The organism is Rhodopseudomonas parapalustris, assembly GCF_053772255.1.
Window position 1 is genome coordinate 1 of the sequence record NZ_JAMKBZ010000009.1, and the last position, 55,993, is coordinate 55,993.

The following is a 55,993-nucleotide window of genomic DNA, read 5'->3' on the forward strand; positions in this document are numbered from 1 at the left end:
ACTTCACGGACGACTCAAAAACAAAAAGGACCAACTTGCGTCGGCCCAGGAGGGGGATTGAGGTTCTGCGTACAGGCCCGATCCCGACTGCTCCAGGGGGCTGGGGGCTGAGGAATCCGAAGCCGAAGGGACCGGGCCAACGCAGTGATTGTTTTATCGCAAGCCGGCTTGGCGCCCGGTTGGCGAAAATCGGGCGGCAATAAGAATTTGCCTAACGAAGCCGTGAGATCGAGCAGGCGGCGAGCCGGTTTGCCGCTCTGCTGCTTTCGATCCCCTTGCGGCCCGGCGTCGGCGGCGCAATCATGTCAGCGTAGTGACAGGAGGCGCCGATGGATCTGATTTCCGGGGAGGCTGAGCCCAGCGAGAGCCGTGCAGCGGAGCGCCCAGGCAGCGCACCGCTGCAGGGACGGGTGACCTTCAACCGCCTGGAGCTCAATCGCATCCTCAATCTCTACGGTCGGATGGTCGCTGCCGGTGAGTGGCGTGATTACGCGATCGACTTCCTGAAGGACCATGCGGTGTTCTCGATCTTCCGCCGCGCCTCGGAAGTCCCGATCTACCGCATCGTCAAGGATCCGCGGCTGGCCCGCAAACAGGGCGCCTATTGCGTGATCGGCGCCTCCGGTCAGATCCTGCGCCGCGGCCACGAACTCGACCGCGTGCTCCTGGTGATCGACCGCAAGCTGGCGCTGGTGTGACCTCCCTCGGTCATTCCGGGGCGCCGCGCAGCGGCGAACCCGGAATCTCGATCCTTGCTGACAATATCTGGATTCCGGGTTCGCTCGCTGGCGCGAGCGCCCCGGAATGACGTCTTTGGATCAAGCCACCGGCACGCTCTCCCCGCCGTCGCCGAGCGCTCTCTGCATCAGCACCGAATCCAGCCAGCGTCCGAACTTGAAGCCGACGTCGGTGTGGGTGCCGATCGGCACGAACCCGGCCTTGCGGTGCAGGGCGATCGAGGCCGCGTTGGCGGAATCGCCGATCACCGCGATCATCTGGCGGAACCCGCGCTCTGTCGATGCGGCGATCAGATCGTGCAGCAGCGCGCTGCCGATGCCGCGGCGGTGCGCCGCTGGATCGAGATAGATCGAGTTCTCGACCGTGAACCGGTAGGCCGGCCGCGGCCGATACGGTCCCGCATAGGCGTAGCCGGCAATCGTCCCGTCCGCTTCAGCCACCAGATAGGGAAAGCCGCCGCCGGTCAGGGCGTCGAAACGCCGCGTCATTTCGGCCAGATCAGGCGGCGTCAGTTCGAAGGTGGCGGTGCCGGTGCGGACGGCCTCGTCGTAGATCGCGGTGATGGCCGGAAGGTCGGCGGGCGTTGCGGGGCGGACGAGAAAGTCGGGCATGGGGCGGGCCTGAGACGAGCGGCGGGAGCGATCCAAACGCGCTCGTCATACGCGGGCTCGACCCGCGTATCCATCCTCTTCGCTGCGCTTCAAGGGCTCCGGCGAGCGGTGGATCGCCGAGTCGCGCCCGGCGATCATGACTCTTGCGGCGAGGGGCCGAGCTCAGCTTCCCGCGGTTGGTCGCAGCCGTGCGCAACAATGCGCCTTCGCAACAAAAAAGCCCCGGCGCGGGAGCCGGGGCTTTCAGCTTCACTCGAGGTGAAGGACTTATTCGCGCTGTCCGAGAAGCTGCAGCAGCAGCGTGAACAGGTTGATGAAGTTCAGGTACAGCGAGAGGGCGCCGGTGATGGCGGCCCGTTCGGCAACGTCGCCGCCCATCGAGCCGTAGCCGTAGATGTAGTCGTTCTTCAGACGCTGGGTGTCCCAGGCGGTCAGGCCGGCGAACACCAGCACGCCCACCACCGACACGATGAACTGCAGCATCGACGAGGCGACGAACAGGTTCACCAGGCTGGCGATCACGACGCCGAACAGGCCCATGATCAGGAACGAACCCATCCCGGTCATGTCACGCTTGGTGGTGTAGCCATAGAGGCTCAGCGCACCGAACGCGGCGGCGGTGATGAAGAACACCCGGACGATCGAGGTGTGCGTGTACACCAGGAAGATCGACGACAGCGAGATGCCCATCAGCGCCGAGAACGCCCAGAACAGAAGCTGAGCGGTCTGTGGCTTGAGGCGGTTGATGCCGAACGAAATCACAAACACCATCGCCAACGGGGCGAGCATGAACACCCACTTCAGCGGGCTGGTGAACATCGCCACGCCGAACGAGGTCAGCATGGTGTTGCCGACCCGTGCCGCCGCAGCGCCAGCGTCCGTCGTCACGGCGCCCATATAGACACCGAGAGCGGCCAGACCGGTGATGGCCAGGCCGATCGTCATGTAGTTGTAGATGCGCATCATGTAGGCGCGCAGGCCGGCATCGACGGTCGCGGTATCGACGCGTCCGGCGGCCCGGCCAAAGGGAGAAGCGTAGTTGCGGTCCAAGTCCGACATGGTCGAGATCCCGAGTTGCTCTGGCCGGTCGCGAAGGGTGGCGAGCGCCAGTACTAAGTTATCACCGGACGGTGGTGCACACTGGGCGTCAATCCGAGGTTCGAACCCAAAATTAACGCCTGTTCATCGAGCCGTCCGACCCATTCTGATATGTGGGAAACTAACACGGACCGGGCAAGATATAATGCGCGGCTGAATGTCGCTCCGCTCCGGAAGGGTAAAGAAACCGGCGTCCGACCTTGGTCGAAAGTGGCGGTTTCGAGCCTGTGCCAGGCCCCGTCGGAAGGGAGCGCCAGCACGCCGCGCAGCCCAATGCCGCGGGCTGCATAACTATAAATTGCGCAAAACGGAAGCGGGCTTCTGGTTTAGGGCCAGCAGCGTTCCGACCAGCCCGAGTCCGACGGTTACCACCAGGGCGGCCACCACCACGCCGGCCGCCGAGCCGACCTGCCAGACGAAGCTGAGCGTCATCAACCGTGTGACAATCAGCCACGCGGCGGTCGAGCCAGCGGCGACCGCGAAGGCTGCGGTTGCGAGGCCGATCATCACGTATTCCAGCGCGAAGGCGCCGATCAGCCGCGCCCGGGTGGCGCCGAGCGTCTTCAGGATCACCGCGTCATAGACCCGGTGACGATGACCTGCCGCCAGAGCGCCGCCGAGCACGAGGATCGCCGAGATCAGCGTCACCGCGCTCGCGCCGCGCACCGCCAGCACCAGATTGGACACAACGCCGCCGACCGTCTCCAGCGCCTCGCGGACACGGACGGAGGTGACCATCGGAAATCTGTCGGCTACCTGCTTGATCACCGCCGCGTCGCTCTGCGGCGTGCTGCCGCTCTCGGTCAGCGTCGCGATGTGGGTGTGCGGGGCGCCGCGGAACGTGTCCGGCGAGAACACCAGGACGAAGTTGATGCCCAGACTCTGCCAGTCGATGCTGCGCAGATTGGCGATCGTCGCGGTGATCTCGCGGCCGAGCACGTTGACCGTCACCTTGTCGCCGATCGTCAGGCCGAGCCCCTGCGCCAGCTTCTTGTCGAACGACACCAGCGGCGGGCCGCTGTAATTCTTCGGCCACCAATGCCCCTCGACCACCGTGGAACCGGCGGGAACCTCGGCCGAATAGGTCAGGCCGCGGTCGCTTTGCAGCACCCACTCGGCGTCCGAGGCGGGCTTGAGGTCCTCTGCCCGGACGCCGCGGGCCGCGACGATCCGGCCGCGCAGCATCGGGACGTCCTCGAGCGTCGCATTGGGGGCGATCTGGTGCAGGAACGTACTAAATTGCTCAGTCTCGCTGGAGGGGATGTCGATGAAGAAGAACGTCGGCGCCTTCGCGGGCAGTGCCGCGGTGAACTGTCGCCGCAGATTGCCGTCGACCTGCGCCACCGTGACCAGCACTGCGAGGCCGAGACCGAGTGACAGCACGACCGATGGGGTCAGCGCGCCGGGGCGATGGATGTTGGCGATGGCGAGCCGCAGCATCGTGCTGCGCGACCGCGGCAGCCGGCGCGCGATCGCCATCAGGCCCGCGGCGACGCCGCGCAGAAGCACGAACACCGCGAGCGTGGCGCCGACGACCGCGAACGCAATGCGCTTGTCGTAGGAGAGGCCGATGACCAGCGCCAGCAGCAGTGCGACGACGATGCCGATCCACACGATGTATTTCAATCGCGGCCGATGCCCGTCGGCCGTCGCTGCCTCGCGGAACAGCATCGCCACCGGGACATCGCGAACCTGCGCCAATGGCCACAGGCCGAAGGCGAGCGCGGTCAATAGGCCGTACAACATCGACAGCGCCAGTTCGCCGGGATGCACTGCCGCGACCACTGGCAGCGGCAGCAATTGGCCGAACAGGCCGACAATCGCAAACGGGATCGCAGCGCCGATCGCCAGCCCGATCGCCGCACCGATCACGGCCAGGACGATCACCTGCGTCAGGTAGATGGCGAACACGTTGCCGCCCGTGCCGCCTACGGCCTTGAATGTCGCGATGACGTCGCGGCGGCGGTCGATATGGCTCTTCACCGCATTGGCGACCCCGACCCCACCGACCACCAGCGCGGCGAGGCCGACCAGGGTCAGGAATTGGGTGAAGCGGGTGATGGTACGTTCGAGCTGCGGCGAGGCGTTGCTGCGCGTCCGGATTTCCCAGCCGGCATGCGGCAGCGCCGCGCGGGTCTCATCGACCAGGCGCTGCGCTGCGCGGTCGTCGGCGCCGTTGTCCGGCAGGCGGACGCGATAGATCCAGCGCACCAGGCTGCCGGGCTGCAGCAACTGCGTCGCGCGCAGGGCTTCGTCGCTGATCAGAAACCGCGGACCGAAGCCGATATTGCCGGACAGCTTGTCCGGCTCGGCCGCGACGACGCTGCGGATCTGGAAGGTGGCGCTGCCGATCGTGACCGTGTCGCCGACCTTCAGGTCGAGCCGCGCCAGCAGAGCGGGATCCGCGGCGGCGCCGTAACGATCGTCGTGCCGGCTCAGCAGCTCGGCCAGCGGCATCGGCGGATCGAGTTTCAGCTCGCCGAGTAGCGGATAGGCGCCATCGACGGCCTTCAGCTCGATCAGCGCCGAGCGGCCGTCGTCGGTGCGCGCCATCGCGCGCATCGTTGCGGCGACCGAAACCGTCCCGCGGCTGCGCAGAAATGCCACTTCGTTCGGCGTCGCCTCGCGCTGGATCAGCGAGAAGGCCGCATCGCCGCCGAGCAGGGTGCGGCCCTCGCGGGCGAGCCCGTCGCTGAGGCTGGCCGCCACCGAGCCGACGCCGGCGATCGCCATCACGCCGAGCGCGATGCAGGCGATGAAAACGTAGAATCCGCTCAGGCCACCGCGCATCTCGCGGAGCGCATAGCGCAGCGGTAGCGGCCAGAAGCCTGTGCGGGACCGGGTCTCGGCGAGCAGGCTCATTGGTCAGGCCGAACGCGCCCGGGCGTTGCCCGGCAGCGTGGTGTCGATCCGCCCGGAGCGGAGCCGCACCACCCGATCGCAACGCTGCGCCAGCGACGAGTCGTGGGTCACCAGCACCAGCGTCATGCCGCGCTCGGCGTGCTTGGCGAACAGCAGGTCGACGATCTGCCTGCCGGTGGTCTCGTCGAGATTGCCGGTCGGCTCGTCCGCCACCAGGATCGCCGGATCGGGGGCGAGTGCGCGCGCGAGCGCGACGCGCTGCTGCTCGCCGCCGGAGAGCTGCGACGGATAGTGATGCAGCCGCTCGCCGAGTCCGACCGAAGCCAGCTCGCGTGCGGCGCGGTCCGTGGCGTCGGCTTGCCCGGCCAGCTCCAGCGGCACCGCGACGTTCTCCAGCGCCGTCATGGTCGGGATCAGGTGGAAGGATTGAAAGACGATGCCGATTTGCCGGCCGCGGAAGCGGGCGAGCGCGTCCTCGTCCAAACCATTGAAAGCGGTGCCGTCGACCACCACCTGACCGCTGTCGGGCCGTTCCAGCCCGGCCATCACCATCAGCAGGGTGGACTTGCCGGAGCCGGACGGGCCGATCAGCCCGATCGCTTCGCCGGCAGCGACGCGCAGGCTGATGTCCTTGAGGATGTGCACCCGCGCGGCGCCGCTGCCCAGCGACAGATCGACGTTGGAGATCGCGATGGTGTCCGGCGCACCGCCGGCCGATGACGAGGGTTCGATGAGACTGTCCATGGCTGCCTCATATGGCTATTCAATCGTGGCGGTCGAGAGGTGGGCCCGCACGATCGCGTTGGTCCTGGGACTTGGCATGATCGCGGCACTGCCCGGACAGAGCGCGCGGGCCGAAGAGGCCGCCAAACCGTTGAAAGTCGTGGTGCTCGGCGACTCGCTGACCGCCGGCTATGGCCTGCCGGCCGCCGATGCGTTTCCGGCCAAGCTGCAAAAAGCGCTCAAAGCCAAGGGCATCGACACCGAGATGATCAACGCCGGGGTATCCGGCGATACCGCCAGCGGCGGCCTGGAGCGGCTCGACTGGTCGGTGCCGCCGGATGCGGACGCGGTGATCGTCGAGCTCGGCGCCAACGATGCGCTGCGTGGCACCGATCCGAAGGTCCCGCGCAAGGCGCTGGACGAAATCCTGAAGCGGCTGAAGGCGCGCAACCTGCCTGTGCTTCTCGCCGGGATGTTGGCGCCGCCGAACTACGGCAAGGACTATGCGGCTCGGTTCGACGCGATCTATCCCGAGCTCGCCAAGCAATACGACGTGCCGCTGTATCCGTTCTTTCTCGACGGCGTTGCGGCGGTGTCGAAGCTGAACCAGGCCGACGGCATCCATCCAACGGCGGCGGGTGTCGATGTGGTGGTCGAGCGCATTCTGCCCATGGTCGAGGCGATGCTCCGCCCGCTCCTCGGGCAAACCCGCTGAGAAACCGGCAATCTGGCCTTAAGGGTTGGATTACCCTCAGCTTTTTTGACCGCCCGTGGGCTCCGCTGTAGCGCTGTTACACAAACGCGCTACAGAATCGTATCGTTGATTCGCCGGACGTTTTGCGGACTGCCGTGTCCCCTGCGCGGGACGGTCCTCCAATCGGGATAGGCAGCCGCAATCGGGCCTCAGGTTCGAGGGTGTGCCGATGCCGCGTTTGTTTACGGGACTGGAGATTCCGGCCGAGATCAGCCAGACCCTGTCGAGTTTACGCGGTGGATTGCCGGGGGCGCGCTGGGTCGATCCGGACGACTATCACCTCACCCTGCGGTTCATCGGCGACATCGACGGCATCACCGCCAACGAGATCGCCTCCACCCTGTTTCGGGTCAACCGCAAGCCGTTCGAAGTCACGCTGCAGGGGCTGTCGAGCTTCGGCGGCAAGAAGCCCCGCGCGGTGGTGGCCTCGGTCGTGCCGTCGAAACCGTTGATCGAGCTGCAGGCCGAGCTCGAACGGCTGATGCAGCGGGTCGGGCTCGATCCCGAGGGCCGGAAATTCACCCCGCATGTCACCCTGGCGCGGCTGCGCGGCGACGTCTCCAGCCGCGATGTCGCCGACTATTTGTCGATCCGTGGTTACTTCCCGTCCAAGGTGTTCAAGGCCGAACGCTTCGTGCTGTATTCGGCGCGGGCCTCGACCGGCGGCGGCCCGTATATCGTCGAGGCGCCCTACGAGCTGAACGCCTGACGCGGCTCCCTGGTCGGCGCGCATAGCTCACCGCCCGATTCCCGGCTTGCATTTTGTCGCCCGATCAGGCGGTAAAGGGCCGCATGTCCTCGCCGCATTCGCTCCGCCAGCAATATCAATCTCTGATCGCCTCCGGCAGCATCGAAGCCGACCCGGCGCAGGCTCGGGCGGTGCAGGCTTTCACGCTCCTCAACGAGACGCTCGACGGCTATAAGCCACCGAAAAAACAGGGTTTTTTTGGCCGACTGTTCGGCGGCGGCGATGCCGGCCAGCAGCCCCCGCAGGGTCTGTACATCCATGGCGAGGTCGGCCGCGGCAAGACCATGCTGATGGACCTGTTCTTCGATGCGAGTCCGATCGCGTTCAAGCGGCGGTCGCACTTTCACGAATTCATGGCCGAGACCCATGATCGCATCAACGGCTTCCGCCAGGCGATCAAGCGCGGCGATATTCCCGATGCCGACGTGATGGAGCTGACGGCGGCGTCGATCCTCGACGAGGCCTGGCTGCTCTGTTTCGACGAATTCCACGTCACTGATATCGCCGACGCGATGATCCTCGGCCGACTGTTCACCAAACTGTTCGAGCTGGGCACCGTGGTGGTGGCGACTTCCAACGTCGCGCCCGACGATCTCTACAAGGATGGCCTGAATCGCTCGCTGTTCATGCCGTTCATCGGTCAGGTGAAGCGGCACATGCGGGTGATACGCCTCGATGCGCGAACCGATTACCGCCTGGAGAAATTCGCCGGCATGAAGGTCTGGCTGACGCCCGACGATGCCGAGGCGACCGCCACGATCGATCGAGCCTGGCATCGGATCACCGGCACCACCAAGGGCGAGCCGCGCGATATTTCGATCAAGGGCCGTATCCTGCACGTCCCGCAGGCCGATCATCACGTTGCACGGTTCTCGTTCGCGGATCTGTGCCAGAAACCGCTGGGCGCCAGTGACTACCTGCGGCTCGCCCATGAATATCACACGCTGATGATCGATCATGTGCCGGTGATGGACTACGCCGATCGCAATGCCGCCAAGCGGTTTATCGCGCTGATCGATACGCTGTACGACAACTCGGTGAAGCTGATGGCCTCGGCCGCGGCGGAGCCGGCGCGGCTCTACCGCGCCACCGAAGGCTTCGAAGCGCTGGAATTCAATCGCACCGTTTCCCGTCTCACAGAAATGGGCTCTGAATCCTACCTGGCGCTGCCGCACGGCCGGCGCGACTCCACCGCGACCGGCGATACCACCGGATTGGTCGAAACCTAGGTCTATTCCGGGCCACCCGCGGCCTGCAAAGCCGCCGGCCTAACAAATGGGCGCTCGCCGACTTGAACGCATGGGGCGAAAGCGATAACCACCCAAGCGGATTTCCCACCCCTCCCCACCCACGGGCTCAAAGGACTGCTTTCCCATGGCGCGCGATAAGATTGCTTTGATTGGCTCCGGCCAGATCGGCGGTACGCTGGCACACCTGATCGGGCTGAAAGAGCTCGGCGACGTGGTGCTGTTCGACATCGCCGAGGGCGTGCCGCAGGGCAAGGCGCTCGACATCGCGGAGTCTTCGCCGGTCGACGGTTTCGACTCCAAGCTGACCGGTGCCAATTCCTACGAGGCGATCGAAGGCGCCCGCGTGGTGATCGTCACCGCCGGCGTGCCGCGCAAGCCGGGCATGAGCCGTGACGATCTGCTCAGCATCAACCTCAAGGTGATGGAGCAGGTCGGTGCCGGCATCAAGAAGTACGCGCCCGACGCATTCGTGATCTGCATCACCAACCCGCTCGACGCGATGGTCTGGGCGCTGCAGAAGGCCTCGGGCCTGCCGGCCAAGAAGGTCGTCGGCATGGCCGGCGTGCTCGACTCGGCGCGGTTCCGCTACTTCCTCGCCGACGAGTTCAACGTCTCGGTCGAAGACGTCACCGCCTTCGTGCTTGGCGGTCACGGCGACACCATGGTGCCGCTGGTGAAGTACTCGACCGTCGCCGGCATTCCGCTGCCCGATCTGGTCAAGATGGGCTGGACCTCGCAGGCGCGTCTCGACGAGATCGTCGACCGCACCCGCAACGGCGGTGCCGAGATCGTGAACCTGCTGAAGACCGGCTCGGCGTTCTATGCCCCGGCGTCGTCGGCGATCGCGATGGCCGAGAGCTATCTGAAGGACAAGAAGCGGGTGGTCCCGGTTGCGGCTCACCTCAACGGCGAATACGGCGTCAAGGACATGTATGTCGGCGTGCCGGTGGTGATCGGCGACAAGGGCGTCGAGCGCATCGTCGAGATCGAACTGGCCGGCAAGGACAAGGAAGCGTTCGACAAGTCGGTCGCTGCCGTGCAGGGGCTGGTCGACGCCTGCAAGAAGATTGCGCCCGATCTGCTCGGACGCTGAGGAACGTCTCACCAAACTGGCTGCGCCGGCCCTTCTGAGGTCGGCGCAGCGTCGCGGTTCAACCGGCTGGATGCGATCTGGCGAAGGGCAATTCCATGAATATTCACGAATACCAGGCCAAAGCGGTGCTGCGCGAGTTCGGCGTGCCGGTGGGTCACGGCTTCCCGATCTTCAAGGCGTCCGAGGCGGAAGCCGCCGCCAAGCAGCTCGGCGGTCCGGTCTGGGTGGTGAAGAGCCAGATCCACGCCGGCGGCCGCGGCAAAGGCAAGTTCAAGGAAGCCTCTGCCGGTGACAAAGGCGGCGTCCGCCTCGCCAAGTCGATCGACGAGGTCAAGGACTACGCCAAGCAGATGCTCGGCGCCACGCTGGTGACGGTGCAGACCGGTCCTGACGGCAAGCAGGTCAACCGCCTCTACATCGAGGAAGGCTCCGATATCGACAAGGAGTTCTACCTGTCGCTGCTGGTCGATCGCGCCACCTCGCGGATTTCCTTCGTGGTCTCGACCGAAGGCGGCATGTCGATCGAAGACGTTGCCCACGAGACGCCCGAAAAGATCGTGTCATTCACCGTCGATCCGGCGACCGGCATCATGGGCCATCATGGCCGCACCGTCGCCAAGGCGCTGAACCTGAAGGGCGAGCAGGCCAAGCAGGCCGAAGCAATGGTGGCCAAGCTGTACGCCGCCTTCGTCGCCAAAGACATGGACATGCTCGAGATCAACCCGCTGGTGCTGACCAAGCAGGGCGATCTGAAGTGCCTCGACGCCAAGATCTCGTTCGACGGCAACGCGCTGTACCGCCACACCGATATCCAGGCGCTGCGTGACGAGACCGAGGAAGACGCCAAGGAAATCGAGGCGTCAAAATACGACCTCAATTATGTCACCCTCGACGGCACCATCGGCTGCATGGTCAACGGCGCCGGCCTCGCGATGGCGACGATGGACATCATCAAGCTGTACGGCATGAGCCCGGCCAACTTCCTCGACGTCGGCGGCGGCGCCAGCAAGGAGAAGGTGACGGCGGCGTTCAAGATCATCACCGCCGATCCGAACGTGAAGGGCATCCTGATCAACATCTTCGGCGGCATCATGAAGTGCGACGTGATCGCCGAAGGCGTGGTCGCAGCGGTCAAGGAAGTCGGTCTCGACGTGCCGCTGGTGGTCCGCCTCGAAGGCACCAATGTCGAAGCCGGCAAGAAGATCATCAAGCATTCCGGCCTCAACGTGCTGCCCGCCGACAATCTCGACGACGCCGCGCAGAAGATCGTCGCCGCCGTGAAGGGAGCCTGAGGCCGGTTTTCGGCCTCTCCGCTGCCTCCGACCATCCCGTTCGACCGCGAAAGCATCACCGACCATGTCCATTCTGATCGACAGCAACACCCGCGTTATCTGCCAGGGCTTCACCGGCAAGAACGGCACCTTCCATTCCGAGGCGGCGATCGCCTACGGCACCAAGATGGTCGGCGGCACCTCACCGGGCAAAGGCGGCTCGACCCATCTCGGCCTGCCGGTGTTCGACACCGTCCGTGAGGCGCGCGAGAAGACCGGGGCGGACGCGTCGGTGATCTACGTGCCGCCGCCGGGCGCCGCCGACGCGATCTGCGAGGCGATCGATGCCGAGATCCCGTTGATCGTCTGCATCACCGAGGGCATCCCGGTGCTCGACATGGTGCGGGTGAAGCGCTCGCTGAACGGCTCGAAGTCGCGTCTGATCGGGCCGAACTGCCCGGGCGTGATGACCGCCGGCGAGTGCAAGATCGGCATCATGCCGGCCAACATCTTCAAGCCGGGCTCGGTCGGCATCGTGTCGCGGTCCGGCACCCTGACCTATGAGGCGGTGTTCCAGACCTCGGCCGAAGGCCTCGGCCAGACCACCGCGGTCGGCATCGGCGGCGACCCGGTCAAGGGAACCGAGTTCATCGACGTGCTGGAGATGTTCCTGGCCGACGACAAGACTGAGTCGATCATCATGATCGGCGAGATCGGCGGATCGGCCGAAGAGGACGCCGCCCAGTTCCTGATCGACGAGGCCAAGCGCGGCCGCAAGAAACCGACGGTGGGATTCATCGCCGGCGTCACCGCTCCTCCCGGCCGCCGTATGGGCCACGCCGGTGCGATCATTTCGGGCGGCAAGGGCGATGCGGCCTCAAAGACTGCCGCGATGGAAGCGGCCGGCATCACGGTGTCGCCGTCGCCGGCACGGCTCGGCAAAACGCTTGCCGAAAAATTGAAGTCCTAATTCAAACCTTGTGTCGTTCCGAGCTTACATTTCCCTAGAATAGGATAAAAGGTGCACTATGTTGCTGATCCGGTAACCGGATCAGCTTATCGCGATTAAGTCGCGATCTCATCATCAGGACGCAATCATGTCTCGCCAGGACGCGAATGCCGCTTTCGCCCTTTCGTCTTTTCTTCAGGGCGCCAACGCTACCTATATCGACGATCTCTACTCCCGCTACGAAAGCGATCCGTCCTCGGTCGATGCCGACTGGCAGGCATTCTTCCAGAGTCTGAAAGACAGCCCCGGCGACATTCAGAAAAATGCCGAGGGTCCGTCCTGGGAGCAGGCGAACTGGCCGCTGACCCCGCGGGACGAGCTGACCTCGGCGCTCGACGGCAACTGGAATCAGGTCGAAAAGACCGTCAGCCAGAAGCTGCAGGCCAAGGCGCAAAGCCGAGGCGTCGAGCTGTCTTCGGCCGACGTGCTGCAGGCGACCCGCGATTCGGTCCGCGCCCTGATGCTGATCCGCGCCTACCGCATGCGCGGCCATTTCCACGCCAAGCTCGATCCGCTCGGCCTGTCGCCGGCGCGCGATCATGAAGAGCTCGACATCCGGTCCTACGGCTTCACCGAGGCCGATCTCGACCGCAAGATCTTCCTCGATCACGTCCTCGGCCTCGAATACGGCTCGTTGCGCGATATCGTCGCGATCTGCGAGCGCACCTACTGCCAGACCATGGGCATCGAGTTTCTGCACATCTCCAACGGTGCGCAGAAGGCCTGGCTACAGGAGCGGATCGAAGGTCCGGACAAGGAAATCAGCTTCACCCGCGAGGGCCGGCGCGCGATCCTGATGAAGCTGATCGAGGCCGAGGGCTTCGAGAAGTTCTGCGATCTGAAGTTCACTGGCACCAAGCGGTTCGGCCTCGACGGCGGCGAAGCCCTGATCCCGGCGCTGGAGCAGATCATCAAGCGCGGCGGCAATCTCGGCGTGCGCGAGATCGTGCTCGGCATGCCGCACCGCGGCCGCCTCAACGTCCTGACCCAGGTGATGGCCAAGGCCCACCGGGCGCTGTTCCACGAGTTCAAGGGCGGTTCGGCCAACCCCGACGAGGTCGAAGGTTCGGGCGACGTCAAATACCATCTCGGCGCGTCATCGGACCGCGAGTTCGACCACAACAAGGTCCACCTGTCGCTGACCGCGAACCCGTCGCATCTCGAGATCGTCGATCCGGTGGTGCTCGGCAAGGTGCGGGCCAAGCAGGACCAGCACGGCGATTTGCCCGAGGAGCGGGTTTCGGTGCTGCCGCTGCTGATGCATGGCGACGCCGCGTTCGCCGGCCAGGGCGTGGTCGCCGAGTGCTTCGCGCTGTCCGACCTGAAGGGCTACCGAACCGGCGGTTCGATCCACTTCATCGTCAACAATCAGATCGGCTTCACCACCTATCCGCGCTACTCGCGGTCGTCGCCCTATCCGTCGGACGTGGCGAAGATGATCGATGCACCGATCTTCCACGTCAACGGCGACGATCCGGAAGCAGTGGTGTTCGCCGCCAAGATCGCGGTCGAGTACCGGCAGAAGTTCCACAAGCCTGTCGTCATCGACATGTTCTGCTACCGGCGTCACGGCCACAACGAAGGCGATGAGCCGTCGTTCACCCAGCCGATGATGTACCGCAAGATCGCCGGACATCCGACGACGCTGGAGATCTACTCCAAGCGCCTGATCGCCGACGGCGTGATCACCGAGGGTGAAGTCGACAAGGCGAGGGCCGATTGGCGCGCCCGGCTGGATGCCGAGTTCGAGGCAGCATCGAGCTATCGCCCGAACAAGGCCGATTGGCTCGACGGCAAATGGGCCGGCTTCAAATTCGCCGACCAGGAAGAAGAGCCGCGGCGGGGCATCACCGGCGTCGACCTGCCGACCCTCAAGGAAATCGGCCGCAAGATCACCAAGGTGCCGGAAGGTTTCCGGCTGCACCGCACCGTGCAGCGGTTCCTCGAAAACCGCGCCAAGGCGATCGACGGCGGCAACGGTATCGACTGGGCGACCGGCGAGGCGCTGGCGTTCTGCACCATGTTGCTGGAAGGCCATCGTATCCGTCTATCCGGACAGGACTCCGAACGCGGCACCTTCTCGCAGCGCCATTCGGTGCTGATCGATCAGGAAGACGAGACCCGCTACACCCCGTTCAACCACCTCTCGCCCGATCAGGGCCACTACGAGGTGATCAACTCTCTGCTGTCGGAAGAAGCGGTGCTCGGCTTCGAGTACGGCTACTCGCTGGCGGAGCCGAATGCGCTGACGCTGTGGGAAGCCCAGTTCGGCGACTTCGCCAACGGCGCGCAGGTGCTGTTCGACCAGTTCATCTCCTCGGGCGAACGCAAATGGCTGCGGATGTCCGGCCTGGTCTGCCTGCTGCCGCATGGCTACGAGGGCCAGGGGCCGGAGCACTCGTCGGCGCGTCTCGAGCGTTATCTGCAGATGTGCGCCGAAGACAACATGCAGGTGGTGTACCCCACCACCCCGGCCAACTACTTCCATGCGTTGCGCCGTCAGCTCAAGCGCGAGATCCGCAAGCCCTTGATCCTGATGACGCCGAAGTCGCTGCTGCGCCACAAGCGCGCCGTGTCGCGGCTCGACGAACTCGGGTCCGATACCAGCTTCCACCGGATCCTGCTCGATGACGCGCAGACCGAGCCGGACGAAAAGACCACGCTGGTGGCGGACGCCAAGATCCGCCGCGTCGTGGTCTGCTCCGGCAAGGTCTATTACGACCTCTATGACGAGCGCGAAAAGCGCGGCATCGACGACGTCTATCTGCTGCGCGTCGAGCAGCTCTATCCGGTGCCGCTCAAGACGCTGGTGCACGAGCTGTCGCGCTTCAAGGATGCGGAATTGGTGTGGTGTCAGGAAGAGCCCCGCAACATGGGCGGCTGGCATTTCATCGAGCCGTATCTGGAGTGGGTGCAGAACCAGATCGAAGCCAAGCATCGCCGGCCGCGCTACGCCGGCCGCCCCGCTTCGGCAGCGACCGCGACCGGCCTGATGTCGAAGCATCTGGCGCAGCTCAAGGCGTTCCTCGACGACGCGTTGCGTTGACGAATCGGGCCGCCGACTGTCGGCGGCCTTCGGTATTTTCCTGAGTTTGGATCACGGGGCGGACGCTGGCGCGACAGCCGCGACGCCGCAAAAGGATAATGACGATGACTGAAATTCGCGTTCCGACGCTCGGCGAATCGGTGACCGAGGCAACCATCGGCCGCTGGTTCAAGCAGCCCGGCGAAGCTGTCGCGGTCGACGAGCCGCTCGTCGAACTCGAGACCGACAAGGTGACAATCGAAGTGCCCGCGCCGTCCGCCGGCACGCTCGGCGAGATCGTCGCCAAGGATGGCGAGACCGTTGCGGTCGGCGCGCTGCTCGGCCAGATCACCGACGGCGCGGCGCCGGCCAAGTCCGCGGCCGCAGCTCCTGCCAAGGCGCCGGCTCCCGCCGCGCCGCCTGCGCCGGCAGCGCCTGCCCCGGCGGCTGCTCCCGCCGCCAAGGCACCGCCATCCGACGCGCCGCTGGCGCCGTCGGTGCGACGTCTCTCCGCAGAGAGTGGTGTCGACGCCTCGACCGTGCCGGGCTCCGGCAAGGACGGCCGCGTCACCAAGGGCGATATGCTGGCGGCGATCGAGAAGGCCGCCTCCGCGCCGACCCCGGTCAACCAGCCTGCCGCCGCCGTGCAGGTCCGTTCGCCGTCGCCGGCCGACGACGCTGCGCGCGAGGAGCGGGTCAAGATGACCCGGCTGCGCCAGACCATCGCGCGCCGGCTGAAGGAAGTTCAGAACACCGCCGCGATGCTGACGACCTTCAACGAGGTCGACATGACCAACGTCATGGCGTTGCGCGCGCAGTACAAGGACGTGTTCGAGAAGAAGCATGGCGCCAAGCTGGGCTTCATGGGCTTCTTCACCAAGGCCTGCGTCCAGGCACTGAAGGACATCCCGGCCGTCAATGCCGAGATCGACGGCACCGACCTGATCTATAAGAACTACTACCACGTCGGCGTCGCCGTCGGCACCGACAAAGGGCTCGTCGTTCCGGTGGTGCGCGACTGCGACACCAAGTCGATCGCCGACATCGAGAAGAACATCGTCGATTTTGGCAAGCGCGCCCGCGACGGCCAGCTCAAGATCGAGGAGATGCAGGGCGGCACCTTCACCATCACCAACGGTGGCATCTACGGTTCGCTGATGTCGACCCCGATCCTGAATGCGCCGCAGTCCGGCATCCTCGGCATGCACAAGATCCAGGAGCGTCCGGTGGTGGTCGGCGGCAAGATCGAAGTCCGCCCGATGATGTATCTGGCGCTGAGCTATGATCACCGCGTGATCGACGGCAAGGAAGCCGTGACCTTCCTGGTTCGCGTCAAGGAGAGCCTGGAAGATCCGGCCCGGCTGGTGCTGGATCTCTGACACTGGAGTAAGTGCCGGCGGCGTGCTCCTGCGCGCCGCCGCTGACCTTGGGGGAAAAGATGCCGCCGATGCCGACCGAGATCACGGTGCTGGGCTGGAGCGTGGTGCTGCTGATCGTGCAGATGTTCCTGGCTTCCATCCCGACCACAATGGAGCTCGGCGGCGACTATCAGGCAGGTCCCCGAGACGAGCCACGAACGCCGACGGGGCGGTTTGCCGGCCGCGCTAACCGGGCCTTCCGCAATCTGCTCGAAACCTACCCGGCGTTCGTCGGCATCGCTCTGGCGCTGGCGATCACCGGCAAGACCGGCGGCTATGCCGCCACGGCGTCGGTGGTCTGGCTGATTGCCCGCGCCTTGTACGCGCCGCTCTACATCATCGAAATCCCGTTCGCCCGCAGCATTGTCTGGTTCGTGTCGCTATTGGCGCTGGTCACGATGCTGGTCAGGCTGTTGAGCTGAGAGGCATATGACCGATCGCGTCGTCATCATCACCGGAGGCAGCCGCGGCATCGGTCGCGCCACCGCGATCGGCTGTGCGAAGCGCGGCTTCAAGGTCGTGATCGGCTACGCCAGCAACGCCGCCGCGGCCAATGAGGTGGTGGCCGAGATCGAGGCGAGTAACGGCAAGGCGATTGCGGTGAAATGCGACGTCGGCCACGAAGACGACATCCTGGCGCTGTTCGCAGCCGCGGACGCCTTCGGTCCACTCGGCGCGCTGGTCAACAATGCCGGCATCGTCGGCCCGACCGCACGGGTCGACGAAATGTCGGCCGAGCGTATCCAGCGCATCATGGCGGTCAACGTCACCGGCAGCATTCTGTGCGCGCGTGAGGCGGTGAAGCGGATGTCGACCCGCCATGGCGGTCAGGGCGGTGTCATCGTCAATCTGTCGTCGGTCGCCGCCAAGCTCGGCTCTCCCAACACTTACGTCGACTACGCCGCCTCCAAGGGGGCGGTCGACTCCTTTACGGTCGGACTCGGTCACGAAGTCGCCGGCGAAGGCATTCGTGTCGCAGCGATCCGCCCCGGTCTGATCGATACCGAGATTCACGCCTCCGGCGGCGATCCGGAACGTGCGCATCGGCTCAGTGTCAACGTGCCGATGCAGCGCGTCGGTCGCGCCGAAGAAATCGCCAACGCCGTCGTCTGGCTGCTGTCCGACGATGCCTCCTATGTCACCAGCGCCATCCTCGACGTGTCCGGGGGACGATAGTCGCGCCGGCGCCAACTCACAGGATTGAACTATGGCCACCTACGATCTCGTCATCATCGGCACCGGCCCCGGCGGCTACGTCTGCGCGATTCGCGCCGCACAGCTCGGCCTCAAAGTGGCGGTCGTGGAAAAGAACGCCACGCTCGGCGGCACCTGCCTGAACGTCGGCTGCATGCCGTCGAAGGCGCTGCTGCACGCGTCTGAACTGTTCGAGGAGGCCGGGCATTCGTTCGCCAAGATGGGCATCGGGGTGCCTGCCCCGAAGCTCGATCTGCCGGCGATGATGAATTTCAAGCAGCAGGGCATCGACGGCAACGTCAAGGGCGTCGAATACCTGATGAAGAAGAACAAGATCGACGTGCTGGCCGGCAAGGGCAAGATTCTCGGCGCCGGCAAGGTCGAGGTCACGGGCGCCGACGGCAAGGCCACCAGCGTTGATGCCAAATCGATCGTGATCGCCTCCGGTTCGGCGGTCGCCCAGCTCAAGGGCATCGAGATCGACGAGAAGCGTGTGGTGTCGTCCACCGGCGCACTGTCGCTGGACAAAGTACCGGGCAAGCTGATCGTGGTCGGCGCCGGCGTGATCGGACTCGAGCTCGGCTCGGTGTGGCGCCGCCTTGGCGCCGAAGTCACCGTGGTCGAATTCCTCGACCGACTCCTGCCCGGCATGGACGGCGAGGTGGTCAAGCAGTTCCAGCGCATTCTGGAAAAGCAGGGCATGGCGTTCAAGCTCGGCGCCAAGGTCACCGGTGTCGACAGCTCCGGCAAGCAGCTCAAGGTCAACGTCGAGGCGGCCGCCGGCGGCAATGCCGAGACTCTCGAAGCCGACGTGGTGCTGGTTGCGATCGGCCGGATTCCCTACACCGAGGGGCTCGGGCTCAAGGAAGCCGGCATTGCGCTCGACGAGCGCGGCCGGGTGGCGATCGACGACCACTTCGCCACCAGTGTGAGGGGCGTGTACGCGATCGGTGACGTGGTGCGCGGCCCGATGCTCGCCCACAAGGCTGAGGACGAAGGCGTCGCTGTTGCCGAGCTGATCGCCGGCAAGGCCGGCCACGTCAACTACGACGTCATTCCCGGCGTCGTCTACACCACGCCGGAAGTGTCCAGCGTCGGCAAGACCGAGGAAGACCTCAAGCAGGCCGGCATCGCCTACACGGTCGGCAAGTTCCCGTTCACCGCCAATGGCCGCTCCAAGGTCAATCAGACCACCGACGGCTTCGTGAAGATCCTCGCCGACGCCAAGACCGACCGGGTGCTCGGCGTCCACATCATCGGCCGCGAGGCCGGCGAGATGATCCACGAAGCGGCGGTGCTGATGGAATTCGGCGGCTCGGCGGAGGATCTGGCCCGCACCTGCCACGCCCACCCGACCCGCTCCGAAGCCATCAAGGAAGCCGCCCTTTCGGTCGGCAAGCGCGCCATCCATATGTGACGCAGGGCCGGCATGAAGCCGGCTTACGGATGATGGCGTCATGAAGCATCGGCTGTGGCAGCCCCTCTGGGTGCTGCTGGCGATCCTGTTCCTGATCGAGGCGTGGTTCTGGGACCACGTCGAGCCGCTGATCGCGCGTATCGTCGCGCTGATTCCGTTGCGCGAGCTCAAGGAAAGGCTGGCGCGGTGGGTCGACCATCTGTCCCCGGCGATGACGCTGCCGGTGTTTCTGGTGCCGGTGGCGCCGCTCTATCCGCTGAAGCTGTTCGCGATTGCGCTGCTCGCCGACGGCAAGTGGATCGCGGGGCTCGGCGTGTTCGCGCTCGCCCAGGTGTTCGGCCTCGGCGTCGCGGCGTTCATCTTCGACGTCACCAAGCCGAAACTGCTGCAGCTTCGCTGGTTCGCCGCGGCCTATCGTTGGATCATCGAGCTGCGCGCCAAGGCGCACGCGATCGTTGCGCCGATCATGGCTCAGATCCGAGCCAAGCTCTCCGAGCTCCTGAAGGGCGACGGTGACGGCTGGGGGGCGAAGCTATTGCGCCGGATCGGAGCATTGCGCCGGCGCATCCGCACCGCGCGCTGATCCTACATCAGATGCACGGCGTGCGGCGCGAACAGACCGATCGCCATGAAGCCGAGCCCACCGATCGCAAGCAGCCCGGAAATCCAGGCCAGCACGATCATCCCGGTGATGATCGTCGCCGAGGCCAGCACGATCCCGATCTGGAAAGCCGCCGACGCGACTTCGTAGTGGTGGTAGCGGGCCATCGCCAGGTCGCGCTCGTGCTCGGCGTGCTTGGCGCGGGCGGCGAGCTGTTCTGAGCCTTCACCGGTCTCCGGCTCGGAGCGATACCGAGCCGCGGTCTTCTGCCAGTCGTCGATCTGCTTCTGCAGCGCCGCCTTGGTGGCCTCGTCCGGCACGGTGCCGAGGCTGAGCCGCGCATGTTCCGAAACCGCCTGAACGGTGGTGCGCCGAATGCTCTTGGCCTGGAAGAACGCCCACAGGTTGGAGGCTTCGACGTTCTTGGCCAGCGCCTCGGTCTGGGCGCCTTTGCCGAGCGTTTCGGAGAACGCCAGGAACAGCGCAATCACCGAAATCAGCAGCGCGATGCCCTTGTTGGAGCCCGACGCGTGCTCGGCATGCTCGGCGTGCTCCATGCTTTCATGCGCCCCCATCGTCCGGAATCTCCTGTCACCACACTCAACGCGCCTGCGTCGAGCAGGCCTTGTAACACCGCGATCTTGTCAGTTGGATAAATGGCAGGGTCAAGGCCGCCGGCACCGCACTAACAGCTTTGCCGAGCGGCGTCGGGCCGCTCAGGCCCGGGGGTGGGCGCTGTTGTAGACTTCCAGCAGCCGTTCGGTGTCGATGCCGGTATAGACCTGCGTGGTCGAGAGCGAGGCGTGGCCGAGTAATTCCTGAATCGCGCGCAGGTCGCCGCCGCGACTGAGCAAATGCGTCGCAAACGAATGCCGTAGCGCGTGGGGGGTGGCGCTGTCGGGCAGCCCGAGTCCGCCGCGCAGGCGCTCCATTGTGAGCTGAATGATGCGCGGGCTGAGCGGTCCGCCGCGAGCGCCGACGAACATCGGGCCGTCCGGCGGCAGGTTGTAGGGACAGGCCGCCGCGTAGTCGGCGATCTGCTCCAGGACGCCTTGCAGCACCGGCACCATCCGGGTCTTGTTGCCTTTGCCGAGCACGATCAGGGTGTCACCCTTGCCGGGCGCGGGCACGTCACGACGTTTCAGGCCGAGCGCTTCGGAGATGCGCAGGCCGGAGCCGTACAGCAGTGCCATCACGGCCGCGTCGCGAATCAGCACCCAGGTCTCGCGGTCCTCGCCGGCGCGCTCGTCGGCATCGGCGAGCCGCTTGGCGGAGGCGATCGGCAGCGGCTTCGGCAGGCTCTTCTTGATCTTCGGCGCACGCACCGCGGCCAGCGCCCCCACCCGGCCCTTGCCTTCGCGTTCGAGGAAGCGGCCGAACGAACGCAGGCCAGCCAGCGCCCGCATCAGCGAGCGGCCGGCAATCTCGTCCGCCCGCCGCGCTGCCATGAAGGCGCGAACGTCGGTCGCTTCCAGCCGGGCGAACCGTCCGAGCGTGACTTCGTCCCCCCAGTGGCCGGCCAGGAATTCCAGAAACTGCCGGACGTCGCGCGCGTAGGCTTCCAGCGTCTTGCCCGACAGACGCCGCTCGGCCCGCAGATGCGACAGCCATTTCGCCATCTCGGTCGTGAGATCCGCGGCCGCGCAGGCGAGTTCGAGAGGAGGTGTGGGGTGGGATTTTGGCATGTGCCTTCTTGCCGACCAGAACGGATCCGTTCCGTCATTGCGAGCCAAGCGAAGCAATGCAGCTCAGCGCATGAGGCTGGATTGCGTCGTCGCTTTGCTCCTCGCAATGACGCGGAGAGGATGCCGCAATCATAGCCGATTTCCTTTCCCATTGATGAAACCAAGCTTTGGCGGCACACCGGGTCGATGGATGATTTTCCGACCAGCCGCCTGGCCGCGCCCGGCTCCGCCAGCGTCGTCGACGTGCTGGTGCCGGTCGCGATCGACCAAGCCTATTCGTACCGGGTGCCGCGCGGCGTTTCGCTGAAGCCCGGCGACGTCGTGACGGTGCCGCTGGGCGCCCGCGAGGTGCTCGGTGTGGTCTGGGCGGAGAACCCCAATCCGGATCCACGGCTGCACAACCGGCTGAAGGACGTTTCCGAAAAGCTCGATGTGCCGCCGCTGCGTGACGAGCTGCGGCGGATGGTCGACTGGGTATCGACCTACACGCTGTCGCCGCGCGGCATGGTGCTGCGGATGTGCCTGCGGATGGGTGAGCATCTCGGCCCCGAGCGGCAGCGCATGGGCGTGCGGCTGGTCGGGGCGCCGCCGCAGCGGATGACGCCAGCGCGCCGGCGCCTGCTGGAGATCCTGTCGGACGGGCTGCTGCACGGCAAATCCGACGTCGCCAAGGAAGCCGGCGTCAGTTCGGGCGTGATCGACGGGCTGGTCGACGAGGGCACTCTGTCGGTCGAACCGCTACCGCGCGAAAATCCGGCGCCCGAGCCCGACCCTGATTTCGCGCCGGCGGACTTTTCACCGGAGCAGGCCCGTGCCGCCGAGACCATGCGCGGCCTCGTGACCGCCGGCGGCTTTCAGGCGGCGCTGATCGACGGCGTCACCGGCTCCGGCAAGACCGAAGTCTACTTCGAAGCGGTCGCCGAGGTGATCCGGCAGCGTCGGCAGAGCCTGATTTTGATGCCCGAGATTGCGCTGACCGGGCAGTTTCTGGACCGCTTCGCCCAGCGATTCGGCGTACGGCCGCTGGAATGGCATTCCGAACTGACCCCGCGCACCCGCGCCCGAAATTGGGCGGCGATCGCGGCGGGCCAGGCGCGCGTCGTGGTCGGCGCCCGTTCGGCGTTGTTTCTGCCTTACGCCGCTCTCGGCCTGATCATCGTCGATGAGGAGCACGACCAGGCCTACAAGCAGGAAGACGGCGCGCATTATCACGCCCGCGACATGGCGGTGGTGCGGGCCTCGATCGCGAAGATTCCGATCGTGCTGGCGTCGGCGACGCCGTCCGTCGAGACCGAGGTCAATGCCCGCAAGGGCCGCTACCAGCGCATCCCGCTGCCGTCGCGATTCGGCGGACAGCACATGCCGCAGATCGAGGCGATCGATCTGCGCCGCGAGCCTCCGATGCGAGGGCGCTTCATTTCGCCGCGGCTGGCCGAGCAGGTCGGCTTCGCGATCGAGCGCCGCGAACAGGCGCTGCTGTTTCTCAACCGTCGCGGTTATGCGCCGCTGACATTGTGCCGGGCCTGTGGCCATCGGTTTTCGTGCACGATCTGCGACGCCTGGCTGGTCGATCACCGTTTCCGGCAACGGCTGGTGTGCCACCATTGCGGCTTCTCGATGCCGCGGCCGCCGGCCTGTCCGCATTGCGGTGCCGAAGGTTCGCTGGTCGCGGTCGGTCCCGGCGTCGAGCGGCTGCAGGAGGAAGCGGCGAACCTGTTTCCCAATGCGCGGACCATGGTGTTGTCGAGCGATCTGATTACCTCGATCGAGACCATGCGCGCCGAACTGAACGAGATCGCCGAGGGCCGCGTCGATATCATCATCGGCACGCAGCTCGTGGCCAAGGGCCACAACTTCCCGCGGCTCAATCTGGTGGGTGTGATCGACGCCGATCTCGGCCTGTCCAACGGCGATCCGCGCGCCGCCGAGCGTACCTTCCAATTGCTCAATCAGGTGATCGGGCGCGCCGGCCGCGAGCAGGGCCGTGGCGTCGGCTTTCTGCAGACGCATCAGCCCGAACATCCGGTGATGAAAGCGCTGGTCGCCTGTGACCGCGAGGCGTTCTACGCCAGCGAAATCGATATCCGAGAACGCACGCTGTATCCGCCGTTCGGCCGGCTCGCGAGCCTGATCATCTCGGCCGGCGACCGGCCGACCGCCGAAGGCTTCGGCCGCCAGCTCGCCAGTGCTGCGCCGTTCGATGAGCGGGTGCAGGTGCTGGGCCCTGCCGAAGCGCCGCTCGCCGTAATCAAGGGCCGCTATCGATTCCGTCTGCTGGTGAAATCTGTGCGCGGCTTCGATCTGTCGAATTACTTGCGCTCATGGCTGGCGAACGGGCCGAAGACCAAAGGTAATCTCAAGCTCGAAGTCGACGTCGACCCGCAAAGCTTCTTGTGACCTTGGACGGCTGTCGAGCGCCCCAAACAAAAGCCTGCCGTCTGATCGACGGCAGGCTTTGTCACATGACGAAGGGGAATGCGCGCTCTTGCGGTTGAACCAAACCCGACGTCAGGCGTTGTCGGCAAAAGAAACGCAGAGTGACGGCTTTGACCGCTTTACATCACTTCCGCGACCACCCGGCCGACACCGCGGCTGGTGAGCCCAATCGCGCGGGCAGCGCCGGTCGACAGATCGAGAACGCGGCCGCGAATGAAGGGGCCGCGGTCGTTGATAGTGACGACGACACTGCGGCCGCCATGCGTGACGCGAAGCTTGGTGCCGAACGGGAGAGAGCGGTGAGCCGCAGTCATGGCGTTGGCGTTCATGCGTTGGCCGGAGGCCGTGCGGTTACCCGACTCGTTGCCGTAGTAGGACGCCATCCCTGAGAAGGTCCGACCGCCGCTGCTCTCCACCGACGCATTGGCGGAACGCCAGTCGCTGTGATGGTGGCTATGGTGATGATGGTGGTGGCGATGCTGCCGGCTCTTCGCTGAGGCTTCGCCGACCGATCCGCCAAGGAAGACAGAGGCGACGATCATCGCCGCGGCCGTGGCCGGCCCGGTGGTGAGCAGCGCCGGTGTTTTCTTTCGAACCATATCCTATCCTTAAGTCGAGTATTGCCCTACATGCGGCAAGTGGAACCCCCGTCCCTATGTTCGCGGGCGAACGAGTGGTCTTGTAATGAGGCTGAATATTGACGGTCAATCCGCCTTATTTCACGCTACAATATTTGGTGATGTTTCGCAGTACAGGACGGTACTCTGATATCAACAAGAGTGTTACTTCAGAATTACTTCAAGTGGATAGCGAATATTGTATTACGAAGTTTTCATGACGCGCTGCGCCGAATCACACAAGTAATCGGCTGTTAACGCTGCGCGCGTGTGTCGGGCGGCTCGTTGCAACCGCAAATAGAGAAGTTGCGACTGGAGTGATTGGCTCCATGCGCCATGCGAAGGGCGGCAGAGTTCTTACGAGCGGTCAATGAAGCGCGAGGAGGCACGAGCGAGCGACTCCACGACGCGTCGTGGACCCGGGGCGCTGATGCTCGGAACTGCAGGCCTGCGCCGCGGAGGGATCGACCCACCGGCGATCTATCGGACGACACGCAAGACGACATGCAACAAGGCGACGCGGGCTCGTGCCATCGTGTTGCACCTCCGCGCGCGCTATGTTAGCAAAGCCGCGATTTTAAGGGCCGCCGGACCATCGTGCCGGTCAGAAATCGAAGTCCAGCTTGAATTCCAAGGGCTTAAATCGGGGGCGCCGCGTCGTGGCGACGGTTTTTTCCTTGGCCGTTTGACAGCAAGAAGAGCGCGCTCGTGGCATCTGAAGATCCATCGGTTTCCGGAGTTTCCGGTCGTTACGCGACCGCTTTGTTTGAACTGGCCCGCGACGAGAAATCCATCGATGCGGTGACCGCCGATCTGGACAAGTTCAGCGCGATGCTGGCGGGGAGCCCTGATCTGGTTCGCCTCGTCCGTAGCCCGGTGTTCGCCTCAGAGGTGCAGGGCAAGGCGCTGGCCGCGGTGCTCGACAAGGCGGGCATCACCGGCATCAGCGCCAATTTTCTGAAAGTGCTCGCGGCCAACCGCCGGCTGTTCGTGGTCGCCGACGTGATCCGCGCCTATCGCGCGCTCGTCGCCAGGTTCAAGGGCGAGGCGACCGCCGACGTGACCGTCGCCGAGCAGCTCAGCGACAAGAATCTCGAAGCGCTGAAGGCGGCGCTGAAGTCGGTGACCGGCAAGGATGTCGCCCTCAATATCAATGTCGATCCGGCGATCATCGGCGGGCTTGTCGTCAAGCTCGGTAGCCGAATGGTCGACAGTTCGCTCCGCACCAAACTCAATTCGATCAAGCACGCGATGAAAGAGGCAGGCTGATGGACATCCGCGCCGCGGAAATTTCCGCGATCCTCAAGGACCAGATCAAGAATTTCGGCCAGGAAGCCGAAGTCTCCGAGGTCGGACAGGTGTTGTCCGTCGGCGACGGTATCGCCCGTGTTTATGGCCTGGATAACGTGCTCGCCGGCGAAATGGTCGAGTTCGAGAACGGCACGCGCGGCATGGCGCTGAACCTCGAAACCGACAACGTCGGCGTCGTGATCTTCGGTGCCGACCGCGAGATCAAGGAAGGCCAGACCGTCAAGCGCACCCGTTCGATCGTGGACGCGCCGGTCGGCAAGGGTCTGCTCGGCCGCGTCGTCGATGCGCTGGGTAACCCGATCGACGGCAAGGGCCCGATCCAGGCGGTCGAGCGCAAGCGCGTCGACGTCAAGGCGCCCGGCATCATTCCGCGCAAGTCGGTGCACGAGCCGATGGCGACCGGCCTCAAGGCGATCGACGCCCTGATCCCGATCGGTCGTGGTCAGCGCGAGCTGATCATCGGTGACCGTCAGACCGGCAAGACCGCGATCGCGCTCGACACCATTCTGAACCAGAAGCCGCTGAACGTCGAAGGCGCGCCCGAGAGCCAGAAGCTGTACTGCGTCTACGTCGCGGTCGGTCAGAAGCGCTCCACCGTCGCCCAGTTCGTGAAGGTTCTGGAAGAGCAGGGCGCGTTGGAATACTCGGTCGTCGTCGCTGCGACCGCGTCGGACCCGGCCCCGATGCAGTACATCGCGCCGTTCACCGGCTGCACCATCGGCGAGTACTTCCGCGACAACGGCATGCACGCCGTCATCATCTATGACGACTTGTCCAAGCAGGCCGTCGCCTACCGCCAGATGTCGCTGCTGCTGCGCCGCCCGCCGGGCCGCGAAGCGTATCCGGGTGACGTGTTCTATCTGCACTCCCGGCTTCTGGAGCGCGCCGCCAAGCTCAATGACGAGCAGGGCAACGGTTCGCTCACCGCTCTGCCGGTGATCGAAACTCAGGCCAACGACGTGTCGGCCTACATCCCGACCAACGTGATCTCGATCACCGATGGCCAGATCTTCCTGGAAACCGACCTGTTCTTCCAGGGCATCCGCCCGGCCGTGAACGTCGGTCTGTCGGTGTCGCGCGTCGGTTCGTCGGCGCAGACCAAGGCGATGAAGAAGGTCGCCGGCAAGATCAAGGGCGAGCTCGCGCAGTACCGCGAAATGGCAGCGTTCGCGCAGTTCGGCTCCGACCTCGACGCCGCGACCCAGCGCCTGCTGAACCGCGGCTCGCGCCTGACCGAACTCCTGAAGCAGCCGCAGTTCTCGCCGCTGAAGATGGAAGAGCAGGTCTGTGTGATCTGGGCCGGCACCAACGGCTATCTCGATGCGCTGCCGCTCGGCAAGGTGCGCGCGTTCGAAGACGGCCTGCTGGCGCTGCTGCGCGGCAAGGAGTCGGGCATTCTCGAAGCGATCCGCACCAGCCGCGATCTTTCCGACGACACCGCTGCGAAGCTCAAGGCGGTGGTCGAGAGCTACGCCAAGACGTTCGCTTGATACTGTCATGGCCGGGGTCTTCCCCGGCCATCCACGTCCTCGACGTGGCTATTCGACATCGTGGATGCCCGGGACGAGCTCGGGCATGACGAGTTTGAGGTTCGCGGTCGGATCACAGGTCAGATCGCCGGGGTGGACTGAGAATGGCTTCACTTAAAGACATGCGCGTCCGCATCGCCTCGACCAAGGCGACGCAGAAGATCACCAAGGCGATGCAGATGGTGGCCGCCTCGAAGCTGCGCCGCGCCCAGACGGCGGCGGAAGCAGCGCGGCCCTACGCCGAGAAGATGGAAGCGGTGATCTCGAATATCGCCGGTGCCGCCGCGGGCTCGCCCGGCGCGCCGGTGCTGCTGGCCGGCAACGGCAAGGATCAGGTTCATCTGCTGCTGGTGTGCACCGGCGAACGCGGCCTGTCCGGTGCGTTCAACTCCTCGATCGTCCGCCTCGCCCGCGAGCGCGCGTACGAGCTGATGGGGCAGGGCAAGACGGTCAAGTTCTTCTGCGTCGGCCGCAAGGGTTACGAGCAGCTCCGCCGCAATTTCGAGAAGCAGATCATCGACAATGTCGAGCTGCGCTCGGTGCGTCAGATCGGTTTCGTCAACGCCGAGGACATCGCCAAGAAGGTCATCGCCCGCTTCAATGCCGGCGAGTTCGACGTCTGCACACTGTTCTATTCGCGCTTCAAGTCGGTGATCTCGCAGATCCCGACCGCCCAGCGGTTGATCCCGCTGGAAGTGACGGCGCCTGCCGCCGGCGCAGCCGCGACGTCTTACGAATACGAGCCGGAAGAGGACGAGATCCTCTCGGGCCTGCTGCCGCGCAACCTCGCGGTGCAGATCTTCCGCGCGCTGCTCGAGAACAACGCCTCGTTCTACGGCGCGCAGATGAGCGCGATGGACAACGCCACCCGCAACGCCGGTGAGATGATCCGCAAGCAGACGCTGGTCTACAACCGCACCCGGCAGGCGATGATCACCAAGGAACTGATCGAGATCATCTCGGGCGCCGAGGCGATCTGACGCGACTTCACAAGGTTTTACGTCCGGTCGATCGACCGTGGACGGGTTTTCGGACTTCAGGGAGACAGTTGAAATGGCTACACCCGCCAATCAGACCGGACGCATCACGCAGGTGATCGGCGCCGTCGTCGACGTTCAGTTCGAAGGGCATCTGCCGGCCATTCTGAACGCCATCGAAACCACCAACGGCGACAACCGCCTGGTGCTGGAAGTTGCGCAGCATCTCGGTGAATCGACCGTCCGCACCATTGCGATGGACACCACCGAAGGTCTGGTTCGCGGCCAGGAAGTCACCGACACCGGCGCACCGATCTCGGTGCCGGTCGGCGCCGGCACGCTCGGCCGCATCATGAACGTGATCGGTGAGCCGGTCGACGAGCAGGGCCCGATCAGCTCGGAAGGCCTCCGCGCCATCCACCAGGAAGCCCCGGCCTACACCGACCAGTCGACCGAAGCCGAAATCCTCGTCACCGGCATCAAGGTCGTCGACCTGCTCGCGCCTTACGCCAAGGGCGGCAAGATCGGCCTGTTCGGCGGCGCCGGCGTTGGCAAGACCGTGCTGATCCAGGAGCTGATCAACAACGTCGCCCGCGCCCACGGCGGCTACTCGGTGTTCGCCGGCGTCGGCGAGCGCACCCGCGAAGGCAACGACCTCTATCACGAGTTCATCGAATCCGGCGTCAACAAGAAGGGCGGCGGCGAAGGCTCGAAGTGCGCCCTCGTGTACGGCCAGATGAACGAACCGCCGGGCGCCCGAGCCCGCGTCGGTCTAACCGGTCTGACCGTCGCCGAGCACTTCCGCGATCAGGGCCAGGACGTGCTGTTCTTCGTCGACAACATCTTCCGCTTTACCCAGGCGGGTTCGGAAGTGTCGGCGCTGCTCGGCCGTATCCCGTCGGCGGTGGGTTATCAGCCGACGCTCGCGACCGACATGGGCGCGCTGCAGGAGCGCATCACCACCACCACCAAGGGCTCGATCACCTCGGTGCAGGCGATCTACGTGCCGGCCGACGACTTGACCGACCCGGCGCCCGCGACCTCGTTCGCGCACTTGGACGCAACCACCGTGCTCAACCGTGCGATCTCGGAAAAGGGCATCTACCCGGCGGTGGACCCGCTCGACTCGACCTCGCGCATGCTGTCCGCCTCGATCGTCGGCGAAGAGCACTACAACACCGCGCGTATGGTTCAGCAGATCCTGCAGAAGTACAAGTCGCTGCAGGACATCATCGCGATCCTGGGCATGGACGAACTGTCCGAAGAGGACAAGCTGACCGTGGCCCGCGCCCGTAAGATCGAGCGCTTCCTGTCGCAGCCGTTCTTCGTCGCCGAAGTGTTCACCGGCTCGCCCGGCAAGTTCGTCGACCTCGCCGACACCATCAAGGGCTTCCGCGCGATCTGCGAAGGCAAGTACGACCATCTGCCGGAAGCGGCGTTCTACATGGTCGGCACCATCGAAGAAGCGGTCGAGAAGGGCAAGAAGCTCGCCGCCGAAGCGGCCTAACCAAACGAACCTCACCCTGAGGAGCCGGCCGCAGGCCGGCGTCTCGAAGGGTGTCGACCACCATCTCATCCTTCGAGACGCGCGCAACAGCGCGCTCCTCAGGATGAGGGCAGCGGATGAGACGAGATATGTCCACCTTCCACTTCGATCTGGTTTCGCCCGAAATGGTCGCCTTCTCCGGCGAGGTCGATCAGGTCGATATTCCGGGTGCCGAAGGTGACTTCGGCGTACTCGCCGGCCACGCGCCGGTCGTGGCGGTGATCCGCCCCGGCATCCTCACCGTCACGGCGGGCGCCAACAAGCAGAAGATCGTGGTGCTCGGCGGCATCGCCGAAGTGTCCGACAAGGGCCTGACCGTGCTGGCCGACGTTGCGACGGCGGCTCCGGATGTGGATCTTGAGGAGTTCGCCGCGACCATCCAGACCATGGAGCAGCAGCTCCCCAGCAAGGTCGGCGACGAGCTGGACAGCGCGATCGAACGCCTCGATCACTTCAAGAGCATCCAGCACGAGCTCAACACCACCGCGATGCACTGACGCCACGCGCCGGTGTTCTGACGTTTCGAATGGCCGGGCATCGTCCCGGCCATTTGCATTTGAGGCGACGTTCTACGCAGTGGTCATTGCCGGGCTTGACCCTGCAATCCATCCTCTTTCCCAAGGATGATGGATGCGCGGGTCAAGTCCGTGCATGACGTTCCGTGGTGAAGAAGGCGCCGCGGCTAAGCCTGAGCGGCGGCGAGCCCCGCAAAGCTCCGCGCCACCTCGCGATAGACCTCGCGGCGAAACGGCACGACGAGATCGGCGACGCGGTCGAGGCGCTCCCAGCGCCAGGCATCGAATTCCGGCGGCATGCCGTTGCGGACCGCGAGTGGATCGATCTCGGTCTCGCTGCCGGTGAAGCGCAGCGCGAACCACTTCTGGCGCTGGCCGCGAAACACCGCGAGCCGGTGTGGCGGGCCGTCATAAGGCGGGAAGTCGTAACTGACCCAGTCGGTCTCGCCGAGGATCTCGGCATTGGTCACGCCGGTCTCTTCCCAGAGTTCGCGCATCAGCGCGACTCGCGGCTCCTCGCCTTCGTCGATGCCGCCTTGTGGCATCTGCCATTCGAGCCCCGGCAGGATGATCTCTGGACCGTCGTCGCGAAACCGTCGCCCGATCAGGACCCTGCCGTCGAGACCGAACAGTGCGATGCCGACATTGCGGCGATAGGGAAGCGACCGGGTGGGCGGGTGCGCGGTCACGACGCCATCAGTGTGCGGAAGTAGCCGATGGTCTCCTTCAGCCCGTCGGCGAGCGGCACCTTCGGCTCCCAGCCGAGTTCGCGCCGCGCCAGCGAGATGTCGGGTTGGCGCTGCCGCGGATCGTCGGACGGCAGCGGCATCAGCACCAGTTTAGACTTCGAACCGGTCATCTCGATCACCATCTCGGCGAGCTGGCGGATGGTGAACTCCACCGGATTGCCGAGATTGACCGGGCCGATGAATTCGTCGCCGGTGGCCATCAGCTTCGCGAAACCGTCGAGCAGATCGGTGACGTAGCAGAACGAGCGCGTCTGGCTGCCGTCGCCGTAGATGGTGATGTCGTTGCCCGAGAGCGCCTGGACGATGAAATTCGACACCACGCGGCCGTCGTTCGGATGCATCCGCGGTCCGTAGGTATTGAAGATTCGCGCGACCTTGATCTTCACCTTGTGCTGGCGGTGATAGTCGAAGAACAGCGTCTCGGCGGCGCGCTTGCCTTCATCGTAGCAGGCGCGAATCCCGAGCGGATTGACGTGTCCCCAATAGCTCTCCGGCTGCGGATGCACGTTCGGATCGCCGTACACCTCGCTGGTCGAGGCCTGGAAGATCTTGGCGCGGGTGCGCTTGGCGAGGCCCAGCATGTTGATCGCGCCGTGCACGCTGGTCTTCAGCGTCTGCACCGGATCGTGCTGATAGTGCACCGGCGAGGCCGGGCAGGCCAGATTGTAGATGTCGTCGACCTCGACATAGAGCGGGAAGGTGACGTCGTGGCGCATCACTTCGAAGCGCGGGGTGCCGACCAGATGTTCGATGTTGCGGCGCCAGCCGGTGAAATAATTGTCGACGCACAGCACTTCGTGGCCTTCGGCGAGCAGCTTGTCGCACAAGTGCGAGCCGATGAAGCCGGCGCCGCCGCTCACGAGAATTCGTCGGGACAATCGCATCGCTGGGTCCTGGACAGGGGCGGGTTCGGACGCGCCGCAGTCGCGGGAACGGGTGCCCATTTGGCTCGAAACGGACGGCCGACCACGGTCGCGGCAGCCATTTTGCGCCGCATTGAATGGCAAGAAACCCCATGCTAGGCAAGCGCCGAAACCGGCCCTGCGCCGCCGCCCCGGGCGCATTGCGCCTGCACGCGCTCCCACGCCAGGCGATTTCGCTCCATGACCACGCCCGTCGATACCTCCCAGCTCCGCATTCTCGAAATCGGCGGGGGCTATTTCAAACTGCAGTATCCAGAGCGCACCACCTGCCTGTGGACCTGGACCAAGCTGACGGATGATTTCGGCAAGCTCGACGGGTTCTCGACGCCGGACCGCGTGCTGCGCGAGCTTCGCGCCGCCGGCCGCGGCGAGTACGACGTCGTGGTGGTCAACAGCCTTCGCTATTCGCCCTGGCATCCGCGCTACTGGGCGCGGGGCATCTTCTACACCCCGACCCATCCGTGGGCGGCGCTGACCCGGCAGTTCGGTCCCAGCGTTTTTCGCTGGGTGAAGTCGCCGGTGCCGCTGGTCGCGGTCGAGATGGACGATCACTTCGCGATCTCGAAGAGCAGCGTGTTTCTGCTCGACAAGGCCAAGGCGTATTTCAAGCGCGAGCTGCCTTGCGACAAATGGCAGGCGCTGGCCGGCACGGTGCATCCGCATCTGCCGACGCTGCGCTACCGCCGCAGCGAAAAGTGGCTGCGACGGATCGACAAGCTGCAGCCGATCTCGCTGCCGCAATTCCGCTTCGAGGCGCGCTGGCGTGACGCGCCGTTTCCCGAGAAAACCCACGATATCTTCTTCATCGGATCGGTCGACGGCAATTCAACGGTTCGCCGGGACGGCCTGCCGGAGCTCGAGCGGCTACGGGCGATGGGCGTGCGGATCGATCAGCCGACCGAGCGGCTGCCCTACGACGCCTTCATGGAGCGGATGTCGCATTCCTGGCTGGCGTGGTCGCCGGAAGGCATGGGCTGGGATTGCTACCGCCACTATGAAGCGCCGATCGTTCAATCGGTGCCGCTGATGAACAATCCGACCATCCTGCGCTACGCGCCGCTGCTGTCTGGCCAGCACGGCGTGTACTACGACATCGAACCGGGCGGGCTGGAGCGCGCCGTCACGTCAGCGCTGGCCGACAAAGACAAGCTGCGCCACATGGCGCTGGCCGCACGCGACCACGTCCTCGCCCATCACACCGTGAAGGCGCATTGCGATCACATCCTGCAGGCCGCGCTGGCGGCGCGGTGATCGTCCCGCCACCGCGCGACGAGGCGGCAAGATTGGTCACGGAATTCCCGCGTCATTGCGAGGAGCGTAGCGACGAAGCAATCCAGGGGCTCAGTTCACCGAGCCCCTGGATTGCTTCGCTGCGCTCGCAATGACGAAAGGACCGGTCGTCTCACACCGCCGCGGCGAGTTGCGAGAATTCCTTGACGACGCGCTCATAGACCGGCCGCTTGAACGGCACGATCAGCTCCGGGAGATTGTGCATCGGCTCCCAGCGCCAGGTCGTGAATTCCGGCTTGTAGCCGCCGCCCGGCTGAGCGACGTTGATTTCGCTATCGGCACCCGTGAACCGGGCCGCGAACCAGCGCTGGCGCTGGCCGCGATAGCGTCCCTTCCAGGCGCGGCCGGCGACGGTCCGCGGAATATCGTAGATCAGCCAGTCGGGGACTTCGGCGAGTTTCTCGACCGAGAGCACGCTGGTTTCTTCATAAAGCTCGCGCTTGGCGGCTTCCCAGGTGTCCTCGCCGGGATCGACGCCGCCTTGCGGCATTTGCCAGACGTGAGTGTCGTCGACGTGTTCGATGCCACCGGCGCGGCGCCCGATGAACACCAGACCCTCCCGGTTGATCAGCATCACGCCGACACAGGTTCGATAGGGCAGGTCTTCGTAGCGAGCCATTCCGTCAGTGCCTTCCGCGTCCCCCGGTACGGGGGACTCAACTCGATTTTGATTTCAGCATCGCCGTTGTCAATGGCACCAGCAGAATGCCGCGGCCTTCCAAGCCCTTGCTCCAGTTGACAATTCGTTCAATCGTCACGGGAAGCGCAGAAGCCATGCCGATTGCGCTGCCTCGCTCCTTGGCGATGCTCTCCAGCCGCGTCAGAGCCTTGTCGATATCGGCGCCCGCGGGCACCGCATCGATCGTCAGATCGGCTCGCGCATAGGGCATCGCCAGCGACTTGGCCAGGGTGCCGGCCACGCTTCGCGGCGCCGTGCCGTCGTCGAGGTAGCCGAGGCCGCGCTTGGCGGCGTCGCGGATGACCGCCTGCATCGCCGGCTCGGTGGCAACGAACCGGGCGCCCATGAAATTCGACAGGCCGACATAGCCCTGAATCCGGCTCAGATGCCAATTCAGCCGGTCGATATTCTGCTCGGGCGCGCTGGAGGTCAGCAGGGTCTGCGGCCCGGGATCGTTGTCGGGGTAGTCGAACGGCTCCATCGGGATCTGCAGCACCACCTCGTGGCGGCGCTGCCGCGCTTCCGTCGCCAGCTTCCCAGGATCGGAACCATAGGGCGTGAATGCCAGCGTCACCGCAGCCGGAAGCTTCATCACCGCGTCATTGGTCCGGGTCGCGCCGATGCCGAGGCCGCTGACGACGATCGATACCGTCGGCATGCGCTCGGCCTTGGTTCGATCGGCGTCGCTGGTCATCGCATAAGCCGAGAACGGCTTCAGCCCGCCGGCCATGGTCGGAATCATTCCGTAGCGGGATTGCTCGAGCAGCCGCGGATTGATGCCATCGGCGGTCAATTGGCTTGCCGCTGGCTCCGCCTGGCTCGCCCCGTCGGTCCCGACCACCACGTCCTGACGGGTGCCTTTCGAGCCGTCGATGATGGTGATGGTCTTCTGGCCCGGCACCGCTTCCTTGCTGCTGTGCTGCACGGCTGCTGCGGCGGGCGCACCGTCAGCCTTGCCGCCATCATCCTTGCCGGTCTGTGCGGCGGCCTGCTTCGGCTCGTCGGGGGCCGGTTTGATCTCGACATGAACGATCGGCTCGCCTCCGAACGGGTTGTTGCCGAACACCGCGAAACCGAGGAAGGCCAGGACGAACAGGCCCAGCGCCGTCGCGATCGTCTGGGTGGCGTTGAATGGCAGCCGGTAACGGCGCAGCCGCTGCCAACGGCTCCGCTTCTGACCCAGCGGGGTACTTAGTTCGTCCGCCGACACTGCCACCGATCTCCCGAATCAGTCGCTGCGACGATAGCACGATGCTGCCGCGGCTGACGCCGCGTCGCCGGTTTCAGCCGGGCGCGCAGCAAAAAGGGCGGCTCGCTGGCCGCCCTTCCGAAACACATCGATGAGCCGAAGACGAACGATCAGTTCGCCGCCTTGTTGCCGGCCGGCTTGTCGATCGCGGCCTTGTCGCCAGTGACGGCCTTGTCGGCCGCCGGGGCGGTCGCATTGACCTTGATGCCGTGCAGCAGATCCTCGGCGGCCTTGAGCGCCTTGTCGTCCTTGGCATCCGGCGGCACGTAGGATTGCGAGCCGGTCTTCTCCTCGCCATCGGCGCCCTTGAGATGGCCGCGCAGCGAGGCTTCACCCTTGGTGTCGGTGCGTGCCTTGAGGTCGGCCGGGACGTCCTGCATCACTTCGATGTCCGGGGTGATGCCCTTGGCCTGAATCGATTTGCCCGACGGCGTGTAGTAGCGCGCCGTGGTCAGTCGCAGCGCACCGTTGCCCGAGCCGAGCGGGATGATGGTCTGCACCGAGCCCTTGCCGAACGAACGGGTGCCGACCACGGTGGCGCGCTTGTGATCCTGCAGCGCGCCGGCGACGATCTCCGACGCCGAGGCGGAGCCGCCGTTGATCAGCACGATCAGCGGCTTGCCCTTGGTGAGGTCGCCCGCATGAGCGGAGCGGCGCTGGGTCTCTTCGGCATTCCGGCCGCGGGTCGAGACGATCTCGCCACGATCGAGGAAGGCGTCCGACACCGTCACGGCTTCCTCGAGCAAGCCTCCCGGATTGTTGCGGAGGTCGAGGATGAAGCCCTTCAGCTTGTCGGCGCCGATCTGATTGGTGAGATTGGCGATCTCCTTCTTGAGCCCTTCGGTGGTCTGCTCGTTGAAGGTGGTGATGCGGATGTAGCCGATGTCGCCGTCCTCGACGCGCGCACGCACCGAGCGGACCCGGATGTTGTCGCGCACCAGCGTCACTTCGATCGGATTGTCCTGGCCCTTGCGGACGATCTTCAGCCGGATCTTGGTGTTGACCGGGCCGCGCATCTTTTCGACCGCCTGGTTCAGGGTCAGGCCCTGCACGGCTTCGTCGTCGAGATTGGTGATGATGTCGTTGGCGAGGATGCCGGCCTTCGACGCCGGGGTATCGTCGATCGGCGACACCACCTTGATCAGGCCGTCCTCCATCGTGACTTCGATCCCGAGACCGCCGAACTCGCCGCGGGTCTGCACCTGCATGTCACGGAAGCTCTTGGCGTCCATGTAGCTGGAGTGCGGATCGAGGCCGGTCAGCATCCCGCTGATGGCGGATTCGATCAGCTTGGAATCGTCGGGCTTCTCGACGTAGTCGCTACGCACGCGCTCGAACACGTCGCCGAACAGATTGAGCTGGCGATAGGTGTCGGAAGTGGCGGCACGCGCGGTGGCGCCCATCAGCATCGTGCGCGGCTGAGTGACGAAAAGTGTCAGCGCGGCGCCGGTGACGGCGCTGAGGAGGATTACCGAAGTCTTGCGCATCATCCGCGAACCTTCTCGCCTTCATTTGCGGCCCACCATGGGCCAGGATCGATAGGAGTGCCGTCTTTACGGAACTCGACATAGAGCACGGGCTGACTGGCGTTGGCAGCGAGGATCGAGGCGACCCGCGAGGTCGACCCCATGGTCGCGACCGGCTCTCCCGTGAGCACGAATTGGCCGATATTGACTGAAATGCGCTCCATCCCGGCGATCAGGACATGATATCCGCCACCGGCGTTGAGGATCAAGAGTTGTCCATAGGAGCGGAACGGCCCAGCATACACCACCCAACCATCGCAAGGTGTCGTAATCTGGGCTCCGGCGCGGGTCGCCAGTGAGATGCCGCGCTCGACGCCGCCGACCCCGTCGGGGCGGCCGAATTCGCGGATCTTGGTGCCGTTGACCGGCAGCGGCAGCATTCCCTTGGCGGACGCGAAGGCGATCGCGGGGCTGAGCCGGCCGGGATCCTTAAGCGCAGCCATGTTCGGTTTGGCGGATGCCGGTGCGCCCTTCTCGGCGGCCGCGGCGGCTTTCGCGGCGCTCTTGAGGTCCTGCTCCATCTTGGCGATCAGGCCCTGCAGGCTGTCGACCTGACGCGATAGCGTCAGCGCCCGGCCGCGCTCGGCTTCGATGTCCTTCTCGACCGAACTCTGCTGTCGCTGCCGTTCCTCGACGAGAGCCGTCAGCCGGGTCTGGTCCGTGGTCAACCGGCTGCGGTCGGCGGCAAGCTGGTCGCGCTCGGCGGAGATCTTCTGACGCACGGCGATCAGTTCGCCGAGATCGGTCGCGAGCCGTTCGGCCCGGGTGCGCAGTTCCGGCACGACCGCGCCGAGCAGGATCGCGGTGCGCAGCGATTCCAGCGCATCTTCCGGGCGCACCAACAGCGCCGGCGGTGCGCGGCGGCCGGCGCGTTGCAGCGCCGCCAGCACTTCGCCGATTTCGTCGCGGCGCTGATCCAGCGAGGTACGGATTTCGGTTTCGCGTGCGTCGAGCGGACGGAGGCGGGCTTCGGCATCGCTGATCCGGGTTTCGACCGTCCGGACCTTGGCGGCAACGTCGATCAGTTCCTGGTTCAGTTTGGTGCGATCGGCGCCGATCGCAGCCAGATCGGCTTTGAGCTTGTCCTGCTGCTCGGCAGCGCTTTTCTGCCGCGCCCGCGCCGCCTCCAGCTCCTGCTCGTGTTGCTTGATGAGATCGGCCATCGACGGCGCCGCCGTCGTCTTGGCTGGCGCGGTTTGTGCCGCTGCCGGAGCGATCAGCGCGTGCCCAAGATCGCCGCCGAGAAGGCCGCTGACGGCGAGGCCTGCGGACAACAGCGCCGCAGGCCGCCAGAACGATGCAGCCCTTTCGTCACTCACAGCGGAGGCGCGCGGTGCATGCATCGGTTCACTACGGCGTCGGTTACGCACGATGATAAGGATGTCCCGCCAAGATCGTCGCGGCCCGGTAAATCTGCTCCAGCAGCAGGACACGGACCATCTGGTGCGGCCAGGTCGCAGCGCCGAACGACAGGCTCAACTTTCCCTTGCGCCGCAATTCAGGCAAAAGTCCGTCGGCACCGCCAATCACGAAAATAGTACCGGTTACCTGCTCGTCCCGCCAGCGCCCGAGCTGGTTGGCGAAGGCGACGCTGCCGAGGCTTTGGCCTCGCTCGTCGAGCGTCACCAGCACCGCTCCGTCCGGCACCTGAGCGGCGATCGCGGCGGCTTCCTCCGCCATCCGTGCCGGCGCCTCGCGGGCGCGGCTTTCGGTGATTTCATGAATGTCGAGGCCGCGGAAGCCGAGCTTGCGGCCGAGATCGTCGAACCGCGAGCGATACCGCTCGGCAAGCTCGCGCTCCGGCCCCTGCTTCAATTTGCCGACGGCAACCACAGTCAATCGCATCGGCTTACGCGCCCTCCGCGCGCAACCGCGCCAGTCATCATTCGGTCTCGCGCCGTTCGGGCGCGACGACGCCCAGCGCTGCGACTACAGCGTCTTTGCCGGCGACGGTCCTTGGGTCCACAATCGCTCGAGATTGTAGAACTCGCGGACCTCGGGACGGAAGACGTGCAACACCACGTCGCCGCTGTCGATCAGCACCCAGTCGCAATTCGGCAAGCCTTCGACGTGCGGGGCGGCGATGCCGGCCTGCTTCAGCGCCTTGACGACGTTCTCGGCAATCGCACCGACATGGCGGTTGGCCCGCCCGCTGGTGACGACCACGTAGTCGAACATCGCTGATTTGCCGCGGAGGTCGATGGTCACCGTCTCTTCCGCCTTCATGTCGTCGAGGCGGGAGAGGATCAGTTGCAGCGTCGTCTCGGCATCCGGCGCAGTTTTCAACTGCGGAGCAACCGGAGCGATCGCTTCGGGGGACGGTACCGGCGCAGTCCTGTTTGACGCGGACCGCGTTACCTTTGCCGCGACCGATTTCGGCAAAGCCGACGTGGACAATACAGAAGTGGTCAGGGACCTTTCCTTTCACTGTATCGTGCGCGCCGACTCTCGGCGTGCACAGGTCATTCTAAAGCAATTTCCAGCAAAGTGGAATCGGGGTGACCCCGGCGGGCCCACGAGGCCGCAGCGCCGTCTCGCAAAAGTCACAGGCCCGATGTGGGGTGTTACGCGCCGAGAGTCCAGCGGCCGCGATCAGCATGTCTTCCAGCTTCCATCGGGGTTCCGCAAAGCGGTCGAGGACACCGGCGATTTCAGCCCCGTCAGAAACACCCAAGCCGGTGGATCGCAATCTGCCAGCTTGGCCGCCTCGTTAGCAGGAAGGCGTGCTCGCATCAGACGCTGCGCGGCGGGAGACGCCAACGCGCGGAGGCTGGTCGGCGGGCGGTCGATCACCGCGATCGGGACCTCGGCCGCGATCTGCTGCCACTGCTGCCAGCGATGGAACTGAGCCAAATTATCGGCGCCCATGATCCAGACGAAGCGAGCGCCGGGACAATGCCGGCGCAGATAGCGGAGAGTGTCGGCAGTGTAGCGGGTGCCGATGACGGCTTCGAGACGGCTGACCTGAATCCGCGGATCGTCCGCGATCGCCTGCGCGGCGGCGACCCGGGCGTCGATCTCGCGCAGGCTGGAGATGTCCTTCAGCGGATTACCCGGCGACACCAGCCACCACACCCGGTCGAGTTTCAGCCGTTTGATCGCGAACTGACTGATGGCGCGATGCGCCAGATGCGGCGGATTGAACGAGCCCCCGAGCAGGCCGATCCGCATTCCAGGTGTGAACGGCGGAATCGCGCGGCGGGCTGCCGCGAAGTCCGTCGTCACCTCAGCCTCGGCGACAGGGCAGCATCACGGCCGGGTCTGACCGCTGCCATGGATGCGATACTTGAACGTCGTGAGCTGTTCGGCGCCGACCGGTCCGCGCGCGTGGAATTTGCCCGTCGCAATTCCGATCTCGGCGCCGAAGCCGAATTCGCCGCCGTCGGCGAACTGCGTCGAGGCGTTGTGCAGTACGATCGCGGAGTCGACCTCGCTGAGAAACTTCGCGGCGGCCTGCGCGTCCTCCGCAACAATGGCATCGGTGTGGTGCGAGCCGTGGTCGTGGATATGCGCGATCGCCGCATCGACGCCGTCCACGGTCTTGGCCGCGATCACCGCGTCGAGATACTCGGTGTCCCAGTCCTCATCGCTCGCCGACTTCACGCGCGGGTCGGCCTGTTGCACAGCTTGGTCGCCGCGCACTTCGCATCCGGAATCGATCAGCATCGTCACCAGCGGGGCGAGATGCGTTGCAGCGGCAGCGCGATCGATCAGCAGCGTTTCGGCTGCGCCGCAGACGCCCGTGCGGCGCATCTTGGCGTTCAGCACGATCGACTTCGCCATCTCGAGATCAGCGCTGCGATCGACATAGACGTGATTGACGCCTTCCAGATGCGCGAACACCGGCACCCGCGCTTCGCTTTCGACGCGGGCCACCAGGCTCTTGCCGCCGCGCGGCACTATGACGTCGACCGTTCCATCGAGGCCCGAAAGCAGCAAGCCCACCGCCGCCCTGTCGCGGGTCGGCACCAAAGTAATCGCCGCATCCGGCAGCCCGGCCTCGCGCAGACCCTGCACCAGACAGTGATGGATCGCCCGGCAGGAGCGGAAGCTCTCCGAGCCGCCGCGCAGGATCACGGCGTTGCCGGACTTCAGGCACAGCACGCCGGCGTCGGCGGCCACATTGGGCCGGCTTTCGAAGATCACCGCCACGACCCCGAGCGGCACGCGGACGCGCTCGATGGTCATGCCGTTCGGCCGCTGCCAGCTCTCGGTCACAGTGCCGACCGGGTCGGCAATGCCGCGCACCACCGCGATGCCTTCGGCCATCGCTGCGACGCGCGCCGGCGTCAGCGTCAGCCGGTCCAAGAACGCCGCGGTGGTACCGGAAGCCTTGGCGTCGGCGACATCCTCGGCATTCGCCGCCAGAATCTTGTCGGCGCCGGCGTGGATCGCGCGCTCCATCGCTTCCAGCGCGCGGTTCTTCTGCTCCGGCGGCGCCAGCGCCAGAATCCGGGCGGCAGCGCGGGCCTGGCGGCCCAGGTCGGTCATCAGCGTCGTCAGTTCGGCGCTGCCGTCGATGGCTTTGAGCGAGGCGGTCATAGGGTTGAGCCTGAAAAATCCGTGGTGCGTCATGTAAATAGGCGGAAAACGCCGGTACGCCAAGCCGGTTGCAGGGAAACCGGGTGATCCCTATCCTTTTGAAATCTGCTCAAGGAGGCTCCCATGGCCGGCAGCTACACCCTCGACGAGCACGCTGCGGCGTTCGTCGACAGTCTGGTCGAAAGCGGACGCTACGAGACCGCCGGCGATGTCGTGCGGGAAAGCCTGCGCCAGATGCAGGCGCGCGAGGCCAAGCTCGAAGCACTGCGCACTGAGATCCAGAAGGGGCTGGACAGCGGGCCAGCTGAAGAATTCGATCCCGCGGAGCTCGCGGAAGACGTCAAGCGCCGGGGGCGAGAGCGGCTGACCGCGGACCGGGCTGCGGCAGAGAAGCGTGGCTCATAAGCGGCGGATCAATCCAAAAGCACGGGCCGATCTTGATGAGATCTGGTCTTTCATTGCTGCGGACAGTGAGAGGAGTGCGGATGCGGTGATCTCACTGATCACCGACGCGATGGCCATGCTGGCCATCAATCCAGCAGCAGGACGTAGGCGCGCCGAACTGTCGTTGTCGCTACGCAGCTTCCCCGTCGGCAACTACTTGATTTTCTATTCCACCGAGCCTGATGGAATCAGAATTGTTCGGGTTCTCCACGGGCGTCAGGACATCTCGCGCAAGGATGTGGCGCCTTAGGCCGGCGCTGTCCCGACCACAAGATCGTCGCGATGGATCATCTCGGCCCGGCCGGTGATGCCGAGGATCATCATCACGTCGGGCGACGACCGTCCTTTGATCTTCTCGGCGTCCTCGGCGTCGTAAGCGACCAGACCGCGACCGATCTCGTCGGTGTCGGGACCGCGGACGATCACCGCGTCGCCGCGGCAAAACTGGCCGTCGACCCGGATCACGCCGGCCGGCAGCAGGCTCTTGCCGGCGCGCAGTGCACTGACTGCGCCGGCGTCGATCGTCAGCGTGCCCTTCGGCTCAAGCGAGCCTGCTATCCAGCGCTTTCGTGCGGTGACCGGGTTGGCGGGCGTCAGGAACCAGGTGCATTTGCCGCCCTCGGCGATCGCCTTGAGCGGATGATCGATCTTGCCTGAGGCGATCAGCATATGCGTTCCGGCCGAGGTCGCGATCTTGGCCGCCTCGATCTTGGTCCGCATGCCGCCGCGCGACAGCTCCGAGCCGGCCGCACCGGCCATGCCTTCGATCTCGGCGGTGATCGAGTCGACCACCGGGATCAACGTGGCGTCAGGATTGCTGCCGGGGGGCGCGGTGTACAATCCATCGATGTCGGACAGCAGGATCAGCAGATCGGCGCTCGCCATCGTGGCGACCCGCGCCGCGAGCCGGTCGTTGTCGCCGTAACGGATCTCGGTGGTGGCGACGGTGTCGTTCTCGTTGATCACCGGCACCGCGTGCCATTCCAGCAGCTTGCCGATGGTCGAGCGGGCGTTGAGATAGCGCCGGCGTTCCTCGGTGTCCTGGAACGTCACCAGGATCTGTCCGGCGCCGATGCCGTGAGCGCCGAGCACTTCCGACCAGGTTCGCGCCAGCTCGATCTGGCCGACCGCGGCGGCGGCCTGGCTCTCCTCGAGCTTCAGCGGCCCGCGCGGCAGCTTCAGTCGGCTTCGTCCCAGCGCAATCGAGCCGGACGACACCACCATCACATCACGGCCGCCGCGATGCAGCTCGGCAATGTCGGCGGCGAGCGCCGTCAGCCACCCGGCCCGCACCTCACCGGCGGCGGAGTCGATCAGCAGCGACGAGCCGACCTTGACGACGATACGGCGGAAATCGTGGAGCTTGGGGCTGGTCATGGGGAGTATCGATCACGAGGTCACGGCCCGCAAAGCGGGGCGACTGGCAGGAAGAGGCCCGTTCTGCAGCACCGGGCCGGCCTGCGCAAGCCGTGCGAACGGACCGGCAGATCTGCCGTCATCCGGCCAACTGCGAGGGGTCAGGCGTCCTGCGGCGCCCAGGGCTTGGCTTCGGCCGGATTGTCGGCAGTCCCGATCGCCTTGTCCGAGACGGGAGCTTCACCGATCACCGCGACCAGTGCCCGCAGCGCCTCCGGCACGCCCTGACCGGTCACGCCGGACAGCAGCAGCGGCGTCTTCTTGGCGGCGCGCTTCAGCCGATCCTTCTGCTTTTTCAGTTCGTCCGGCTCGACCGCGTCGATCTTGTTCAGCGCCACGATCTCGATCTTGTCGACCAGCGTCTCGGCATAGGCTTCGAGTTCGCCGCGGACCGTCTTGTAGGCTTTGCCGGCGTGTTCGCAGGTTGCGTCGATCAAATGCAGCAGCACCCGACAGCGCTCGATATGGCCGAGGAAGCGGTCGCCAAGGCCGGCGCCTTCATGGGCGCCTTCGATCAGGCCGGGAATGTCGGCCAGCACGAATTCGCGGCCGTCGCTGTTCACCACGCCGAGCTGTGGGTGCAGCGTGGTGAACGGATAGTCGGCGATCTTCGGCTTGGCGGCGCTGACCTTCGACAGAAACGTCGATTTGCCGGCGTTCGGCAGCCCGACCAGGCCGGCATCGGCGATCAGTTTCAGCCGCAGCCAGATCCAGCGCTCTTCGCCCGGAAGGCCCGGATTGGCGTGGCGCGGCGCCCGGTTGGTCGAGGATTTGAAATGGGCGTTGCCGAAGCCGCCATTGCCGCCCTTGGCCAGCACGAAACGCTCTCCGATCTTGGTGAAGTCGTGAATCAGCGTTTCCTTGTCCTCGTCGAAGATCTGGGTGCCGACCGGCACCTTCATCACGACGTCCTTGCCGCCGGCTCCGTGGCGGTCGCTACCCATGCCGTTTCCGCCTTTCGGCGCCTTGAAATGCTGCTGGTAGCGGTAGTCGATCAGCGTGTTGAGGCCGTCGGCCGCCTCGACGATGATGTCGCCGCCACGGCCGCCATTGCCGCCATTGGGGCCGCCGAACTCGATGAACTTCTCGCGGCGGAACGCCACGCAGCCGTTCCCGCCGTCGCCGGAGCGGATGTAAACCTTGGCTTCATCGAGGAATTTCATGGGTCATCCGTATCGTAAGGTCGGGGGGCGCGGCAACACTTCGATCAGTCTGGGCGGCCGAGACGGTCTGAAAGTCGAAGCGACGCTCGGCCGCCTTGCTCCGGCCAGCGCCCCGGGGCGATAAGCGACGGTCACAACCATCCGGGCCAATATGGGGCGGTTCGCCAAAATCACCACCGGGTCCGACCCGCGCACGTCCCGGATCGCCGGCATTCTGCTGATGCTGTTGGCGATGCTGGCGTTTTCGTTCGCCGATGCGGCCGGCAAAACAGTGGTCGCGATCTATTCGGTCGGGCAGCTCCTGGTTCTGCGGGCGCTGGCCGGGCTGTTCGTGCTGTCGCCGCTGATCTGGCGCCAGCGCTCGGCGTTCCTGCGGCTGGAGCGGCCAGGTCTGCAATTGGCGCGGACACTGATCGCGGCCTGCGAAGTCGCGGTGTTCTATCTGGCCACCGTTTATCTGCCGCTCGCCGACGTCATCACCTTCTATCTGGCGTCGTCGCTGTTCGTGTCGGTCGGCGCCGCGTTGTTCCTCGGCGAGACCATCGACCGGCCGCGCGGAATCGCGATCGTCATCGGGTTTGTCGGCGTGCTGATCGCGCTGCAACCGTCGGCCCAGACGATGAGCTGGCCGGCGCTGATCGCGATCCTGGCCAGTGTGCTGTTCGCCTGTCTGCTGTTGCTGACGCGATTCCTGCGCCAGACTCCCGACATGGTGCTGGCGTCGCAGCAGTTCGTCGGCACGCTGTTGCTGGGGCTGGTGCTGGCACCGTCGGGCTGGATCACGCCGTCGGCGACCGATCTGGTGTGGTTCGCGATTTCGGGTGCGGTGTCGGCGGTCGGATTGCTGTGCGTCAACCGTTCCTTGCGGCTGGCGCCGGCGAGCGTCGTGGTGCCGTATCAGTACACGATGATCATCTTCGCCGCCGCGTTCGGCTGGCTGCTGTTCGGCGACGTGCCGTCGCGGGCGACGGTGGTCGGGGTCGCGATCATCATCGCGGCCGGGCTGTATCTCGGCTGGCGCGAACGCAGCGCATCGAGGGCGGCGGATCGCAGCTGATTACTCGCCGACCCGCAGCGTCAGCCCGCTGAAGCGTTCGCCGAGCTGGCGCGCGCGTTCGCGGCGTTCTTCGGTCAGCAACTTGCGTTCGGTCGCCTCGAAAGCGTCGAGGTCGGCTCGGAATTCGTCGCGCACGTCACGGACGGGGACGGTCTGGTTGGGCGAATCGGGCATCTCGGCCTCCCTGGTCGAACTCACGCCTAACTACACGGCGTTGATGAAGATCGCGTATGTGCGAAGGTCGAAGCGGCGCGATCGATCGGCGATGGTTAAGCGCCGATGGACCGCGCTGTGCCGATCGCAATCAGATGCCGAAACGGCGGTCGAGATCGACGAAACGGAAACCGATTTGCTCGGTGCGTTCGCGGTGCTTTTCCGCTTCCGCAGCACGTTCGGCGGCGCGTTCGATCTGATCGATCGTCGCCGGCGCCAGCGGCTGGATCTCTTCGGCGAGCTCGCGGGCGAAGATGGCTTGGATGTAGCGATGAGCGGGCATTTCGAACCTCCGTGGTTGGAAGTCCGTCCTACGCAGCCTGCGGATTGAGCTGAACTCGGTTCTGACCGAGGCTGGCGGCTGGTCGTGTGGCCGTGGTTAAGCGGCGGGTAACAGCGCAGGTGCGGCTTGATACGACTGTCTCGAAACAGCATCGGCCGGGTCGCAGCCCGGCCGATCCGTTCAGTTTAATGATGGCGCGTCGAGGCGCTGGTCAGCACCGCCGCTTGGCGGTGCCCCACTTCTTCAACGACGACCACACCCCGCGGGTCAGGCGGAAACAGTCGACGGGGGTCGACGATCCGATCGACTCGAAGCGGTGCAGCTCGACACCGGTCCATTGGAAGCCGCACTTCTCCAGCACGTTGCGCGACGCCGGATTGATGACGCGGGCACCGGAGATCATCTGCTTGGCGCCGTGCACCTCGAACGTGAAGTCGATCACCGCTCGTGCAGCTTCAGTGGCGTAGCCGTTGCCCCAGTGCTGGACGCCGAGCCAATAGCCGAGTTCGGGCGCGTCGCGCTCGCTCCAATCGACGCCGACCAGACCGATCGGCTCCAGATCCTCGGCCTCGATCAAAAACACGCTGTCATGGCCCTGGGTCAGCGCAGTGACGAAGCGCGCGGCGTCGTCGCGCGTATAGGGGAAGGGCATCCGCCGGGTCATCTCGACGACGCGGCGATCGTTGGCGAGCGAGGCGATGGCCTGAACGTCGGCGAGAACCGGTTTGCGCAGCGTCAGCCGCTCGGTCTCGAGGACGCAAGGTCTCGCCTCGCGCAACGAGGGCGTGGTGGTCGGGATCTCCTGCAACATGGCGGGCTCCTGAAGATGCGCCGTAGAAAGTACGCAAAGAAAAAGGGAGGTCGGTTATCCCGCCTCCCCTGGAGCCCTTAGTTGTGCTCCGCCGGTTTGACAGGACCCGGCGGACACATATTTCTGTCCACCGTCTATTCGGCCGCCTGCATCGCAATCGGGAGTACCGATACGTAGGTGCGGCCGTTGGCTTTGGCGCGGAATTCGACGCGACCTTCCACCTTGGCGAACAAGGTGTGATCAGTGCCCATGCCGACGTTGAGGCCGGGATGCCACTGAGTGCCGCGCTGACGCGCAATGATGTTGCCGGGAATCACATGCTCGCCGCCAAACGCTTTGACGCCGAGGCGTTTGCCTGCGGAATCACGTCCGTTGCGCGAGGAACCGCCCGCCTTTTTATGAGCCATGGCTCGTCTCCAAAATCCGAAATACCTTTTAGATGAATCCCGTTACGGAATCATCCCGCTTTTTTGACACGCCTGCTGCGCGCTGCGACTTACTCGGCAGCTTCCGCAGCCGGGGCCGCCTTGGCGCGCTTGGGCCGGGGGCCGACCGAGGGCTGCTTGCCGTCGGCGAGGATCTCGGTGATCCGCAGCACGGTGATTTCGTCGCGATAGCCACGCTTGCGCTTGGAGTGCTTGCGGCGGCGCTTCTTGAACGCGATCACCTTCGGGCCGCGCTTGTGATCCAGCACTTCGGCCGCCACGGTGGCGCCGGCCACGGTGGGCGCGCCGAGAACCGGGGTGTCGCCGCCCAGCACCAGCACTTCGCCGAGCTGGATAATGGTGCCGACGTCGCCGTCGAGCTTGCCTACTTCGAGCACATCTTCCGGAACGACACGGTACTGCCGGCCGCCGGTTTTGATGACTGCGAACATCGTTTTTCTTCCTTCGTGTTCGATCCCGTCCTCGGGTGACCCGGGCCGGCTTTTTGGTCAGTCTGTTGCGGACTTGCGGCGAAAACGCCGCGGGTTTCCGTGCGGTTGGACTTGAGCCGGGCGAAAGCGCCTCTGGCCGCACAAAAGGATTCGGCGCGAGACCTGCCCGCGCCGCTGCGGGACTTATATCGGGCAGCAACGTCAAGTCAAGACAAAGCCGGCCGAACTCGCCTCGAATCGGCCGGTCCAAGGGCGGTCGGGCCGACGGCCAAGTCGTCAGCCAGGTCGTCAGCCAGGTCGTCCCCCACCGTCCCGTGCATGCAACCAACCGGTTCCCGGATCGTTGTCATCCGGTTTTCATGCGGGGGAAGCGGCTATGGCTGAGGATACGCTGACCACGACGACCGCGGGCATCGCCGTTCACGGTGCGGCGCGGCTGCCGTCGGTGGACATCGATACCTACAATATCGAACTGAAGGATGACGACGGCTTTCTGGGCGATCGCGCCAGCAAGGGGGCCTTCCAGCGTATCCTCGATTCCTGGCGCAAGCCGCTCCGCAAGTCCGGCTCCGATCCGTTCGGCGACACCGCGACCGAGGACATCTCCAAGAGCATGCTCGACAAGGTGCTGACCGGAGACGAAGCCAGCGCCGCGGCGCTGGTGCACGGTGCGATTGAAGATTTCGCCCAGGAGCTGGCTTATGTCACCAAGCGCTTCCTCAAGACCAAGGCCTGGGCCGATACCGAGTGTATCGTGGTCGGCGGCGGCTTCCGGCAGAGCCGGCTCGGTGAAATCGCTATCGCGCGGACCGAAATCCTGCTGCGATCCGAAGGACATAAGATCGAATTGGTGCCGATCCGATTTCACCCCGACGAGGCCGGGCTGATCGGCTGCCTGCATCTGGCGCCGTCCTGGATATTCGAAGCGCACGACAGCATTCTGGCGGTCGATATCGGCGGCTCGAACATCCGCTGCGGCGTGGTCGAGACGGCCTGGAAGAAGGCGCCGGACCTGTCGAAGGCCTCGGTGTGGAAGTCCGATCTGTGGCGGCATGCGGACGACGAGCCGACACGCGAAGCGGCGGTCAAGCGGCTGACCCGGATGCTGAAGGATCTGATCTCGGACGCCGAGGATGAAGGCTTCAAGCTGGCGCCCTTTATCGGCATCTCCTGCCCGGGTGTGATCAACGCCGATGGGGCGATCGAAAAGGGCGCACAGAACCTGCCCGGCAACTGGGAGAGCAGCAAATTCCATCTGCCGCGCAGCCTGGTCGAAGGCATCCCGATGATCGGCCAGCACGACACCGCGATCCTGATGCACAATGACGGCGTCGCCCAGGGGTTGAGCGAGGTCCCGTTCATGCAGGAGTTCGAGCGCTGGGGCGTGTTGACGATCGGCACCGGCCTCGGCAACGCCCGCTTCACCAATCGCCGTGACAAGGACAAGGCGAAGAAGGAGCGGGAGAAAGACAAAGACAAGGACAAGGACAAGGACAAGGGGAAAAAAGACAAGGATAGCAAGGAGAAGGCCTGATCCCCCGCGGCTGCCGGCCCTGCGCGGCCGGCGGTCTGGCGCTCGCCGGTCAATTCTGGAGAGAAATCCGCCGCCGTGCGCCTTGTCTATCCGTCGCTCCTCGCCTAGAACACGCCCCGACCACCGGGCGAGAATCGCCCGCTTTGGCACCGAAGGAGAGGTGGCAGAGTGGTTGAATGCACCGCACTCGAAATGCGGCATAGGTGCAAGCCTATCGGGGGTTCGAATCCCTCCCTCTCCGCCAGCTTTTCACGCTTCGAAAGATCCGGAAGAATAACGGCTCTCTCTCGCGCTAAAGGCGGTGATCGTAACCGCCAGGGGATCCGACGCTTGCCACCGAATAGGGGGCATCGGGCAGAAGCGGACGTCGATCGTTTCAGAATGGATGCGGCCCGACATTCTGTGACGGTCTCCGAGACCGTGGTTTCCGGGCCATAGAGACGTCACCATTCAACCGTCAGGCCTTCGACGAAGCGTGAGGCGCGGCCTTTCCGTCCACGTCTGGTCCGCCGACGGGAAGGACGATCTCGAAAATCGAGCCGCCTATATTCGATGTTCGGTATCGCGCGTGTCCGCCATGTGCCTCGGCGATCGCGCGGACCACGGACAATCCGAGGCCCGAGCCGCCGAATTGCCGAGACCGTGAGGGTTCGGCGCGTGCGAACGCATCGAAGGCTTGGGCGGCGAATTCCGCGCTCAAGCCCGGCCCCTCGTCTTCGACGGCGAGGACGACGTCCGCCTTCTCAGGAGTCATCCGGATCTCGATCACGCCGGGCGTCGCGTAACGGCGCGCGTTTTCCAGGAGCGCAAGCAGCGCCTGTCGGATCCGCGTGCCGTCGCATGGCAGCGTTACCGGCTTGGCTGTCATCCGCACGGAGAAACCAGCCCCTTCCAGCGCGGGACGCATCGCCTCGACAGCCTGCTCCACCTCGCTGGCGAGATCTGTCGGCTCGACGCGCATGTCCAGGCGCTGACTGTCCGAGAGGGTCACGACCCGCAGATCGTCGACGAGACGTGACAGGTTTTCGACCTGAGCCAGCAAACTCCTGAACAGCTCATCGCTTGGTTCGAAGACGCCGTCGGTGAGCCCTTGCAGGCGACCACGCAGAATCGTCAGCGGCGTCCGCAGTTCATGAGCGATGGCTGCGTTCCACGACGCCATCGACTGCGCTACGTCCTGTAGACGCTGGGCCATCGCGTTGAAATCGTCGACGAGTTGGGCGGTTTCGCCGAGCGAGCGATCGCCCGGCACCGCCCGCGCTGTGAGGTCGCCGGCTGCGATCTTGCGCGCGCCTTCCGCCAGAGAATTGAGCGGCGCAAGGATTCGCCGCGTCAGCCGCAGTGCGGCGTGGATCGCGATGGCGAGGCCGAGCAGAAGAAAGATCGCGATCAGGACGAAGTCGGGTGCTTCCGGCAGCAGCGGCGGCGGGCCGGGAGGCGGCGGAAACCAGGTCAGATAGATGGTGTAGAAGATGAACGTGCCGACGAACACCATCAGGACCGCGATGGCGGCGACGACGCTCATCGATAGCGTGATCTGCCCGCTGAGGCGATAACGTTTCATGCGGCGATCAGTCGGTAGCCGATTCCGCGCACGACCGACATCATGCCGCTGGCGCCCGCCTCGTCGAGCTTGCGGCGCAGATTGCTGACATGACTGTCGACCGTCCGCTCCAGCGCGTCGCCGCCCGGAAGGCAGGCGTCGATCAGTTCGTTGCGGCCGAAAGCCCGCGTCGGCGCCTTTGCCATATGAGCCAGCAGTCGGAATTCCGTCAGGGTCAATTGCAGCGGCATCGCGACCTCGTCGCCATGCACCTTCGCCAGGTGACTCTCGAGGTCGATTTCGAGCTTGCCGATGCGAAGAATAGTTCGGCTGGCCGCGTGCCCCGACCGTCGCAGAACCGCCTTGGTGCGGGCAACGACCTCGAGCGGGTTGAACGGCTTGACGACGTAGTCGTCAGCGCCCAGACGCAATCCCTGCAGGCGATCGAGATCCTGATCGAGCGCGGTGATCATGATGATCGGCGTCTCCCCCCGACGACGCAATTCGGCGAGGACGTCCCAGCCATCCATCTTCGGCATCTTCACATCGAGCAGAACGAGATCCGGTTTCAGGATCGCGTGCTGATCGAGCGCAGTCTGTCCATCGGCCGCATTCACGGTGCGGAATCCTTCCCGCACCAGATACGCGTCGAGGATCTTGGTGATTTCCGGCTCGTCTTCAGCGATCAGGATGAGTTCGTTCATCGTTCATGTCCAACCGGAGTGCGCCGATCGCGATGGTCGGCGGGATCGGCGCAGCTCGAGGTTGCCGAGGTCAGTGGTCCCATGACCAGTCGTAGGCCGGCGGAGTATCGTCGTCATGCGAGGGGTCGTCGTGAGGCCAGCTGTATTCGTCACTCCAGGCGTCGGCGCGATAACCATCATAGCGGTACGGCCACGAAGAAAACCGATAGCCGAGACGGCGATCGGGACGGCAGGTGCCCCAGGACGTGACATGCCAACCACGGCCGCATTGCCAGTCGGCTTGGATCACGTCCGGCGAGGTGTGCAGCAGCGCGCGTCCGAGCGGCATTGCCAGCGCGCTGCCGTTCCACAACGACAGCGTGCCCATCAGGATCGCGGCCTTTAATAGCAACTTTCTCATCGGATCACATTGCTCCCTTTCAGCGTCGCTGATCGGCGACCCGTCTCTTGTTAGCGAAGATCGCGGCCAAAATCCTGCCGACCGCACGAGCGACCCGGGACGTCAAGTTTCGCGTAATCGATTGATTTGATTTTCATTTTTCGTCAGCAGGCTGTCTTTGGGCGGTCGTGGGATCGCCGCCTCCATCAACCCTCCACATCGTCTCCACACGCGACCAATGCGCGGCGGGTAAGTCTCGCGCCTCATCGCATTGCGTTCCCAAGCTCCGGCTGGGGGCGTGCGTCGTACTCCCTCGAGAATGAAGCCTGTGTTGTCCCAATCAACCGTTGCCGCGATCGTGGCACTGGCGTTTGCCGTGGCGCTTGTCGGATGCAAGCCGCAGTCAGCCGGCCACGGCGTCGATCCCGCCGGCGTCGGGCGTCCCGAGGTCGGTGTCGTGACGCTTCACCCGCAGGCGGTGGCGATGACTGCAGAGCTTCCCGGCCGCGTCGTTGCCTCGCAGACGGCCGAGGTGCGTCCGCAGGTCTCCGGCATCGTTCAGCTGCGCCTGTTCAAGGAGGGGAGCGAGGTCGCCGAGGGCGCGTCGCTCTATCAGATCGACGCTGCTCCCTACAAGGCAGCCTATGACAGCGCAGTGGCGGCGTTGCGGAAGGCGGAAGCTGCCGTGCCCAGCGCGCAGGCCAAATCCGAGCGCTATCAGGGACTCGTCAAACAGAGCGCCGTCAGCAAGCAGGATTTCGACGATGCGGTCGCCGCGCTCGCGCAAGCGAAGGCGGAGGTGGCCACCGCAAAGGCTTCGGTCGAAACAGCCAGGATCAATCTCGACTACACCACGATCAAAGCGCCGATCGGCGGCCGAACCGACCGTTCGTCCTTGACCCCCGGCGCGCTGGTCACGGCGGGCCAGACCGGGCTGCTGACCACGATCCGCACGCTCGACCCGATCTTTATCGACGTCATTCAGTCGAGCACCAACCTGCTCAATCTACGGCAAGCGATCGACTCCGGGCGCCTGAAAGTGAGCGGTCCGCATGTCGCGGTGAAACTGAAGCTGGAAAACGGCGCGATCTATCCGCTGTCCGGCAAGCTCGAATTCTCCGAGGCCAATGTCAGCACCTCGACCGGCACGGTGACGTTGCGGGCGGTGTTTCCCAATCCGCAGCGTCTGCTGCTGCCCGGTATGTTTGCGCGCGCCGTCGTCGAAGAAGGCGTCGCGCCCGACAGCTTCCTGGTGCCGCAGCGTGCCGTCACTCGGAACACGAAGGGTGAGGCGGTCGCGATGTTCCTCGACAACGACGACAAGGTCGAAGAGCGCGTTCTGTCCGTGACCCGCAGCGTCGGCAACAACTGGCTGGTTGGCGCCGGCGTTCGCGAAGGCGATCGGGTGATCGTCGAAGGCACGCAGCATGTGCGCCCTGGGCAGAAGGCCGCCGCTGCCGAAGTTGTTGTCGACGACACGACCGGCGAAGTGCGCGGACGCCTGCCGCTGCAACGACGCGCCGCTCGTCCAAGGGCAGAGCCATGATCTCCGCATTCTTCATCCGAAGGCCGATCTTCGCCTGGGTGATCGCGATCGTGATCATGCTCGGCGGGCTGTTGGCGCTGACCACCCTGCCGGTGTCGCAATATCCGGAGATCGCGCCGCCGACGATCCAGATCAGCGCCAGCTATCCGGGCGCGGATGCGCGGACGGTCGAGAACTCGGTGACCAAGGTCATCGAGCAAGGCATGACCGGGCTGGACAACCTCGACTACATGACTGCGTCGTCGACCTCGAGCGGCCAGGCCGAGATCGCGCTCACCTTTACCAACAAGGCCAATCCGGACGTCGCGCAGATGCAGGTGCAGAACAAGCTGCAGCTCGTCACCGCGCTGCTGCCGTCGATCGTCCAGACCACGGGGCTCTCGGTCACCAAATCGACCAACGGCTTTCTGATGATCGTCGGCTTCGTCTCGACCAACGGTAAGATGAGCGAGACCGATCTCGCCGACTATGTGAAGAGCTCGCTCAACGACAGGCTCAAGCGGGTGGAAGGCGTCGGCAATACCCAGCTGTTCGGCGGCGGCTATGCGATGCGGATCTGGCTCGATCCGGAGAAGCTGCTGAAATACGCGTTGACGCCGGCCGACATCACCGCGGCAATCCAGGCGCAGAACACCCAGGTCTCGGCCGGTCAGCTCGGTGGCCTTCCGGCGCGCAAGGGCCAGCAGCTCAACGCGACCGTCACCGCGCAGAGCCGGCTGCAGACGCCGGCGCAATTCCGCAACATCGTCGTCAAGAGCGATACCAACGGGTCGATGGTTCGGATCAACGATGTCGCCACCGTCGAACTCGGCGCGGAGGACTACACGAGCGCGTCGACCTACAACGGCCTGCCGGCGACGGGGCTCGCCATCAATCTGGCGACTGGCGCCAATGCGATCAGGACGGCCGCTGCCGTCAAGGCAGTGGTCAACGAGATGGCCCCGACGTTGCCGCAAGGCGTCAAGGTCGTCTACCCTTACGATACCACGCCCTTTGTCGAGATCTCGATTCGCGACGTCACTCGCACGCTGGTCGAGGCGGTCGTCCTCGTCTTCGTGGTGATGTTGGTTTTCCTGCAGAATTTTCGCGCCACGCTGATTCCGACGCTGGCGGTGCCGGTCGTGCTGCTTGGCACCTTCGGCGTGCTGGCGTTGGCCGGCTATTCGATCAACACGCTGACCATGTTCGCCATGGTGCTGGCGATCGGCCTTCTGGTCGACGACGCAATCGTGGTGGTCGAGAACGTCGAACGCGTGATGCACGACGAGGGGCTGTCGCCGCGCGAGGCCACGGTCCGATCGATGAGGGAAATCACCGGCGCGCTGATCGGCATCACCACGGTGCTGTCGGCTGTGTTCGTGCCGATGGCGTTCTTCGGCGGCTCGGTCGGGGTGATCTACCGGCAGTTCTCGGTGACGATCGTCTCCGCGATGGTGCTGTCGGTGATCGTGGCGCTGGTGCTGACCCCGGCCTTGTGCGCGACGATTCTTCGGCCGCCGAGGGCGCACGACGAGAAGCGCGGCGTGTTCGGATGGTTCAACCGCGTGCTGGGCCGAGGCACGGATGCCTATCAGGCCGGGGCGCGGGGCATGCTGCGGCGTCCGCGGCAAGGGCTGGTCGCGTTCGTGCTCGTCATCGTGGCTGCCGGCGCATTGTTCATCCGCCTGCCGAGTTCGTTCCTGCCGGAAGAAGACCAGGGGTTGCTGATGGTGTCGGTGCAATTGCCGGTCGGCGCCACCACGGACCGCACCGAGCGCGTGCTCGACAAGGTCACCCGCCATTTTCTCGATCACGAGACCAAAGCGGTGGATGGCCTCATGACGGTGACGGGCTTTTCGTTTTCCGGGGCCGGCCAGAATGTCGGCATGGCCTTCGTGCGTCTGCGGGACTTCGCCGAACGCAAAGACACCGACCTCTCCGCCAATGCCGTGGCCGAACGCGCCATGGCGGTGTTCGCCGGCATTCGCGACGCGAAGGTGTTCGCGCTGGCGCCGCCGGCGATCGAAGGGCTCGGAACCAGCAACGGCTTCGATTTCTATCTCAAGGACATCAACGGCGCAGGGCACGACAAGCTGATGGCCGTGCGCGATCAGTTGCTCGGCGCCGCCGGTCAGAGCCGGCTTCTGGCCGGGACCCGACCCAATGGGCAGGATGATACGCCGCAGTTTTCGATCGACATCGATCAGGAGAAAGCGAGCGCGCTCGGCCTCAATCTTGCCGACGTCAACTCGACGCTGTCGATCGCGTGGGGCAGCAGCTACGTCAACGATTTCATCGACCGTGGCCGCGTCAAGCGGGTCTACCTGCAGTCGGCGGCGGATTTCCGGATGCAGCCGGAGGACCTGAATCGCTGGTACGTCCGCAACAGCTCCGGCGCGATGGTGCCGTTCTCCGCCTTCGCGTCCGGCCGCTGGACCTTCGGCTCGCCGCGGCTCGAGCGTTACAACGGCGCGGCCGCGGTTCAGATCCAGGGCGATGCCGCGCCGTCGGTCAGCTCCGGCGCCGCCATGGCGGAGATCGATCGCCTCGTTGCCGGCCTGCCCGCCGGCTTCGGCCACGAATGGACCGCGCTGTCGCGGCAGGAACAGCTCTCCGGCAATCAGGCGACCTCGCTATACGCGATCTCCATTCTTGTGG

At 65.2% G+C, this 55,993-nt stretch carries 53 protein-coding genes and 1 tRNA gene (1 of these 54 cut by a window edge); 28 read left to right on the plus strand and 26 right to left on the minus strand.

Annotated elements, in window-relative coordinates; genetic code table 11:
• The first annotated feature begins 329 nt into the window (after positions 1-329).
• Positions 330-698 (plus strand): DUF2794 domain-containing protein, encoded by a 369-nt coding sequence (locus M9H71_RS10085; protein ID WP_455404895.1) that lies wholly within the window; start codon positions 330-332, stop codon positions 696-698.
• Positions 699-818: 120 nt separating this feature from the next.
• Here the strand turns inward: M9H71_RS10085 and M9H71_RS10090 are convergent, their stop codons facing one another.
• The 4 genes from M9H71_RS10090 to M9H71_RS10105 form a co-directional block, all read right to left on the minus strand.
• Complete coding sequence (locus M9H71_RS10090; protein WP_455404896.1) at positions 819-1,385, minus strand: N-acetyltransferase family protein; 567 nt, start codon at positions 1,383-1,385, stop codon at positions 819-821.
• A 231-nt stretch (positions 1,386-1,616) separates the two neighbouring features.
• Entirely contained in the window at positions 1,617-2,408 is a 792-nt protein-coding gene (locus M9H71_RS10095; RefSeq protein WP_455404897.1) for a Bax inhibitor-1/YccA family protein, read from the minus strand.
• Positions 2,409-2,738: 330 nt separating this feature from the next.
• Entirely contained in the window at positions 2,739-5,309 is a 2,571-nt protein-coding gene (locus M9H71_RS10100) for an ABC transporter permease (RefSeq protein ID WP_455404898.1), read from the minus strand.
• A 3-nt stretch (positions 5,310-5,312) separates the two neighbouring features.
• Entirely contained in the window at positions 5,313-6,053 is a 741-nt protein-coding gene (locus M9H71_RS10105; RefSeq protein WP_455404899.1) for an ABC transporter ATP-binding protein, read from the minus strand.
• A gap of 76 nt (positions 6,054-6,129) precedes the next feature.
• Between M9H71_RS10105 and M9H71_RS10110 the strand changes: the two genes are divergently transcribed.
• The 12 genes from M9H71_RS10110 (at position 6,130) to M9H71_RS10165 (ending at position 19,794) form a co-directional block, all read left to right on the plus strand.
• Positions 6,130-6,747, plus strand: coding sequence for an arylesterase (locus M9H71_RS10110; RefSeq protein ID WP_455405039.1), 618 nt, complete (start codon positions 6,130-6,132; stop codon positions 6,745-6,747).
• A gap of 208 nt (positions 6,748-6,955) precedes the next feature.
• Positions 6,956-7,495, plus strand: a complete 540-nt coding sequence (gene thpR, locus M9H71_RS10115) for an RNA 2',3'-cyclic phosphodiesterase (protein WP_164607440.1) — start codon at positions 6,956-6,958, stop codon at positions 7,493-7,495.
• An 83-nt stretch (positions 7,496-7,578) separates the two neighbouring features.
• Positions 7,579-8,763: a cell division protein ZapE gene (gene zapE / locus M9H71_RS10120; RefSeq protein WP_455404900.1), complete on the plus strand. Its 1,185-nt coding sequence runs from the start codon at positions 7,579-7,581 to the stop codon at positions 8,761-8,763.
• Between the two features lie 145 nt (positions 8,764-8,908).
• Positions 8,909-9,877, plus strand: a complete 969-nt coding sequence (gene mdh / locus M9H71_RS10125) for a malate dehydrogenase (RefSeq protein ID WP_455404901.1) — start codon at positions 8,909-8,911, stop codon at positions 9,875-9,877.
• Positions 9,878-9,972: 95 nt separating this feature from the next.
• Positions 9,973-11,169 (plus strand): ADP-forming succinate--CoA ligase subunit beta, encoded by a 1,197-nt coding sequence (sucC, locus tag M9H71_RS10130; RefSeq protein ID WP_455404902.1) that lies wholly within the window; start codon positions 9,973-9,975, stop codon positions 11,167-11,169.
• A gap of 64 nt (positions 11,170-11,233) precedes the next feature.
• On the plus strand, positions 11,234-12,118 hold the full coding sequence (sucD, locus tag M9H71_RS10135; protein WP_013500286.1) for a succinate--CoA ligase subunit alpha: 885 nt from the start codon (positions 11,234-11,236) through the stop codon (positions 12,116-12,118).
• Positions 12,119-12,245: 127 nt separating this feature from the next.
• Positions 12,246-15,203 carry a 2-oxoglutarate dehydrogenase E1 component gene (locus M9H71_RS10140; protein ID WP_455404903.1) on the plus strand — a complete coding sequence of 986 codons (2,958 nt, stop codon included), beginning with the start codon at positions 12,246-12,248 and terminating at the stop codon, positions 15,201-15,203.
• Positions 15,204-15,307: 104 nt separating this feature from the next.
• Positions 15,308-16,561 (plus strand): 2-oxoglutarate dehydrogenase complex dihydrolipoyllysine-residue succinyltransferase, encoded by a 1,254-nt coding sequence (odhB, locus tag M9H71_RS10145; RefSeq protein ID WP_455404904.1) that lies wholly within the window; start codon positions 15,308-15,310, stop codon positions 16,559-16,561.
• A gap of 59 nt (positions 16,562-16,620) precedes the next feature.
• A complete protein-coding gene (locus M9H71_RS10150; RefSeq protein ID WP_455404905.1) occupies positions 16,621-17,022 on the plus strand; it encodes an MAPEG family protein in 402 nt (133 codons plus the stop codon).
• A 7-nt stretch (positions 17,023-17,029) separates the two neighbouring features.
• Positions 17,030-17,776 (plus strand): SDR family oxidoreductase, encoded by a 747-nt coding sequence (locus M9H71_RS10155; RefSeq protein ID WP_455404906.1) that lies wholly within the window; start codon positions 17,030-17,032, stop codon positions 17,774-17,776.
• A 31-nt stretch (positions 17,777-17,807) separates the two neighbouring features.
• Positions 17,808-19,211 carry a dihydrolipoyl dehydrogenase gene (lpdA, locus tag M9H71_RS10160; protein ID WP_455404907.1) on the plus strand — a complete coding sequence of 468 codons (1,404 nt, stop codon included), beginning with the start codon at positions 17,808-17,810 and terminating at the stop codon, positions 19,209-19,211.
• Positions 19,212-19,251: 40 nt separating this feature from the next.
• The gene (locus M9H71_RS10165; protein ID WP_455404908.1) at positions 19,252-19,794 is read left to right on the plus strand and encodes a hypothetical protein; all 543 of its coding nucleotides are present in this window, start codon (positions 19,252-19,254) and stop codon (positions 19,792-19,794) included.
• Positions 19,795-19,796: 2 nt separating this feature from the next.
• On the opposite strand, the gene M9H71_RS10170 is transcribed toward M9H71_RS10165, so the two are convergent.
• Together M9H71_RS10170 and M9H71_RS10175 are read right to left on the minus strand one after the other, a co-directional pair.
• Complete coding sequence (locus M9H71_RS10170; protein WP_455404909.1) at positions 19,797-20,387, minus strand: DUF4337 domain-containing protein; 591 nt, start codon at positions 20,385-20,387, stop codon at positions 19,797-19,799.
• 141 nt (positions 20,388-20,528) lie between these two features.
• On the minus strand, positions 20,529-21,497 hold the full coding sequence (locus M9H71_RS10175) for a tyrosine recombinase XerC (protein ID WP_455404910.1): 969 nt from the start codon (positions 21,495-21,497) through the stop codon (positions 20,529-20,531).
• A gap of 186 nt (positions 21,498-21,683) precedes the next feature.
• On the opposite strand from M9H71_RS10175, the gene M9H71_RS10180 reads away from it, so the two are divergent.
• The gene (locus M9H71_RS10180; RefSeq protein WP_455404911.1) at positions 21,684-23,894 is read left to right on the plus strand and encodes a primosomal protein N'; all 2,211 of its coding nucleotides are present in this window, start codon (positions 21,684-21,686) and stop codon (positions 23,892-23,894) included.
• A gap of 158 nt (positions 23,895-24,052) precedes the next feature.
• Here the strand turns inward: M9H71_RS10180 and M9H71_RS10185 are convergent, their stop codons facing one another.
• A complete protein-coding gene (locus M9H71_RS10185) occupies positions 24,053-24,532 on the minus strand; it encodes a septal ring lytic transglycosylase RlpA family protein (RefSeq protein ID WP_455404912.1) in 480 nt (159 codons plus the stop codon).
• Between the two features lie 726 nt (positions 24,533-25,258).
• Here M9H71_RS10185 and M9H71_RS10190 point away from each other — a divergent pair.
• The 5 genes from M9H71_RS10190 to M9H71_RS10210 all read left to right on the plus strand — a co-directional run bounded on the left by M9H71_RS10190 (position 25,259) and on the right by M9H71_RS10210 (position 30,410).
• On the plus strand, positions 25,259-25,819 hold the full coding sequence (locus M9H71_RS10190; RefSeq protein ID WP_455404913.1) for a F0F1 ATP synthase subunit delta: 561 nt from the start codon (positions 25,259-25,261) through the stop codon (positions 25,817-25,819).
• Positions 25,819-27,351, plus strand: coding sequence for a F0F1 ATP synthase subunit alpha (atpA, locus tag M9H71_RS10195; RefSeq protein ID WP_455404914.1), 1,533 nt, complete (start codon positions 25,819-25,821; stop codon positions 27,349-27,351). The genes M9H71_RS10190 and atpA overlap by 1 nt, the downstream gene beginning before the upstream one ends.
• 143 nt (positions 27,352-27,494) lie before the next feature.
• Positions 27,495-28,370: a F0F1 ATP synthase subunit gamma gene (locus M9H71_RS10200; RefSeq protein WP_455404915.1), complete on the plus strand. Its 876-nt coding sequence runs from the start codon at positions 27,495-27,497 to the stop codon at positions 28,368-28,370.
• Between the two features lie 73 nt (positions 28,371-28,443).
• Entirely contained in the window at positions 28,444-29,874 is a 1,431-nt protein-coding gene (gene atpD, locus M9H71_RS10205; protein ID WP_455404916.1) for a F0F1 ATP synthase subunit beta, read from the plus strand.
• A 128-nt stretch (positions 29,875-30,002) separates the two neighbouring features.
• Positions 30,003-30,410, plus strand: a complete 408-nt coding sequence (locus M9H71_RS10210; RefSeq protein WP_455404917.1) for a F0F1 ATP synthase subunit epsilon — start codon at positions 30,003-30,005, stop codon at positions 30,408-30,410.
• A gap of 185 nt (positions 30,411-30,595) precedes the next feature.
• Here M9H71_RS10210 and M9H71_RS10215 read toward each other — a convergent pair whose 3' ends face one another.
• Positions 30,596-31,117, minus strand: a complete 522-nt coding sequence (locus tag M9H71_RS10215) for an RNA pyrophosphohydrolase (RefSeq protein WP_455404918.1) — start codon at positions 31,115-31,117, stop codon at positions 30,596-30,598.
• Positions 31,114-32,061, minus strand: a complete 948-nt coding sequence (locus M9H71_RS10220; RefSeq protein WP_455404919.1) for a UDP-glucuronic acid decarboxylase family protein — start codon at positions 32,059-32,061, stop codon at positions 31,114-31,116. Before M9H71_RS10220 ends, M9H71_RS10215 begins: the two co-directional genes overlap by 4 nt.
• Before the next feature lie 219 nt (positions 32,062-32,280).
• On the opposite strand from M9H71_RS10220, the gene M9H71_RS10225 reads away from it, so the two are divergent.
• Positions 32,281-33,351 carry a glycosyltransferase gene (locus M9H71_RS10225; RefSeq protein ID WP_455404920.1) on the plus strand — a complete coding sequence of 357 codons (1,071 nt, stop codon included), beginning with the start codon at positions 32,281-32,283 and terminating at the stop codon, positions 33,349-33,351.
• Positions 33,352-33,502: 151 nt separating this feature from the next.
• Here the strand turns inward: M9H71_RS10225 and M9H71_RS10230 are convergent, their stop codons facing one another.
• The 8 genes from M9H71_RS10230 to M9H71_RS10265 form a co-directional block, all read right to left on the minus strand.
• On the minus strand, positions 33,503-34,009 hold the full coding sequence (locus tag M9H71_RS10230; protein WP_455404921.1) for an RNA pyrophosphohydrolase: 507 nt from the start codon (positions 34,007-34,009) through the stop codon (positions 33,503-33,505).
• 37 nt (positions 34,010-34,046) lie between these two features.
• Positions 34,047-35,279, minus strand: coding sequence for a divergent polysaccharide deacetylase family protein (locus M9H71_RS10235; RefSeq protein ID WP_455405040.1), 1,233 nt, complete (start codon positions 35,277-35,279; stop codon positions 34,047-34,049).
• Between the two features lie 149 nt (positions 35,280-35,428).
• Positions 35,429-36,808 carry a S41 family peptidase gene (locus M9H71_RS10240; protein WP_455404922.1) on the minus strand — a complete coding sequence of 460 codons (1,380 nt, stop codon included), beginning with the start codon at positions 36,806-36,808 and terminating at the stop codon, positions 35,429-35,431.
• Positions 36,805-38,187: a murein hydrolase activator EnvC family protein gene (locus M9H71_RS10245; protein WP_455404923.1), complete on the minus strand. Its 1,383-nt coding sequence runs from the start codon at positions 38,185-38,187 to the stop codon at positions 36,805-36,807. Before M9H71_RS10245 ends, M9H71_RS10240 begins: the two co-directional genes overlap by 4 nt.
• Before the next feature lie 19 nt (positions 38,188-38,206).
• Positions 38,207-38,689 (minus strand): 23S rRNA (pseudouridine(1915)-N(3))-methyltransferase RlmH, encoded by a 483-nt coding sequence (rlmH, locus tag M9H71_RS10250; protein ID WP_455404924.1) that lies wholly within the window; start codon positions 38,687-38,689, stop codon positions 38,207-38,209.
• Positions 38,690-38,773: 84 nt separating this feature from the next.
• Positions 38,774-39,130 carry a ribosome silencing factor gene (gene rsfS / locus M9H71_RS10255; RefSeq protein ID WP_455404925.1) on the minus strand — a complete coding sequence of 119 codons (357 nt, stop codon included), beginning with the start codon at positions 39,128-39,130 and terminating at the stop codon, positions 38,774-38,776.
• Positions 39,131-39,436: 306 nt separating this feature from the next.
• Positions 39,437-40,069 carry a nicotinate-nucleotide adenylyltransferase gene (locus tag M9H71_RS10260; protein ID WP_455404926.1) on the minus strand — a complete coding sequence of 211 codons (633 nt, stop codon included), beginning with the start codon at positions 40,067-40,069 and terminating at the stop codon, positions 39,437-39,439.
• A 24-nt stretch (positions 40,070-40,093) separates the two neighbouring features.
• Positions 40,094-41,386 (minus strand): glutamate-5-semialdehyde dehydrogenase, encoded by a 1,293-nt coding sequence (locus M9H71_RS10265; protein ID WP_455404927.1) that lies wholly within the window; start codon positions 41,384-41,386, stop codon positions 40,094-40,096.
• Between the two features lie 123 nt (positions 41,387-41,509).
• On the opposite strand from M9H71_RS10265, the gene M9H71_RS10270 reads away from it, so the two are divergent.
• Together M9H71_RS10270 and M9H71_RS10275 are read left to right on the plus strand one after the other, a co-directional pair.
• Positions 41,510-41,791 carry a type II toxin-antitoxin system ParD family antitoxin gene (locus M9H71_RS10270; RefSeq protein WP_455404928.1) on the plus strand — a complete coding sequence of 94 codons (282 nt, stop codon included), beginning with the start codon at positions 41,510-41,512 and terminating at the stop codon, positions 41,789-41,791.
• A complete protein-coding gene (locus tag M9H71_RS10275) occupies positions 41,781-42,080 on the plus strand; it encodes a type II toxin-antitoxin system RelE/ParE family toxin (protein WP_455404929.1) in 300 nt (99 codons plus the stop codon). Before M9H71_RS10270 ends, M9H71_RS10275 begins: the two co-directional genes overlap by 11 nt.
• On the opposite strand, the gene proB is transcribed toward M9H71_RS10275, so the two are convergent.
• Together proB and obgE are read right to left on the minus strand one after the other, a co-directional pair.
• Positions 42,077-43,207: a glutamate 5-kinase gene (proB, locus tag M9H71_RS10280; RefSeq protein ID WP_455404930.1), complete on the minus strand. Its 1,131-nt coding sequence runs from the start codon at positions 43,205-43,207 to the stop codon at positions 42,077-42,079. The genes M9H71_RS10275 and proB overlap by 4 nt on opposite strands.
• 140 nt (positions 43,208-43,347) lie before the next feature.
• On the minus strand, positions 43,348-44,409 hold the full coding sequence (gene obgE, locus M9H71_RS10285) for a GTPase ObgE (protein WP_455404931.1): 1,062 nt from the start codon (positions 44,407-44,409) through the stop codon (positions 43,348-43,350).
• Positions 44,410-44,560: 151 nt separating this feature from the next.
• Between obgE and M9H71_RS10290 the strand changes: the two genes are divergently transcribed.
• Complete coding sequence (locus M9H71_RS10290; RefSeq protein ID WP_455404932.1) at positions 44,561-45,466, plus strand: DMT family transporter; 906 nt, start codon at positions 44,561-44,563, stop codon at positions 45,464-45,466.
• On the opposite strand, the gene M9H71_RS10295 is transcribed toward M9H71_RS10290, so the two are convergent.
• On the minus strand, positions 45,467-45,640 hold the full coding sequence (locus M9H71_RS10295) for a hypothetical protein (RefSeq protein WP_455404933.1): 174 nt from the start codon (positions 45,638-45,640) through the stop codon (positions 45,467-45,469).
• Here M9H71_RS10295 and M9H71_RS10300 point away from each other — a divergent pair.
• Positions 45,624-46,010, plus strand: coding sequence for a hypothetical protein (locus M9H71_RS10300; RefSeq protein WP_455404934.1), 387 nt, complete (start codon positions 45,624-45,626; stop codon positions 46,008-46,010). The two genes, M9H71_RS10295 and M9H71_RS10300, sit on opposite strands and share 17 nt — an antisense overlap.
• 163 nt (positions 46,011-46,173) lie before the next feature.
• Here M9H71_RS10300 and M9H71_RS10305 read toward each other — a convergent pair whose 3' ends face one another.
• The 3 genes from M9H71_RS10305 to rplU all read right to left on the minus strand — a co-directional run bounded on the left by M9H71_RS10305 (position 46,174) and on the right by rplU (position 47,650).
• A complete protein-coding gene (locus M9H71_RS10305; RefSeq protein ID WP_455404935.1) occupies positions 46,174-46,773 on the minus strand; it encodes a GNAT family N-acetyltransferase in 600 nt (199 codons plus the stop codon).
• A 134-nt stretch (positions 46,774-46,907) separates the two neighbouring features.
• Complete coding sequence (gene rpmA, locus M9H71_RS10310; protein WP_011155727.1) at positions 46,908-47,180, minus strand: 50S ribosomal protein L27; 273 nt, start codon at positions 47,178-47,180, stop codon at positions 46,908-46,910.
• Positions 47,181-47,269: 89 nt separating this feature from the next.
• Positions 47,270-47,650: a 50S ribosomal protein L21 gene (rplU, locus tag M9H71_RS10315; protein ID WP_047308166.1), complete on the minus strand. Its 381-nt coding sequence runs from the start codon at positions 47,648-47,650 to the stop codon at positions 47,270-47,272.
• A gap of 376 nt (positions 47,651-48,026) precedes the next feature.
• Here rplU and M9H71_RS10320 point away from each other — a divergent pair, with 376 nt between their 5' ends.
• Together M9H71_RS10320 and M9H71_RS10325 are read left to right on the plus strand one after the other, a co-directional pair.
• Positions 48,027-49,184 (plus strand): ROK family protein, encoded by a 1,158-nt coding sequence (locus M9H71_RS10320; RefSeq protein ID WP_455404936.1) that lies wholly within the window; start codon positions 48,027-48,029, stop codon positions 49,182-49,184.
• Positions 49,185-49,338: 154 nt separating this feature from the next.
• Positions 49,339-49,428, plus strand: a tRNA-Ser gene (locus M9H71_RS10325).
• Positions 49,429-49,641: 213 nt separating this feature from the next.
• Here the strand turns inward: M9H71_RS10325 and M9H71_RS10330 are convergent.
• The 3 genes from M9H71_RS10330 to M9H71_RS10340 all read right to left on the minus strand — a co-directional run bounded on the left by M9H71_RS10330 (position 49,642) and on the right by M9H71_RS10340 (position 51,831).
• Positions 49,642-50,748, minus strand: a complete 1,107-nt coding sequence (locus tag M9H71_RS10330; protein ID WP_455404937.1) for an ATP-binding protein — start codon at positions 50,746-50,748, stop codon at positions 49,642-49,644.
• Entirely contained in the window at positions 50,745-51,431 is a 687-nt protein-coding gene (locus tag M9H71_RS10335; RefSeq protein ID WP_455404938.1) for a response regulator, read from the minus strand. The genes M9H71_RS10330 and M9H71_RS10335 overlap by 4 nt, the downstream gene beginning before the upstream one ends.
• 70 nt (positions 51,432-51,501) lie before the next feature.
• Positions 51,502-51,831, minus strand: a complete 330-nt coding sequence (locus M9H71_RS10340) for a GCG_CRPN prefix-to-repeats domain-containing protein (RefSeq protein WP_455404939.1) — start codon at positions 51,829-51,831, stop codon at positions 51,502-51,504.
• A gap of 307 nt (positions 51,832-52,138) precedes the next feature.
• Here M9H71_RS10340 and M9H71_RS10345 point away from each other — a divergent pair, with 307 nt between their 5' ends.
• Complete coding sequence (locus M9H71_RS10345) at positions 52,139-53,356, plus strand: efflux RND transporter periplasmic adaptor subunit (RefSeq protein ID WP_455404940.1); 1,218 nt, start codon at positions 52,139-52,141, stop codon at positions 53,354-53,356.
• Positions 53,353-55,993, plus strand: partial view of an efflux RND transporter permease subunit gene (locus M9H71_RS10350; protein ID WP_455404941.1) — the 5' portion only. Its footprint extends 527 nt past the window's final position; 2,641 of the gene's 3,168 nt are visible here — the first part of the coding sequence; the start codon lies at positions 53,353-53,355; its stop codon lies off the right edge, out of view. The genes M9H71_RS10345 and M9H71_RS10350 overlap by 4 nt, the downstream gene beginning before the upstream one ends.

Excerpts from the sequence above, each read along its gene's own strand:
- M9H71_RS10085 (WP_455404895.1), top strand. The coding sequence starts at position 330 with ATGGATCTGATTTCCGGGGAGGCTGAGCCCAGCGAGAGCCGTGCAGCG.
- M9H71_RS10095 (WP_455404897.1), bottom strand. The coding sequence starts at position 2,408 with ATGTCGGACTTGGACCGCAACTACGCTTCTCCCTTTGGCCGGGCCGCC.
- M9H71_RS10100 (WP_455404898.1), bottom strand. The coding sequence starts at position 5,309 with ATGAGCCTGCTCGCCGAGACCCGGTCCCGCACAGGCTTCTGGCCGCTA.
- M9H71_RS10105 (WP_455404899.1), bottom strand. The coding sequence starts at position 6,053 with ATGGACAGTCTCATCGAACCCTCGTCATCGGCCGGCGGTGCGCCGGAC.
- M9H71_RS10110 (WP_455405039.1), top strand. The coding sequence starts at position 6,130 with ATGATCGCGGCACTGCCCGGACAGAGCGCGCGGGCCGAAGAGGCCGCC.
- thpR (WP_164607440.1), top strand. The coding sequence starts at position 6,956 with ATGCCGCGTTTGTTTACGGGACTGGAGATTCCGGCCGAGATCAGCCAG.
- zapE (WP_455404900.1), top strand. The coding sequence starts at position 7,579 with ATGTCCTCGCCGCATTCGCTCCGCCAGCAATATCAATCTCTGATCGCC.
- mdh (WP_455404901.1), top strand. The coding sequence starts at position 8,909 with ATGGCGCGCGATAAGATTGCTTTGATTGGCTCCGGCCAGATCGGCGGT.
- sucC (WP_455404902.1), top strand. The coding sequence starts at position 9,973 with ATGAATATTCACGAATACCAGGCCAAAGCGGTGCTGCGCGAGTTCGGC.
- sucD (WP_013500286.1), top strand. The coding sequence starts at position 11,234 with ATGTCCATTCTGATCGACAGCAACACCCGCGTTATCTGCCAGGGCTTC.
- M9H71_RS10140 (WP_455404903.1), top strand. The coding sequence starts at position 12,246 with ATGTCTCGCCAGGACGCGAATGCCGCTTTCGCCCTTTCGTCTTTTCTT.
- odhB (WP_455404904.1), top strand. The coding sequence starts at position 15,308 with ATGACTGAAATTCGCGTTCCGACGCTCGGCGAATCGGTGACCGAGGCA.
- M9H71_RS10150 (WP_455404905.1), top strand. The coding sequence starts at position 16,621 with ATGCCGCCGATGCCGACCGAGATCACGGTGCTGGGCTGGAGCGTGGTG.
- M9H71_RS10155 (WP_455404906.1), top strand. The coding sequence starts at position 17,030 with ATGACCGATCGCGTCGTCATCATCACCGGAGGCAGCCGCGGCATCGGT.
- lpdA (WP_455404907.1), top strand. The coding sequence starts at position 17,808 with ATGGCCACCTACGATCTCGTCATCATCGGCACCGGCCCCGGCGGCTAC.
- M9H71_RS10165 (WP_455404908.1), top strand. The coding sequence starts at position 19,252 with ATGAAGCATCGGCTGTGGCAGCCCCTCTGGGTGCTGCTGGCGATCCTG.
- M9H71_RS10170 (WP_455404909.1), bottom strand. The coding sequence starts at position 20,387 with ATGGGGGCGCATGAAAGCATGGAGCACGCCGAGCATGCCGAGCACGCG.
- M9H71_RS10175 (WP_455404910.1), bottom strand. The coding sequence starts at position 21,497 with ATGCCAAAATCCCACCCCACACCTCCTCTCGAACTCGCCTGCGCGGCC.
- M9H71_RS10180 (WP_455404911.1), top strand. The coding sequence starts at position 21,684 with ATGGATGATTTTCCGACCAGCCGCCTGGCCGCGCCCGGCTCCGCCAGC.
- M9H71_RS10185 (WP_455404912.1), bottom strand. The coding sequence starts at position 24,532 with ATGGTTCGAAAGAAAACACCGGCGCTGCTCACCACCGGGCCGGCCACG.
- atpA (WP_455404914.1), top strand. The coding sequence starts at position 25,819 with ATGGACATCCGCGCCGCGGAAATTTCCGCGATCCTCAAGGACCAGATC.
- M9H71_RS10200 (WP_455404915.1), top strand. The coding sequence starts at position 27,495 with ATGGCTTCACTTAAAGACATGCGCGTCCGCATCGCCTCGACCAAGGCG.
- atpD (WP_455404916.1), top strand. The coding sequence starts at position 28,444 with ATGGCTACACCCGCCAATCAGACCGGACGCATCACGCAGGTGATCGGC.
- M9H71_RS10210 (WP_455404917.1), top strand. The coding sequence starts at position 30,003 with ATGTCCACCTTCCACTTCGATCTGGTTTCGCCCGAAATGGTCGCCTTC.
- M9H71_RS10220 (WP_455404919.1), bottom strand. The coding sequence starts at position 32,061 with ATGCGATTGTCCCGACGAATTCTCGTGAGCGGCGGCGCCGGCTTCATC.
- M9H71_RS10225 (WP_455404920.1), top strand. The coding sequence starts at position 32,281 with ATGACCACGCCCGTCGATACCTCCCAGCTCCGCATTCTCGAAATCGGC.
- M9H71_RS10230 (WP_455404921.1), bottom strand. The coding sequence starts at position 34,009 with ATGGCTCGCTACGAAGACCTGCCCTATCGAACCTGTGTCGGCGTGATG.
- M9H71_RS10240 (WP_455404922.1), bottom strand. The coding sequence starts at position 36,808 with ATGATGCGCAAGACTTCGGTAATCCTCCTCAGCGCCGTCACCGGCGCC.
- M9H71_RS10245 (WP_455404923.1), bottom strand. The coding sequence starts at position 38,187 with ATGCATGCACCGCGCGCCTCCGCTGTGAGTGACGAAAGGGCTGCATCG.
- rlmH (WP_455404924.1), bottom strand. The coding sequence starts at position 38,689 with ATGCGATTGACTGTGGTTGCCGTCGGCAAATTGAAGCAGGGGCCGGAG.
- M9H71_RS10265 (WP_455404927.1), bottom strand. The coding sequence starts at position 41,386 with ATGACCGCCTCGCTCAAAGCCATCGACGGCAGCGCCGAACTGACGACG.
- M9H71_RS10270 (WP_455404928.1), top strand. The coding sequence starts at position 41,510 with ATGGCCGGCAGCTACACCCTCGACGAGCACGCTGCGGCGTTCGTCGAC.
- proB (WP_455404930.1), bottom strand. The coding sequence starts at position 43,207 with ATGACCAGCCCCAAGCTCCACGATTTCCGCCGTATCGTCGTCAAGGTC.
- obgE (WP_455404931.1), bottom strand. The coding sequence starts at position 44,409 with ATGAAATTCCTCGATGAAGCCAAGGTTTACATCCGCTCCGGCGACGGC.
- M9H71_RS10290 (WP_455404932.1), top strand. The coding sequence starts at position 44,561 with ATGGGGCGGTTCGCCAAAATCACCACCGGGTCCGACCCGCGCACGTCC.
- M9H71_RS10295 (WP_455404933.1), bottom strand. The coding sequence starts at position 45,640 with ATGCCCGATTCGCCCAACCAGACCGTCCCCGTCCGTGACGTGCGCGAC.
- M9H71_RS10305 (WP_455404935.1), bottom strand. The coding sequence starts at position 46,773 with ATGTTGCAGGAGATCCCGACCACCACGCCCTCGTTGCGCGAGGCGAGA.
- rpmA (WP_011155727.1), bottom strand. The coding sequence starts at position 47,180 with ATGGCTCATAAAAAGGCGGGCGGTTCCTCGCGCAACGGACGTGATTCC.
- rplU (WP_047308166.1), bottom strand. The coding sequence starts at position 47,650 with ATGTTCGCAGTCATCAAAACCGGCGGCCGGCAGTACCGTGTCGTTCCG.
- M9H71_RS10320 (WP_455404936.1), top strand. The coding sequence starts at position 48,027 with ATGGCTGAGGATACGCTGACCACGACGACCGCGGGCATCGCCGTTCAC.
- M9H71_RS10330 (WP_455404937.1), bottom strand. The coding sequence starts at position 50,748 with ATGAAACGTTATCGCCTCAGCGGGCAGATCACGCTATCGATGAGCGTC.
- M9H71_RS10335 (WP_455404938.1), bottom strand. The coding sequence starts at position 51,431 with ATGAACGAACTCATCCTGATCGCTGAAGACGAGCCGGAAATCACCAAG.
- M9H71_RS10340 (WP_455404939.1), bottom strand. The coding sequence starts at position 51,831 with ATGAGAAAGTTGCTATTAAAGGCCGCGATCCTGATGGGCACGCTGTCG.